This window comes from Sphaerisporangium sp. NPDC088356, from assembly GCF_040685555.1.
Lineage (GTDB): Bacteria > Actinomycetota > Actinomycetes > Streptosporangiales > Streptosporangiaceae > Sphaerisporangium.
Window position 1 is genome coordinate 1 of the sequence record NZ_JBFBIK010000018.1, and the last position, 50,221, is coordinate 50,221.

Consider the following 50,221-nt stretch of genomic DNA (forward strand, 5'->3'; position numbering starts at 1 on the left):
CATCGGCGCCTACATCGGCATGTACCTCTCCGGCGAGGGCCACCCGAGCGACAACGTCGCCGACTTCGACTGGTTCGAGTACACCGAACTGCCCGAGCGTTGAGAAACCGCCGTCTCACGCACCCCACCAGTGAAGGCCTGAAGGCGCACGGGGCAGGTGCCAACGGCCTCGAACTGCTGTGTGGCCCCGTCCAAGATGCCGCAGCCCTGTTGTTCAGGTTCGAGCGGGAAGATAGATCGTCTGCTGTTGTTGGCGGGCTCGGCGGGCGGCTGGGATGCGGGCGGCGGTGTTGGCGGGCAGCTTGGTCTCGGCGTCTTCCCAGCTGAAGAAGTCGTAGCCGGACCTCGGGCCCGGGGTACGCCGGGCTGCCCGGGATCGAATATCACGATGTGCATTCGGGCGGTTACGGAATTCGGGCGAACGCCTGCGGGCCGGGCCGTCGTACAGTGAGGATATGGCTGTGCTCACCGTACAGATCGACGCGAAGACCGAGAAGGCCCTCGCCGAGCTGACCGCTGACGGCAGATCCGCCACCGATGTGGTCCGCGAAGCTCTTCTCATCGCCAACCGCCTGAGGCGTATGGAAGTGGCCCGGTCGGAAGCTCAGGAGCTCGCCAACGACCCGGAGAACTTGGCGGAACTCCGCGCCATTCGCCATGATCTGGGCGAAGACTGTGCGCGGTGACGTCTACCGGTTGCGCATGCCACGCGAAGCAGTCGGCCATGAACAGCGTGGCGAGCGCTTCGCCGTACTACTGCAATCCGACGCGCTCGCTTCCCTCTCCACACTGATCATCGCACCGACGTCGACCAGTGCGCGTCCGATGACGTTCCGACCTGAAATCGAGTTGAACGGCAAGACCACCCGGGTCCTCATCGATCAGCTCAAGGCCGTGGACACATGCAGGCTCGGTGACTTCGCGGGTCGGACCCTGCGGAGATCGAGGAGATCGACGAAGCGCTTCACGTCATGCTCGGCCTGCTCACATGAGCTGACTGGCGGTTTCCTGCGGCCCGTCGCGCTTGATGCCCAGCCGTTCCGTGGTCCTCGCGTACCTCGCCGAGCTCATCGATCCGCTCCGGGCTCACGCCGGCCAGCATAGCGGTGACATGGTGAATCCGCTTGTGTGCTGTGCGTGACACGGTTTAGCCTTTACCTGTGGCGGTTATGGTAAAGGTTATGGAGCTCGGTAAGAGAACACGTGTCAGGCGTACGGGGCCGGCGCGCATCTCCAGTAAGAACCAGGTGACCTTGCCGGCCGCCGTGCTGCGCAAGCTGGGGCTTCGAGCGGGAGACCCGATCGACATAACCGAGGAAGGCGGCAATATCGTCATCCGGCGGCATCGCAGCCGTTTCGCCGGCGTCATCGGCACCGTGCCCGGCCTCACCGGGGCCGTGGATGTCGAGGCGAGCCGTGAGAGCTGGAGCTGACGGCGTGCCGACCGTGATGCTCGACACCAACGTCATCTCCGGCCTCCTTGATCCCGATGACGCGCTCCACCTCCGTGCTCTTGACGCGGTCCGCCGCTGGGAGGACCAGGCGGCCTCTTTCGCCATTTCCGTGATCACGTGGAGCGAACTGCGGGTCGGTGCGGTTCGCAAGGGCGTCGAGGCAGAGAAGGCGCTCGCGGAGTTCCGTGCCGCCGCCATCGATCGCATAGTCGGGGTGGACGAGGCGATGGCCGAGAGCGCGGCCGTGCTCAGAGCCGCAGACCTGACCGTTCGCGTGCCGGATGCCCTCATCATCGCGACCGCGCGTGAGGCGGGGGCCGACGCGCTGCTCACCGCGGACCGGAAGTTCCCGGCCATCGCGCCGGAACTCGTCGAGTTGGTCCGCCCGAGCTGATCCGCCGGATGAACCTCCATGGCGGGGCGTGGGCCGGGTCCGTGGTGAACGTTTCACGGGTTCTGGCGGGCTCCGTCCGGCCGTGCGCAGGTGGGGCCGGTGGTCCGACGGGGTCGTGGCGCCTGCGGTTGCGGTGGGGCGAAGGGCGTGATGTTTATGGGAGCGCTCCCACTCGCCGCGGTGGCAAGGAACATCATGAGACGACGGATCCGACCGGTCTATCTGCTGCTGTCGTTGGTGCTGGCCGTCGCGGCCGGCACCGCCGGGTTCACCCTCTCCGGCGCCAGTGCGGCGATCTCGGGGTTCGTGCAGCGCTGCGGCGTCCACTTCTGCCTGAACGGCAAGACGTACTACTTCGCCGGGACGAACACCTACGACGTCTTCACCTATGGCGGCAGCTACGGGGACACCGAGACGCAGTACATGGACAAGGCGCGCATAGACGCCCACATGGCCGAGCTGCAGGCCGACAAGGTGAGCGTGCTGCGGCTGTGGATGTTCAGCCACGAGAGCTGGCACGGGTTCGAGACCGCCAAGGGCGTCTACAACGACCAGCAGTTCGCGCTCTTCGACTACGTCATAGAGTCGGCCAAGGCGCACGACCTCCGGCTCATCCCGGTGTTCGAGAACTACTGGGAGGCCTACGGCGGCATCGACACCCGGCTCAAGTGGGAGGGCCTGAACGGCGGGCACCCCGGCCGGGCCGTCTTCTTCGACAAGGCCAAGTGCCCGGGCTGCTTCACCCAGTACAAGAACTACGTCAACTACGCGCTCAACCGGACCAACCACTACAGCGGCGTCAAGTACAAGGACGAGCCGGGCATCTTCGCCTGGGAGCTCATGAACGAGCCGCGCTACCAGGACGTCAGCGCTGAGGAGAACAAGAGCGGCGCCACCCTGCGCAAGTGGGTCGACGAGATGGCCTCCTACGTCAAGAGCATCGACGCCAACCACATGGTCGGCACCGGCCTGGAGGGACACGAGTCCAGGTACGGCTTCGGCGGCGACGAAGGCAACCCGTTCGTCTACATTCACCAGTCGCCCTATATCGACTTCACCTCCGCGCACCCGTATCCGAACGCGAGCTGGGCCAACCTGACCCTTGACCAGACCAAGACCCTCATCGGCCGGTGGATCTCCGACTCGCACGATGTGGTCGGCAAGCCGTTCTTCCTGGGGGAGTTCAACACCGAGGGCAACGCCGATCGGGTCACCTGGTGGAACGCGCTCTTCGCCGACTTCGAGGCCAGGGACGGTGACGGCTCGGCCTTCTGGTGGTATCCGGACAAGAACGCCGGAGGCGACCAGCACAGCGTGAAGAGCGGCGACCCCGCGCTTGCGGTGTTCCGCGCGCACTCGGCGCGGATGGCGGCCAAGAGCGGCGGCGGCTCGACGTCCTCGCCGTCCCCGACGCCCACCCGGACGCCCACGCCCACCCCGACCCCCACGCCGACCCCCACTCCCACGCCGACCGTCTCGCCTGGTGGTTGCGCGGTGACCTACAAGGTGAACGACTGGGGGAGCGGGTTCACCGCCGACGTCACCATCGCCAACGGCGGGAGCGGCGCGATCAACGGCTGGACCCTGGCGTTCGCCTTCGCCGGCAACCAGAAGATCACGAACTCCTGGAACGGTGTCACCACGCAGTCCGGAACCCAGGTGACGGTGAAGAACGCGGGCTGGAACGGCACGATCGGTGCGAACGGCGGCACGGCGAGCTTCGGCTTCCAGGCCACCTACACCGGCACCAACGCCGCACCGCCCACCTTCACCCTCAACGGCACCGCCTGCGCGAAGAAGTGACCTTCGGCCATCCCGCACCCCCCGACACGACGCGATCGTGGTGTTTTCACAGGTCATAGCATTGATGTGTCAGATGAATCGGACACGGTGGAGAACATCATGGCTGTGAAGCTGAGCAAACGGTCGTTCGAGTTCGCTAAGAAGCTGATCGACGACGGGCATTACGTCCTGGACGAGATGGACGACTGGAGCGAGCACCAGCCGTCGACCCGGCAGGAGAACGACTTCATCGAGAAGCACGGGTTCGCGGAGTACGCGAAGTGGCATCTCGCCGAGGACGACGAGGCCGGTGAGGAGACCAAGGCCAGGTACAAGTTCCCCTACGGGGACTTCGAGAAGGCGCACCGGTGCGGCGTCATCGCCGCCGAGGTACGGGCGGCGCGGCTCCACTACACCGACATCGAGGTCGCCGCGGCCCACCTGCACGGCATGCTCGACGAGCTGAGGTCACACCAGCACACGAGGTGACGTCGAAGGCCGGGCTCGGCCGAGGGTGAGGTCCCGGCGGCCCGCGGGCTGGGCCGGGGAATGGGCTCGGGCGCTGGTGTCGGGTCGTGGTGGTGTGCGGGTCGGCGTTGAGGTCGGGTCATGGTGGTGTACGGGTCGGCGTTGAGGCGCGGCGTCGGTGGTCGGCCAGGACGTCGGTGAGGGCCGCTACGAGCGCGGCCAGGATGAAGGCGATGTTGACCAGGAGAGCGTGCCTGAAGGCCAGCGCGTAGTCGCCGTGGGTCGAGGCGACCTGGGAGAAGAACGCCGAGCCCACCGCGGCGATGCCGACGGAGGCCCCGATGCGCTGCCCCGTCTGGAGGACCCCGCCCGCGGTGCCGGCCTTGGCCACGGGCACCTCCGACAGGGTGAGCGTCTGGTTCGGCGTGATGACGAGGCCGTTGCCGAGGCCCGCGACGAACAACGGGATCGCGATCGTCCAGGCCACCCTGTGCGCGGGCACCAGCCGTACCACGAGGTCCACGGCGGCGAGCCCGATCGTGATCAGCACCAGCCCGATCGCGACCAGCGGGCGGCCGATCCGGGTGACCACCCGCCCGCCCAGCGCGGCGCTCGGCGCCGATCCCAGGGCGAACGCGGTGCTGGCCAGCCCCGCCTGCAGGGCCGAGTAGCGCAGGCCCTCCTGGAGGTACTGGGTGAGGATGAAGAAGATCGCGGTGAATCCGCCGAAGTAGAGCAGCCCGAGCAGGGCGCCGAGGGCGTACGAGCGCCGCTGGAACAGCGAGAGGTCGACCATCGGCTCGTGCCGCCGTCCGTACCAGCGCTCCCACGCCGTGTACCCGGCGAGCACGAGCAGCCCGGCCGGGATCAGCAGCCACCGGGCCGAGCCGTGCCACCGCTGCCCCTCCACGAGCGGGAGCAGCACCAGAAAGATGCCGGCGGCCAGCAGCAGGACGCCGACCGGATCCATGTCCTCCCGCCGCCGCCCGGCCCCGCCGCCGGGAATGTAGCGGTAGGCCAGGACTATGGCGAGGACGCCGATCGGGATGTTGACGTAGAAGACGTAGCGCCATCCTTCCTGCTGACCACCGAGCTGGATGAGCAGGCCGCCGAGCAGGGGGCCGATCGCGGTGGAGATGCCGATCGTGGCGCCCAGCAGCCCGAACGCCCGTCCACGCTCCTCGCCTCGGAACAGCTGCTGGATCAGGCCGCTGACCTGCGGGTTGATCACCCCGCCCGCGGCTCCCTGGACGACGCGCGCGACGACCAGCCAGGTCGATCCAGGAGAGGCTCCGGCGACCATGCTGGAGAGGGTGAACAGGACGACACCGAAGACGAACGCGTTCCGCCGTCCGTGGGTGTCGCCGAACCGGCCGGCGGGGACGAGCACCAGCCCGAAGGCCAGCGCGTACCCCGACACCACCCACTGCAGGTCGCTCGGCGGGGCGTGCAGCCCGACGCGGATGGAAGGCAGGGCCACGTTCACGATGCTGACGTCCAGCAACGACATGAAGCCGGCGACCAGGCAGACGGTCAGCGCCTTCCACCGGCGGGGGTCCGCACCCTCCTCGCCGTGCGCGCCTGGCGTCCCCATCAGGCGGGGTTGCGTGGGGCGAGGAGCGGCATCCTCAGGACGAAGCGGGCGCCCTTGGGGGAGTCCTCGATGGTGAGCCTCCCGCCGTGCTGCTCGGCGATGTCCCTGGCGATCGCCAGGCCGAGCCCGGTGCCCTGCTTGTCCTTCTCGCGGCCGGCGGTGAGCCGGGTGAAGCGCTGGAACACGATCTCTCGCTGCTCGGGTTTGACTCCCTCGCCGTCGTCGATCACTTCCAGCACGGCCTCGTGGCCGTCGCGGCGCACCGAGATGGTGACGGTGGACGTGGCGTGCCGCTCGGCGTTGTCGAGCAGGTTGGTGAGCAGGCGTAGGAGCTGGAGCCGGTCGCCGCTGACGACCACGCCGGGCTGGAGGTCCAGCACGATCCGCTTGCCCCGGAAGCGGCGGCCGACCTCGGTGCGGACCAGTTCGGCGACGTTGACGTAGTCGTGGGCGACCTTCTCGCCGGAGTCGAGCCGCGCCATCACCAGCAGGTCGGTGACGATGGCCTGGAGCCGGTCGAGGCTCACGAGCACGGATTCGGAGGTCTTGACCCAGTCGGTGTCCTCTGGGTGCATCAACGCGTCCTCCACCTGCGCGCGCATCGCGGTGATGGGGCTGCGCAGGTCGTGACCGGCGTCGGAGGCGAAGCGCCGCTGCCGCTCGACCGCCTGTTGCAACCGGTCCAGGGTCTCGTTGACGATCTCGGCCAGGTTCCGGATCTCGCCCCGGTGCGCGGACAGCGGCACCCGGCGGCTCAGGTCCGACGCGGTGATCTCGGTCAGCTCCCTGCACACGCTGTCCACGGGGGCGAGGGCCCGGCCGACGATGCGGTACGTCCCGAGTGCCGTGGCCGCGACGACGAGCAGGGAGCCGATCCCGAGGATCGCGACCAGCACGGGGTTGACATACCACGGGACCACGGGATCGGCGCCGTAGATGAGCCAGTCGCCCGCGTCCCGGTAGTACCGCGTGACGACCACGTTCATGCAGGTGCCCTCGTGCCCGGGCACCGAGCAGGTCACTCCGTGGGCCTCGCCGAACTCGTCCTCGGGCGCGAAGTCGGCCATCAGCGGCTTGCCCATCATCTGCGCGGTCGCCGAGACGATCCGGCCGGTCTCGTCCACCACCTGGACGGCCGCGACCTTCTGCGGTGGGAGCACCGGGGGAAGGGTGCCCAGCCTGATCAGGCGGCCCACGTGGAGATTGACCAGGACGATCTCCTGCTGTCGCTCGCTCATGGCGAGGTCGTGCACGCCGAGGAAAACGAGCACGCTCACGCCCGCGCACGCCAAGGCCATGACGACGCTGGCGACCCACGTCAACCGAGTGCGTACGGACCAGTCGCGCAAGAGCCTCACCGCGCCCCCCTGTCCGCCTCATGATCACCCTAAAACCGGGTCATTCGAGGTCAGGTCAGCGAAAGGGCAAGATGGCAGAAACTATGGATCAAGTACGTGCAGTGCGCGGGGCACCTGGCTCATCGTCCGGATCCCGGTCTTCGTGCATTCCACCACATCTCCGACCTGGGCCCCGTAGAGGTCCGGCACGTGGATCCCCGGCTCGATCGTCATGGTCATGCCGGGGGCCAGCACGGTGCGGTCCGCGGCGGTGAGCCACGGCGCCTCGCGGCGGTCCAGCCCGACTCCGTGGCCCGTCCCGCGCGTGACGTAGGCGCCGTACCCGCTCTCGTCGAGCACGCTCCAGGCGGCGGCGTCGACCTCCGCGGCCGTCACGCCGGGTCGTACGGCCTCGGCCGCCGCGTCGCGCGCGGACAGCAGGACCGCGTAGACCGCGTCGAAGTCCTCGGGCGGCTCGGCCACGACGAATCCCCGGCTGGCGTGCGCGTGGTACCCGTCGGACTCCGCCGTCACCCGGATCGACACGGCGTCGCCCGGGTTGATCACGCGGCCGGCCGGCGTGTGGCGCGGCCTCGCGGTGTTCTCGCCGGCGGCCACGACGACCGAGACGCGTTCTCCGGCGCCCGACTCGGCGGCGAGCCGCCGGGCCATGCCGTGCTCCGTGGCGCCGAACCAGGACAGTTCGCGAGCCAGGGCGAGGACGCCGTCGGCCGCCGCGGCCGCCCGCTCGATCGCGGCGATCTCGTCGGGGCGCTTGGTGAGGCGCATCGGGTCCAGCACCGCCGACGCCAGCACCAGATCGGCGTCCACGCGGAGCACGAAGAGCTCGTGCGCCCGCATCTGGGCGTCGACCCCCACCCGCGACACCGAGGCGGGGATCAGCGCCGCCGCCTCGGCGGCGTCGGCCGCGAACCCGGGTGGCAGCCCGGGGACCAGCACGAGGAACCCGGAGACGTCCCGGCCCGCGACGTACCGCAGGTCAGGGGAGGGGCGCAGCACCAGCGCGTCCAGCCCGGCCGCGGACATCCGCGAGAGCACGGCCGCCATGACCTCGCCGGTCATGCGGGCGGATACAGCCAGCAGGACACCGGCCCGGGGGCGGGCTCCTTCTCCGCGCAGACGTCCATGGCCATGGGGCAGCGCGGATGGAAACGGCATCCCGACGGCGGATCCGCGGGGTCGGGCACGTCGCCCGGCAGTTCCTGCGGCAGCCTTCCCAGCCCGTCCGGCCGCGGGATCGCCCGCAGCAGCGCCTGGGTGTACGGGTGGCGGGGGTCGGCCCAGATCTCGGCCGTCGGGCCGGTCTCCACGATCTTCCCGAGGTACATCACGGCGATCCGGTCCGCGATCAGCCGTACGACGGACAGGTCGTGGCTGATGAACAGCAGCCCGGCGCCCGACTCGACGGCGAGGTTGCGCATCAGGGTCGCCACCTGTGCCTGGGCCGAGGCGTCGAGCGCGGAGATCGGCTCGTCCCCGATGAGCAGCGAGGGACGCGCCGCCAGCGCGCGGGCGATCGCGATGCGCTGGCGCTGCCCGCCGGAGAACTCGTGCGGGTAGCGCCCGGCCATCCGGGCGGGCAGCCCCACCCGTTCGAGCATGCCGCCGGGGGTCGTCTCGCGGTCGCGCGCCGTCTCCAGGCCGTCGGCGATCTGCGCGCCGACCCGCCGCCGGGGGTTGAGGGACGCGTAGGGGTCCTGGAAGACCATCTGGATCTTGGTCAGCGACCGGTCCCTGCGGCGCAGGCCGAGCGGGGTGACCCGCCCGTCCTCGAACGCGATCGTCCCGCCGGTGGCGGCGGTGAGCCCGCAGACCGCCCGCGCCAGCGTGGACTTGCCGCAGCCCGACTCGCCCACCAGCCCGACGACCTCGCCGGCCGCCACGGTCAGGCTGGCGCCCGCCACCGCCCGTACGGCCGGACGGCCCGGCGTCCGGTGCTCGACGACCAGGTCGTCCACGGTCAGCAGGCTCACGAGCCCTCCCTCGGAAGTGCGTCCAGAAGGGCGCGGGTGTAGGGGTGTTCCGGCGTGCGCAGGACCTGGCCGCGGGGGCCCGTCTCCAGGACCAGCCCTTCCCGCATGACGCTGACGTCGTCCGCCACCGCCGACATGACGCCGAGGTCGTGCGTCACCAGGAGCACGGCGAGCCCGAGGTCGTCGCACAGGCCTCTGAGCAGCCGCAGGACCCCCGCCTGGACGGTGACGTCGAGCGCGGTGGTCGGCTCGTCGGCGATCAGGACCTTCGGGCCGCACGCCAGCGCGATGGCGATGGCGATGCGCTGGCGCATCCCGCCGGAGAACTGGTGCGGGTAGCGGTCGACCGCCGCCGCCGGGCCCGGGATTCGCACCTGGCCGAGCAGCTCGATGGCCCGTGCCCGCGCCTCGGCCTTGCCGAGCCCGAGATGGTGACGCATGTGCTCGGTGATCTGGCGGCCGATCGACAGCATCGGGTGCAGGCTGGTCGCCGGGTCCTGGAAGACCATCGCGATCTCGCGTCCCCTGACCTCGTTCAGGTCGCGCTGGGGCAGTTCGAGCAGGTTGCGCCCGTCGTCGAGCACGACGCGGCCGGAGGTCCTGGCGCCGTGGGGGAGCAGGCCGAGCGCGGCCAGTCCCGTCATGGTCTTGCCCGAGCCGCTCTCGCCCGCGAGGCCGTGGACGCGGCCGGGGCGCAGGCCGATGTCGACCCCGCGCAGGATCTCGTGCTCGCCGATGGAGACCTTCAGTCCCTCGACGCTCAGCACCGTTGGGGTGCCTGTTGAGCTCACAGCGCACGCTCCTTGATGGCGCGGGCCGTACGGGGGTCCAGCGCGTCGCGCAGCGTGTCGCCGAGGAAGTTGAACGCCAGCACCACGGTCAGGATGGCGAGGCCCGGGAAGGTCGCGACCCACCAGCTGTCGAACACGTCCACGCCGGCGGCGACCATCGCGCCCCACTCGGGGGACGGCGGCTTGGCCCCGAGCCCGAGGAAGGACAGCCCCGACAGCAGGAGCAGTGCCGTGCCGATGTCGAGCGTGGCGAGCACGAGGATCGGGCCCGTCACGTTGGGGAGCACGTCCACCCGCAGGGAGCGCCAGGCGGAGAAGCCGAGCAGCCGGCCGCTGAGCACGAACTCCCGTTCCCGCATGCCGAGGACCAGGCCGCGTGTCACGCGGGCGTAGGCGGGCCAGGCCACGACCAGGACCGCGAGCACCGCGTTGGTCAGGCTGGCCCCGAGCGCCGCGGCGACGACCATCGCGAGGATCACGGTGGGGAACGCGAAGACCAGGTCGGCCAGCCGCATGATCCCTTCCCCCACCCATCTACCGAAATATCCGGCGCAGGCGCCGAGGGCGCCGCCGATCAGCAGCGACAGCACCACCAGCAGCAGCGTCAGCGGGATGGACACCCGGGCCCCGTACATGATCCGGGACAGGATGTCGCGGCCGAGCTGGTCGGTGCCGAACCAGTGCCCGGGACCGGGGGAGGCCAGCCGGGGCAGATCCTGGGCCAGCGGGTCGTGCGGCGCGAGCAGGGGAGCGGCGGCGGCGACCAGGAGCCAGGCGACGGCCACCACGGCCCCCACCACGGCGAGCGGCTGCCGCCACGCCTCGGGAAGGCGCGAAAGGATCCTCACGCGGGCCTCACTCCCGCGCGCGGGCCGACGGGATTGCCCGTGTACGGGCTCACTCTCGGGCGGGGGCCCGTGTACGGACTCACGACAGTCTCACTCTCGGGTCGATGATCCCGTACAGGATGTCGACCACCAGGTTGATGAGGACGTACACGCCCCCGACCACCAGGCCGACGCCCATGACGGCGGGCAGGTCGAGGGTCGTGGCGCTCTTGTAGGCGTACTGGCCGATGCCGGGCCTGGCGAAGACGGACTCGACCAGCACGGTGCCCGAGAGCAGGCTGCCGAACGCCAGGCCGGCCACCGTGATGATCGGCACCAGCGCCGAGCGCAGCACGTACCGGAAAAGGATCACGCGGCCCGGCAGGCCCTTGGCCCGCGCGGCGCGCACGTAGTCCTGGCCGAGCACCTCCAGCACCGCCGAGCGGGTGAACCGCGTCAGCAGCCCGATGGTGTACGCGGCGAGCACGAGCGCGGGGGTGATCAGGTGGCCCACGGACGAGGAGAACACGTCCCACTGTCCCGCGAGCGCGGCGTCGATCGTGTACAGGCCTGTGACGCCCGGCGGCGCGCTCATGTCGGGGGCGACGCGCCCGCTGCCCGGGGTGATCTGGAGGCGGAAGAAGAACACGTAGAACGCCACCAGCGCGAGCCAGAACGTCGGCACGGAGATGCCGATGAGGCTCGTCACGCGCAGGATCTGGTCCGACAGCCGGTCGCGGCGCAGCGCGGCGACGACCCCGAACGCGACGCCCGTGATCAGCGAGATCACGATCGCCCCGCCGGCCAGCTCGATCGTGGCGGGGACGAACTCCGCGAGGTCGGTCAGGACGGGCCGGTGGCTCTGCTGGCTCATGCCGAGGTCGCCCCGGACGAGCCCGCCGAGATACGTCAGGTACTGCGCGGGGAGCGGCTTGTCGAGGCCGTGCTCGGCGCGGAACTGCGCGACGATCGCCGGGTCGCCGAGGGCGCGCTGGCCGAGGTTGGCCGTCACAGGGTCGCCCGGCACGAGGTTGGTCAGGACGAACGTGACCAGCGTGATCCCGAAGCCGAGCAGCACCGCGACGGCGATCCTGCGGAGCAGGAACCTCGCCAAGGGGTGCCGCAGCCCCCTTCCACCCGTGCGGGGGGCACGGCGCGCAGCCGTGCCCCCCGCGGGGGCGTCACTTGGCGCCGAGGGCTGCGACATCGACCGTCCACACCGGGTGGAACGCGAGGCCGGTGACGGAGGCGGCCGTCACGATGTTCTGGCTGGGCTGGACCAGTGGGACGAACGGCCCCGACGCGTTGAGCGTGTTCTGGATGTCGACGTACATCTGCTTGCGCGCGTCGTCGCCGATGGTCGTGGCGGCCTTGTCGCCCGCGGCCTCCAGCTCCTTGTCGGCCCCGGCCTTCCAGCCGGCCCGCAGGCCGACCGTCTTGCCGGGGAGGAAGGCCAGGTAGTCGGTCGGGTCCGGGTAGTCCGGGCCCCAGTACCACAGGCCGAGCTCCTCCTTGCCGTTGCGGTAGTTGTCGAGCGCGGTCGCCACCGGGGCGGGAGCCAGCTCGACGGTGATGCCGACCTCCTTGAGGTTGGCCTGGATGCGCTCGGCGAAGGGCTGGAACGACAGGCCCTGCAGCGAGATGTCGCTCGGGTACTCCAGCTTGACGCTCGGGTTGCTGACGCCGCTGGCGGCGAGGGCCGCCTTGGCGCCCTCCACGTCCCGCTTGACGGCCTGGTCGGCGGGCAGCGCGCCCAGCAGCATCGTCGGGATCACGCCCGGCGCCTGGACCGAGCCCTCACCGGCGAGCTCCAGCAGGCCCTGGTAGTCGACGCCCTTGCGGATGGCCTCGACGACCTTGGGGTTGTTGGTGACCTTGCTGACGCCGGGGTCCTGGTTCGCGAGCATGAAGACGACGTTGGCCGAGGCGGTCTTGGTGGTCTGCAGGTCTCCGGCGACGCCCTTGATCTGGTCTCCGGACAGGTCGAGGGCGACCTGGCTGTCACCCCGCTGCACGTTCAGCTTCTGGGTGGCGGACTCGACGTTGCGCAGCACGACCTTGGTGTACGTGGGCTTCTTCGTGCCCCAGTACTTGGCGTTGGCCTTCAGCACCACCTGCGACTGGGCGTTGAAGGACTCCAGCTCGTACGGCCCGGAGCCGGCGGAGGCGCCGTTGAGGTACTGCTCGGCCTTGTCGGAGGTGTCGGCGGTGCCGCCGTGCTCCTTGACGACCTTGGAGTTCACGATGCCGAGGGCCGGGTTCGGGAGGATGAACGGCAGCGCCGGGTTGGCGGTCTTGGAGGTCAGCGTGACGGTGGTGGCGTCGGTCTTGGCGACCTCCACCCCGTCGAGGAGGAAGGACGGGTTGCCCTTCAGGTCGCGGACACGGTTCAGCGAGAAGACGACGTCGTCGGCGGTGACCGGGGAGCCGTCGGAGAACGTCGCGCCCTGCTTGAGCTTCAGCGTGAGCGTCTTGCCGTCGGCCGACTGCTCGTAGGACTCGGCGAGGGAGGGAACGGGCTTGGTGACGTCGGAGCCCTCGAAGGTCAGCAGGGTGTCGTAGAGCGCCTTGCCGATGAGCAGTCCGGTCGGCTCGTAGTTGCGGCCGGGGTCCGCGGTCTTGAGGGTGAAGGAGGCGTCCATCACCAGGGTCTTGCTCGCGCCGCCGCTCTGGGACGACGTGGTGGGCGTGCTGCCACCGGAGCAGGCGGCGAGGGAGAGCGCGCCGGTGAGCAGGACCGGCAGGAGAGCCGCCTTTGCCTGCCATGCCGTACGGCGCCGCGGACGGGTCGCCATTCTGTGGCCTCCGGAATTGGTGCTATGTGGACGATTGTTAGCGTGTCGTCCAGGATTGTCCGATAAAACGTCCAGCTCGCGGCGGGAAGCCGAGACGGATATCACGCTTAGGAACCAGGTATGACCGAAATGTCAGGCTCGCCGTCGCCCGGGACCGGGGTCACTGGACGGATCGGCATCGGCCTCCAGCTCGACGCGACGCACATGAAGATCCTGGAGGTCCTGCGGGAGAACGGCCGCATCTCGGTCGCGGCGCTGGCCGAGCGGGTCGGGATCTCCCGGGCCAGCGCCTACACCAGGTTCGAGGCGCTGCGCGCGGACGGTGTGATCAAAAAGTTCACCGCCGAGGTCGACCACGTGCGGGCCGGTCTCGGCATCACCGCGCTGGTGTTCGTGACGGTGCGGCAGCAGATGTGGAAGCAGTTCCGCGCCCAGCTCGCGCAGATGCCCGAGGTGGAGTACTGCGCGATCACCACCGGGCAGCACGACGCGATGATCCAGGTCAGGATGGCCGACGTCGCGGCGGTGCACGCGCTGGTGACCGAGCGCCTCGCGAGCATCCCCGCCGTCAAGGCCACCGAGACGGTCTTCATCCTGGACGAGGTGCTCAAGCGGCCGTACGTGCTGCCCTCCGACCGCCGCCCCCGCCAGACGCCGCGCAGGCCCCCCGCCGCCGACCCCCCGCCCCCGCCGAACGTCCCCCTCGGCAAGATGCGCTTCGTAGGCGCCGCCGAAGGCCGCGCCGACATGCACAAGGACGCCTGACCCCGGGACGTCTGGCCGGCCGCCCCCGACCCGGCTGTGGGCGGCTTGCTCCCGGCGCCGGGACGGTGGGTCGTGGTGCGGCGCCGCCGTACGGCGGTTCGACTGGGAGATCAGGCCTCTTCGCAGACGCTGGTCTGGGGGGTGTCGTCGCCGTCGAAGGTGAACTCCTCGACCAGGCGCAGGCGGCCGTCGGGCAGGGACTCGATGCGGCTGGTGCTGCGCCCGGAGGGCCGCCCGCCCGCCTTGAGCCCGTGGACGTACATGATCTCGATGCGGTCGTCGTCCCTGGTGCCCACGAACCGGCCGTGGGTCACGGTGTCGCCGGTGTAACTGCCCCAGATGAGACCGTCCGCCTCCTCGTAGGCGAACCGCGTGGGATCTACGGCGTTCACCTCGCTCGCCGTCGAGCTGATCATGATGAAAGTGCGGCCGTTGAGAAGATTCCTGTCGCTCACGGCTCCGCATCGTGCCCATTCCCGGACTCCCGTGCCGCCCCGGCTGGACGTTTCGCTCACCACTGCGGGAGTGGCGTGGTGATCCGTCTTCGCTCACCGGCCGAACAGAGGGATGATCTGTACGCCCGATTCGCCGCTGGTTAGAGTAAGTGCTCACTGATGCCCAGGCGGTGGAGTGAACATGGACCTTGAGGAGTACCAGCGGCGCGCCAGGAGCTGGCTCGCGGCCAACGCCCCCGGAGCCCGAGCCGAGGGCGCCTCGGACGAGGACGGTCTCGCCCCCGCGAAGGATTTCATGGCCCGGCTCCACGACGCGGGCTACTCCGGCATCACCTGGCCCGCCGAGTGGGGCGGCCAGGGCCTCACCCAGGCCGAGGAACGCGCCTTCGCCACCGAGGCGAGCGGGGTCACGCTGCCGACCTACGTGTTCTCGATCGGACTCGGCATGTGCGGTCCCACGCTGGTCGACCTCGGCACCCCTGAGCAGAAGACCCGCCACATCAGGAGGATCCTGCGCGGCGAGGAGATCTGGTGCCAGCTGTTCTCCGAGCCCGGCGCGGGCAGCGACGTGGCGAGCCTCCAGACCCGGGCCGTCCCCGCCGATGACGGCGGCTGGATCGTCAACGGCCAGAAGGTCTGGACCTCGGTCGCCCAGCACGCCGACTTCGGCCTGCTGCTCACGCGCACCGACGTCGACGTGCCCAAGCACAAGGGCCTGACGATGCTCATCGTCGACATGCGCGCTCCCGGCGTGACCGTCCGGCCGCTGAAGGACATGACCGGGCGCGCCCACTTCAACGAGATCTTCTTCGACGACGTGCACATCGCCCCGGGGAACGTCATCGGCGAGGTCAACGACGGCTGGAGCTGCGCGGTCACCACGCTCCTGCACGAGCGGCTGTCGATCTCCAGCGGGGTCGGCATGAGCGGCCAGCGCGACAATCCGGCGTCGTTCGAGAGCCTGCGGAAGATCGTCGACACCTCCGACCCCCTGGTGCGCGACCGGCTCGTCGAGCTCCACATCAGGAGCCGCGCGCTCGCGCTGTTCAACGCCAAGCTCTCGCAGGAGACCAGGGCCGGCGTCTTCCCGGGCGCGCGGGGCAGCGCCGCCAAGCTCCTGCTCGCCGAGCTCGTCAACTTCCAGGCCGACCTCGCCGTCTCGCTGGCCGGCCCGGAGGCCGTCGCGTACGAGGGCCAGGGCGGGCTGGCCGGCGCGATCGCCCTCGCCCCGGCCATGTCCCTCGGCGGGGGCACCAACGAGATCATGCGCAACATCATCGGAGACCGGGTGCTCGACCTGCCCCCCGAGCCACGGGTCGACAAGAAGGTGCCCTTCAAGGACCTGAAAGTGGGTACGCAGGTATGAGGCTCGTCCTGTCCGCCGAGCAGAGCGAGCTCCGCGCCGCCGTCCGGTCCTTCCTCGGCGCGGCCTCCCCGCTCGCCAAGGTCCGCCAGGACATCGAGACCACCGACGGCTACGACCGGGCGGTCTACCGGAGGCTCAACGGTGAGCTCGGGCTGGCGGGCCTGATCGTCTCCGAGGAGCACGGCGGCGCGGGGGCCGGGCACGCCGACCTGGCCGTGGTCCTGGAGGAGACCGGTGCCGCGCTCCTGCCCGGACCGCTGCTCGCCACCGTGTTCGCCACCATCGTCCTCACCGAGCTGGCCGGCGCCGAGGACCTACTCGCGCGCGTCGCCGCGGGGACCACGGTGGCCACCCTCGCCCCGCTCCCCGGCAACCCCGGCGGCGTCACCGTGTCGGGCGGCACGCTGCGCGGCGAGGTCCCCGTGGTGCTCAACGGCGCCGACGCGGACCTCATCCTCGTCATCACGGGCGACCACGACGCGGTGTACGCGGTGGAGCCGGGCGCCCCGGGCGTCGGCCGTACACCGCTGACGACGCTCGACCTCACGCGCCGCCAAGCCCGCCTGACCTTCGACGGCGCCCCCGGCCGGCTCGTCGGCGGCGGGGAGGCCGCCGCACGGGGGCTCGCACGGGCCTTCGACCTGATCTCCGTGGCGCTCGCGGCCGAGCAGCTCGGCGTGCTGCGCGCGGGGCTCGGCGCGATCGTGGCCTACAGCAAGATCCGGATGGCGTTCGGCCGCCAGATCGGCTCGTACCAGGCGGTCAAGCACAAGCTGGCCGACATGCACTGCAAGCTGGAGCAGGCCGACGCGATCGTGCGTTACGCCGCCTGGGCCGCCGACGAGGCTCCGGGCGAGCTGCCGGAGGCCGCCGCGCTGGCCCAGGCGTACGTGGGGCGCGCCTGCTTCGAGGTGGCGCGCGACCAGCTCCTGCTGTACGGCGGCATCGGTTTCACCTGGGAACACGATGCGCATCTCTATTACAAACGGGCCAAGAGCGATGAGGTCCTTCTCGGTCCGCCCAGAACCCACCGCGCCCGCCTCGCCGACCTCGTCATCTGACCGCCTCCGGCCCGTACCCGCGACCTGCTGACCAGACCGACCTCGACGACCTCGACGACCTCGTGATCCGATCCGCCCCGCGATCGAGGAGTGCTGCATGGACATCAGCGAGCTGCCCGGTTTCTACAGGATCGCCGAGGCCGATCCCGCCCGCACGGCGGTGATCGGCGCCGACGGGTCGGTCACCACGTACGGCGAGCTGCTCGGCCGCGTCAACCAGGTGTCGAACGGGCTGCGGGCGCGCGGGCTGGGCAAGGGCGACGTGGTCGCGGGCGTGCTGCCCAACGGGATCGACGCCGTGGTCATGCTGCTGGCCACCGGTCAGATCGGCCTGTACTACGTGCCCGTCAACTGGCATCTCACCGCCGCCGAGATCGCGTACATCCTCGGCGACTGCGACGCCGGGATCATCGTCCACGGGGAGATCGACGGGATGCCCGCCGGCACCGTGAAGGAAGCCCGCGCGTCGGCCGGGATCCCCGAGGAGGCGACGTTCGCCGGGCACGCCGCTCTGGCCGAGGGACAGTCGCCCGGCACGCCGGAGAACCGCTCCAGCGGGTCGGTCATGTGGTACACCTCCGGCACGACCGGGTTCCCGAAGGGCGTGCAGCGGTCGCTGTCGAACTCCACGCCGGAGGACACCGCGCCGCTGACCGCGTGGTTCGCGGGCGAGGTGTGCGACCTGCGTCCCGGCGACGGCGTCCACCTGGTCACCTCGCCGATCTACCACTCCTCGCCGTGCGCGCACACCACGCTCGCGCTCAACCTCGGGCACACCGTGGTGATCACCCAGAGGTTCGACCCGGTGAACATCCTCGAACTGGTCGAGAAGCACCGTGTGACCAACGCGATGATGGTCCCCACGATGTTCCACCGGATGCTCCGGCTCCCCGCCGAGGTCAAGGAGAGGTACGACGTCTCGTCACTCCGGCAGGTGATCCACACCGGCGCGGCCTGCCCCGTCGCCGTCAAGAGGGGGATCATGGAGTGGTGGGGGCCGGTGCTCTACGAGTACTACGGCTCCACCGAGTCGACCATCGCCTTCTACGTCAAGCCGCACGACTGGCTGGCGCGTCCCGGCACCGTCGGCCGCCCCGCGCCGACGTTCGAGGCCAGGATCCTCGACGAGAGCGGCGCCGTGCTGCCCCCCGGGGAGCCCGGCATGGTGTACGTCAAGTCGTCCCTTGGGTCCTTCCAGTACCGCAAGGACCCCGGCAAGACGGCCGCGAGCAAGCGGGGCGAGTGGTACGCGCCGGGCGACATCGGCTACCTCGACGAAGACGGCTACCTGTTCCTGTGCGACCGCCGCACCGATCTGATCATCTCGGGCGGGGTCAACATCTACCCCGCCGAGATCGAGGCCGCGCTGCTGGAACATCCGATCGTGGCCGACGTCGCCGTGATCGGCGTCCCGGACGAGGAGTGGGGCCACAAGGTGGTCGCGCTGGTCCAGCCGGTCCCGGGCGCCCGTACTGGACTGGAGCTGACCGCCGAGCTGCTCGCGCACTGCGAACCGCGCATCGCCCGCTTCAAGCACCCACGCGTCATCGAATACCGCGACGAACTGCCCCGCACCCCGACGGGCAAGCTCTCCCGCCACAGGCTCCGGGAGGACTACCTCCGCACGAGTTGAGCGGCCGTCGGACGACGAGGGTCCCGGCCGCCGGCCGGGACCCTCGTGTACGGCGTACGCTCTGTCAGAACTGGTAGACCGAACCTGTGGCGGCTCGCAGGACGCACGGGTTGGGGTAGGTGTGGCGCACCGCGATGTGGCGACCGTCCCAGCTGCCGACGGCGGTGACCGTCACGGGATCGTGGATCCTCGTGCAGTGGACCCACGGCGACACGTTCAACACGCCCGGATTGCCACCGACCAGGGCGAGCAGACGGCAGGCGCTCACCGGCGAGGGGTGTGTCCCTCCGGGAGGCGCGCATCGCAGGGTCACGATGCGGTCGGCCGGAAACGGTGTGGTACCGCGGCGCTTGCTCAGGACCAGAATCCGGGTGTGCGGGGCCGGCACCGGACCGACGTGGGGTCCCGGCGGAGGCTCGATGTGGGGCCCCGGTGCCGGCGGGGGCCCCGTGTGCGGTCCGGGTGGCGGTCCGGTGTGGGGTCCCGGCGGTGGTGTCGGTATCGGCCAGATGCTGGGCGCCGGCAGTGGTGCCGGCGCGACCCCGGGCTGGTCCCCCACGCTGGGCGCACCGGGTGGTGGCTCCCAGGACGAAGAGGCGCCGGCCGCGGACCCGGCGGCGACAGCCGCACCGAGGACCAGGGCCAGAGAGCTCAGGCCAGTGAAAAGACGTCGCAAGTGAATCCCCCGATCACGCATGACGATGAAGCGAGCTCCAGGCTCCCGCGCTCACCTGCTCACAGCGGTGACCGACGCTGCGAGCACACGCTTTCTATGCGATATCTCTAGCCCCCGCCGCCGTACAAGCGTGATCCGTTTCCGTTCAGGCGGAGATCCACTCCTTGGAGATAGTGACCTTGTCCAGGATGTCCGGGATGGGGTCCACGCCGAGGCCGGGCCCCGTGGGGACGGGCAGGTGGCCGTCCTGGAGGGTGAACGGCTCGAGCTGCGGGATCGAGTCCATGATGCCGACCGACACTCCGCAGGGCACCCGGTCACGGGAGGCGCCGAGGAAGTCGCCGAACGACCTGCCGGCCGCCCGCAGCTCGGCGTCGAGCACGGCGGTCTCCAGCGCGGCCTTGGCCATCCGGTGGCCCTTGAAGGGCTCGAGCGCCCGGCCCACGGCGTACGCGTCGAGGCCCGGCAGGGCGGTCAGCGCCGGGATCAGGAAGCGGCGCATCACCTCGGCGGCGCCGTCGACGTATTCCGAGGAGTACAGGGGCTCGGACATCGCCACGCACTCGCCCCACCCCTCGGCCTCCGGGGTGACCACCCTGACCAGCAGCACGTCCCGCTCGGTCTCGGTGCCGAACGAGGTACGGAACGGCGCGACCAGCGGCATCGCGATCCTGCGCAGTTCGACACCGGTGATCTTCACGCTCGCTCCAGGATGTAGTGGCCGTCGGTGGTGAAACCGGTGACGCGCGCCCCGCCGTCGATCAGCCCGCCGAGCACGTCGCGCACCACGTGGCGCCACGCCTTGCGCACCAGGGGATCATAGGTCCAGGAGATCTGGCCGAGCCCCCGAGACAGCGCCCAGGCGCGCTGGTGAAGCTTCAGGGCGAACCCGATGCCGCGTCCCATGATGCCGCCCGTGACATGCGAGTGCAGGGCCGTACCGGGGGGACCGGCGAGGAAGCCGACGCTCGCGCCGACCAGCGCGGCGCCCTCGAAGGCTCCGGCCACGTAGTTGCCGCTGTGGGACAGCGCGCGCATCAGCTCCACGGTCATCGGGACGTTCGCTGGCTCCGTATGCCAGATCTCGTCGTACAGGCGGTGGACCAGCTCGAACTCGGCGATCTCGTGCAGCTCGCGCACCTCGACCCCCGCGCGCCGGGCGGCGGCCTGCCACTGGTCGGTGGCCGCGCCGGCGAGTGCCGAGGTGATGGCCCGCCCCCCGGGCCCGGTCACTGCCGGCCCTCCAGGATCGCTTCCACCAGCCTGGCCAGCAGGGCCGCGCGACGGGGCATCTCCTCGACGACCACGTGCTCGTGTGCCGCGTGGGCCCCGCCGCCCACCGCGCCGAGGCCGTCGAGCGTGGGGCACCCGATGCCGGCCGTGAAGTTGCCGTCCGAGGCGCCGCCCACGGGCACGCCGCCCAGGGGACCGATGCCCAGCTCGTTCGCCACCTGCTCGGCCAGCTTGAACAGGGCGGAGGAGGAGGCGGCGTCCATCGGGGGCCGGTTGGGCCCGCCGGTCACCGCGAGCCGCGTGCCGGGCAGCCTCGGCGACAGCGCGCGCATCCGCACGTCGACAAGGGCCTGCGCCGCGAGGTCCGCCGTGCGCACGTCGACGGCGACGGCCGCCTCCGCGGGCACGGTGTTCCTGCTCGTGCCCGCGCTCATCACCGTCGGGGTCACGGTCGTCGAGCCCTCGGGGTCGGCCATCGCGGCGATGGCGAGCACCTGGTGGGCCAGCTCGACCCCGGCGTTCGCCCCCTTCTCGGGCTCCAGGCCGGCGTGGGCGGCCATGCCGTGCACGGCGACCTCGTACTGCGAGACGCCCTTGCGCGCGGTCTTCAGCGCGCCGTCGTCGGCGCTCGCCTCCAGGACCAGCGTGGCCGAGCAGCCCCGGGCGCTCTGCTCGATGAGATCCCTTGAGGTACGCGAGCCCAGCTCCTCGTCGCCCGTCACCAGCACGCACACCCCGTCCGCCGACGCGATCGAGCGCAGCGCGTGGAACATCTGGACCAGGCCGGCCTTCATGTCGAACACCCCGGGCCCCCGGGCGACGCCGCCGGTGACCGACCACGGGTGTGTGCGCAGCGACCCGATCGGCCACACCGTGTCGTGGTGGCCGAGGAGCAGGACGCGCGGGGTGCCGAAGGTCCAGCGCAGGTGCGTGACCCCGCCGACCACGATGGGCTCGGGCCGCACGCCGAGATGCCTGGCGCCAAGGGCGGCGACCACCGTGGCGCTGGCGGCCACCGCGTCATGATCGGAGGAGAAGGACTCGCGCAGGACGAGCTCCTCCAGGTCGTCCAGCATGACCGGAAGGTCGCCCGGCATCACCTGACGAGCCCCGGCTCGGCCGTCTTCGGCGCGGGACGTCCCAGTTCGGCGCGGAACAGGTGCATCACGTTGCCGCCGAGGATCTTGCGGATGTCCTCCTCGCCCAGGCCACGCTTGAGCAGCTGCTCGGTGACCAGGGGCATGCCGCCCGGCCCGTCGAGCCCGTCGATGGCCACTCGCGAGTCGATACCGCTGTAGCTGAACCCCTCGCAGCAGGGCGGTGTCAGGTCGACCATGACCTCCCGCATGAAGTCGGGGCCGAGGCCGACGTGGTCGACACCGGCGACGTCCGCGATGTGCAGGATGTGGTCGGCCAGCCGCTCCACCGTGTAGCCCTCGGGCTTCTCCGACAGGAACGCCGCGAGGAAGTTGACGCAGACGACGCCGCCCCCCGCGCTCACCGCGCGAAGCTGCTCGTCGGTGAGGTTGCGGTGGTGGTCGCGCAGGGCACGCGCGGAGGAGTGCGTCGCGATGACCGGCCTGGTGGCGATCTCCAGTACGTGCGCCACGCCCGACGCTCCCAGGTGGGAGATGTCGAAGATCATGCCAAGCCGTTCCATCTCCCGCAGGGCCGCGACGCCGTACGAGGTGAGGCGGCTGCCGGTCGCGTCCTCCCCGCTGCCGTCGGCGAGCGGCGTACGGCCCCAGTGGGCGATGGAGGCGACGCGGACGCCCAGGCGGAACAGGGTGGGCAGCAGCTCCACGCTCGCGTCCAGGCCGGGCATGCTCTCAAGGGCGATGACCAGGGCGATCCTGCCGAGCGCGAGGGCCTCGTCGACCTGCTGCCCGTCGTAGCAGATGCTCACGTCGTCGGGGTTGCCCTCGGCCAGCACGTGAGCGCACTCGATCATCCGCAGGGTCTGGCGGAGCGCGCCTTCGGGGCGGTACTGGCTGTCGATGAAGACCGGGAGGACCTGCACGTCGACGCCGCCCTCGCGGAGCTGGGGCAGCCACCGCTCCCGGAAGAACGACGCCCACATCTCCGGCGGCCTCGCCGAGACCGCCATCAGAAGGTCGTTGTGGGTGTCTGCCACGATCGCGTCCTGGTGCAGGTCAGCGAACACGTGTGGACTCCTCTCAGCGCGTGGACCTCGCAGGCGGTCCTTCCCACGCGTCATGCCCGCGACGCGGAAGCCGGCCGTCCGGAAGGGGCACCTTGTTCGCCCCGAGTGTCCGGTTTCATCCGACCGTATACGCACCCCGTGCAAATCGAAATCCGAGGTGCCGGCTCCTGAGCCTCGCCGCGGGAGGTCAGCCGAAGGTGTACGCCCCGGGCCGGGGTGCCCTCGTGATCCTGCGGTACACCGTCGTCGGCCGGGGCCAGTTGTTGGTCACCCTCCCGGCGGCGTTCTTGTACCAGCTGTGGCAGCTCGCCTCCCAGACGGTGCGGGCCATGGCCTGGTCGAGAGCCCGGCGCCAGGCGTCCATGGTGGCCGGCCGTACCTCCATCGGGCCGTGCGCGGACAGCAGCGGCAGGCAGCCCATGATGTAGCGGACCTGCGACTCGATCATCAGGATGATCGAGTTGTGCCCGAGGTTGGTGTTCGGCCCGTACAGCAGGAAGAGGTTCGGGAAGTAAGGCACGGCGACGCCCAGGTAGGCCTCGGCGCCGTCCTTCCACACGTCGTGCAGCCTGCGGCCTTCCCGCCCTGTGATCTCGATCGGCGCCAGGAAGCCGGTCGACTCGAAGCCGGTCGCGTACACGATCGTGTCGGCCTCGCGGACGGTGCCGCCCGCGGTCTCGACGCCGCCGGGCACGATGCGGGTGATCGGCTCGGTGACGAGGTCCACGTTGGGCTGGGTGAGCGCCGGGTAGAAGTCACTGTCGATCACGATGCGCTTGCAGCCGATCGGGTAGGCCGGCGTGAGCTTGGCACGGAGCGCCGGATCCTCGATCTGCCGCGTCAGGTGGCCCTTGGCGCGCTTGGTGATCAGCCGCCGGCTCCAGCCCCCGACGAGCACGGGGAACACCAGGCCCTCGAGGAACCGGAAGATCCGCTCGCGGTCGGCGGCCAGCAGGAGCGGCACGCGCTCGAACGCCAGCCGCTCGCGCGGGCTGTACTCCCCGTCCGCCTTGGGGATCACCCAGTTGGGCGTGCGCTGGTACACGTCCAGGTGGCCGGCGACGCGGGCGACGCGCGGGATGATCTGCGCGGCCGAGGAGCCGTTGCCGATCACGGCGACGCGGCGCCCGGTGAGATCGTGCTGGTGGTCCCAGCGGGCCGAGTGGAAGCCGGTGCCCTCGTAGGAGGAGATTCCCGGAATGTCGGGCAGGCGCGGCCGGTTCAGCTGGCCCACGCCGGAGACGACCACGTCGAACAGCTCCTCCTCCCCGCCGGCCGTCGTGACCCGCCACCGGTTCACCGACTCGTCGAAGGCGGCGGCCGTCACCTCGGTGTCCAGCCGCAGGTGCGGGCGCAGGCCGTACTTGTCGGCGCAGTGCTCGAGGTAGGCGAGGATCTCTTGCTGCCGGGGGAAGCGGCGCGTCCAGTCGTGACGCTGCTCGAACGAGTAGGAGTACAGGTGGGAAGGCACGTCGCAGGCGGCTCCCGGGTAGGTGTTGTCCCGCCAGGTGCCGCCGACGCGGCCCGCCTTCTCGAAGATCGTGTACGTCGTGATCCCGGCCCTCTGGAGCTGGATCCCCATGCACAGCCCGCCGAAGCCCGCCCCAATGATCGCTACCGTTGGTGCCATTTCGCCAGCCCTCCGGGTGTCAGGACCTACTTACAGTAGATCGTGGCGATAGTCTGCGCACGTGTCCCCAACGGCGTTGTCCGCGATCATCGCGGAACTTGAATCGACGTATGACCCCGCTTGGGCGGAGACCTGGGACGCTGTGGGCCTGGTTTGCGGAGATCCGGCGCAACCCGTAGGCAAGATCCTGTTTGCGGTCGATCCGGTGGCGAGCGTCGCCGACGAGGCGATGGCCTGGGGAGCCGACCTGATCGTCACCCACCACCCTCTCTACCTGCGGGGTACGACCACCGTGGCCGCCGACACGGCCAAGGGCGCGCTGATCCACCGGTTGATCAAGCACGACATCGCCCTCTACACCGCGCACACCAACGCCGACGTGGCCAACCCCGGCGTCTCCGACGCTCTGGCCAGGGCTGTCGGGCTCGCCGGAGAGCTGCGCCCCCTGCGGCCCTCGCCGGACGACCCGGGCCGCGGCCTCGGCCGCGTCGGCGAGCTGCGGGAGGCCCTGACGCTCCAGGACTTCGCCTCCCAGGCCGCCCGGGGGCTCCCGCGCACCGCGTGGGGCCTGCGGGTCGCCGGCGACCCGTCCCGCCTGGTGCGCACGGTCGCCGTCAGCGGCGGTGCCGGAGATTCCCTCCTCGGCACGGCCCGCGCCGCCGACGTCTTCCTGACCGCCGACCTCAGGCACCACCCGGCCAGCGAGTTCATGCAGTCCGGAGCGTTCTCGGGCGGTCCGGCACTGATCGACGCGGCCCACTGGGCCACAGAATGGCCCTGGCTGCCCCAGGCCGCGGAGCTTCTCGCGTCAGGGTTGGCCGCCAGGGGGATTAATGTTGAGACGCGCGTCTCCGAGACGGTCACGGACGCCTGGACGACAACAGCACAGTGCGAGGAATTAAGTGAAAGCAGCCCCGGAAGCACAGAAGCGTCTGCTCGAGCTGGCCGAGCTTGACGCCGTCCTCGACCGGCTGGCGCATCGCCGCCGCACGCTGCCCGAGCTCGCCGAGATCGACGAGCGTTCGGCCAAGCTGGCCCGCCTCGCGACCGAAGTGATCGCGGCGGAGACCGAGACCAGCGACCTGGCGAGGGAGCAGGCCAAGGCCGAGTCCGACGTCGACGCGGTGCGGGTGCGCGCCGAGCGCGACCAGAAGCGCCTCGACTCCGGCCAGGTCTCCTCTCCGAAGGATCTGTCCAACCTCCAGTCCGAGATCACCTCGCTCCACCGCCGCCAGGGCGACCTGGAGGACGTGGTGCTGGAGATCATGGAGCGCCGGGAGGCGGCGGAGGCCCAGGCCGCGCGCCTGTCGGCCGAGCGCGCCGAGATCGGCGCCGGCCTTTCCACGCTGGAGGAGAAGCGCGACATCGCGCTCGGCGCCCTCGACAAGGAGAGCGGGGAGGCCAAGGGCAGGCGCGGCGGCATCACCGCCGACATCCCCGCCGACCTGCTCGCCCTGTACGAGAAGCTGCGCGGGCAGTACGGCGTCGGCGCGGCCATGCTGCAGGGCGGGCGGTGCCAGGGCTGCAAGGTCTCCCTCTCGATCGCCGACCTCAACCGCATCAGGGCCGCCGCCGCGGACGAGGTGGTCCGCTGCGAGGAGTGCCGCAGGATCCTTGTCCGCACCCCCGAGTCGGGCCTGTGAAGCTCGTCATCGAGGCCGACGGCGGCTCCCGGGGCAACCCAGGCCCCGCCGGATACGGCGCCGTCGTCAAGGACCCCGATGGGCAGGTGCTGGCCGAGGCGGCCGACTCGCTCGGGGTCGCGACCAACAACGTCGCCGAGTACCAGGGCCTGATCGCCGGCCTGCGGTCGGTGCTCGCCCTCGCCGGCGACGGCGCCACGGTCGAGGTGCGCATGGACTCCAAGCTGGTCATCGAGCAGATGGCCGGCCGCTGGAAGATCAAAAACGAAGGGCTGCGCCCGCTCGCGCTGGAAGCGGCCGACCTCGCGCGGCGCCTTCGCGTGAGCTGGAAGTGGATCCCGCGAGAGCGCAACCGCGACGCCGACCGCCTCGCCAACGAGGCCATGGACGCCGCCGCCAGAGGCACGAGATGGCAGGGCACCCCCCTCCCGCCACCGGCTTCCCCCACCACGGCCGACGAAGCCGTCTTCGACCTCGGCCCCACCTCCACAGATGCTCTCACCGCTCCCACCTCCTCGGCCTCCTTTGCGTCCTCCTCCGAGGCGAAGCCGTCCGATGGGACGCCGCTCCGCACCGAGCCGCAGCGAGGTAGCGGCTGGATGGGACCGGCCAGGACGGCCACCTCGTTACTGCTCCTTCGCCACGGCGAGACCGCGTTCTCGGTCGAGCGCCGGTTCTCCGGCACCGGCGATCCCGAGCTGACCCCCAAGGGCATCGCCCAGGCCGAGGCTGCCGCCGCCCGGCTGTCCCGCAAGCCGTACGAGATCGACGTGATCGTCACCTCCCCGCTCCGGCGTGCCCGCCAGACGGGTGAGGCCGTCGCCTCACTCACGGGGCTCAAAACCGCCGTCGACGACGGGCTGCGCGAGGTCGACTTCGGCGAATGGGAAGGCCACACGTTCACCGAGATCCAGCGCCGCTGGCCGGAGGAGCTGGCCGACTGGCTCGCCGACCCGTCCGTGGCCCCGCCCGGCGGTGAGAGCTTCGAGCAGGCGGCACTGCGGGTCGAAGAGGCCAGGGGCAGGCTGCTGCTCGAATACAGGGGCAAGACCGTGCTGGTCGTCTCGCACGTGACGCCGATCAAGCTGTTCCTGCGCTTCGCGCTGCTGGCGCCCCCGGCCGCGCTCTACCGCATGCACCTCGATGTAGCGTCCCTGTCGTCGGTCGACTACTTCCCCGACGGGCCGGAACTGGTCACATCGCTCAACGACACAGCGCACCTTCGCTGATCTCAAGTGGTGCACGACGGCGGCCTCGGGGGGACGGGCCGCCGCCGTACGCCTCCTATCAGACCTGGTGAGGCTTGCCGCTGGATTAAAGGCGACTTGTGATCCGTTAGACTGGAGATACAGCGGACGAGTCGGCCGGGCGACCGCGTTGGGGCTTCTCGAAGCCCCGCCGAGGAAGGTCCGGGCTCCACAGGGCAAGGTGGTCGGTAACGCCGACCCGGGGTGACCCGCGGGACAGTGCCACAGAAAACAGACCGCCTCCCCGATAGGGGGAGGTAAGGGTGAAACGGTGGTGTAAGAGACCACCAGCGCCCACGGTGACGTGGGCGGCTTGGTAAACCCCACCTGGAGCAAGGTCAAGAAGGGATCCTCCCCGGAGGATCCCGCGCGCGGCGTTCGAGGGTGACCCGCCCGAGTCGCGCGGGTAGACCGCTTGAGGCCGCCGGCAACGGCGGTCCTAGATGGATGGTCGCCCCTTTGCGCAAGCAAAGGACAAAACCCGGCCTACAGGCCGACTCGTCCGCCCTGTCCTCCTCTGACCTGCGGTGAAGCCGTGATCGGGCAAGATCGAAGCGGCCGGAGGGCACAATGGGGGCACATTCAGGTGAGCTCGCCCGCCGCGGCGAAGGCGTGGTCCAGGGCCGTGCGAGCCCGCTCCGACGCCTCCGGGACCAGGTGCCCGTAGAGATCCACGGTGGTGGTGATGGACTCGTGCCCGAGCCACCGGGACACCTCGGAGATGGGCACACCCTCGGCGAGCGCCGTACTGGCGAAGGTGTGTCGAAGATCGTGGAACGTCATGTCCACCGGCACTCCCGCTGGGAAGATCGCGGGCTTCAGGACATCGGCGTTGAAGTAGTCGCGCCGGATCAGGTTCCCGCGCGCCGTCCGAAAGAGCACGTCCTCAGGCTTGTGCCCGTCGATGTACTCGGCCAGCGCACGAGCGAGAACGGCCGTCACGGACAGAAGCTTTCGTCTTCGGCGGAGCCAGCGTCGGACGCCGATCGATCACCAGGACCTGCTGATTTACCGTCAGGATGCCATCGGCGAAGTCGATCCGGTCGACGGCCAGGCCGAATGCTTCTCCCTGCCGGAGACCGGCCGCGGCGCCCAGGAGGATCAGCGGCGCGTAGTCGGGCCGCATGGCCCGGTAGAGCACGAGCACCTCGGTGGGGGAGAGGAGCCGGATCGTGGTCATGTCCGGCTCCGGCAGGCGGATGTCGACGCAGGGGGAGCGGCGGATCATGCCGTCCCGTACGGCTCCGCGCATGATGCTGGAGAGATCACATAGATGGTCTCGACCGTACGCGGGGCCAGGCCTTTCACGTGCAGGTCCTTCACCCACTTCGGCACCGAAGTGGGCCGTATGGAGATCAGGGGGACCAGGCCGAACACCGGGTTGATGTGGTTCTTCAGGTGCCCTTCGTAGGTCGTCGAGGTTCCGGACCTTTGGGAGGTGGAGGGGCGCTCAACTCCCATAGAGCAGTGCCATTGAGTGCCAGGAAAGGAAGGTAGGGGTTACGGGCATCGCCCGGATGCCCGAACTCGTCGATGAGGCGCCCGATCTCCATCTCGGCCTCGGGCCAAGGCGCTAGCGGTTCTTGTCGTTTCTCGCCCGCCCGATCGCCCACAGCAGAGTCAACGGCTGGTGCCGCTCGGCGAAGCCGTCAAGGTACTGCTGTGGACGGAGTTGCTCCACTGCCGTGAGCATCGTCTCAATGGTGATCTCTGTGGCGGAGACGCGGCCCCTCGCCTCGTGTGGGGGGTAGGGATTCGAGGACGGTCCGTCGTCCGTAGCGGTGGGGGAGGGATGGCAGCTAGATCGCGGGCCAATCGGTCGGCCTGATGCAGTGCGTAACCGGGGAGGCTAATTCGTAGCCGAATTCGCTTGGTGCTGTTGCGACCTTTAATTGCCGTAGGGCTCTGGCCGATCCTGACCTGGGCGGTCGTTAGTCCCCATCGGTCAGGAGTGGGAGAGACCCTTATTTGCCCCCTGTGTCTGGGGTCTGCCGTTGGCAGGCGTCCCTGCGAATTATTGAGGTTGTTGTAAACCAATGAGCCGAGGTGGCTGTCTTCTTGTGGCATGTGTCGCGACGGGCACATGGTCGAGGAGGGCGTGACGATGGAGTACCGGTTCAATTCGCCTCCCGGATGGCCGGTTCCTCCTGTGGGCTGGCGGCCGCCGGAGGGATGGCAGCCGTATCCGTCATGGCCTCCGGCGCCGCCGGACTGGGAGTTCTGGGTTCCTGTACAGCCGTCGCCCCCGCCTTCTGCGCCTCCGGTTCAGCCGCAGCCTGCTCCCGCTCCAGCGGTACCAGAGCGCAGCGGTGGGGGGCTATTCAGCGGCAAGAAGAAGCTGGAGGCAGAGAACGCCGAGTTGCGCGCGTGGGTCGAGCGGCTGGGTGGCATGGACGCCGTGCGCGTCTCCGCGATGACCGAGGCGCTGCATGCCGAGCATCAGGGACTGCAGACGGCTGTCGCTGATGCCACGCGGCGTCTGCGCGAGGTCGAGCGGTTGATCGTACAGACCGAGGAGACCGTGCTGTTGCAGGAGGCCGGTGTCTATGAGTACCGGCACCCGTTGAGTGACGCGGTGGCCTACAAGGAGCGGCTGGCGCAGGTCAAGGCGCGCATCAAGGACTTGTCCAAGGACGGCAAGGCGGTGCTGGGTTCCACCGGCTGGCAGGTCAACGGGTCGGCGGCCGAGGGGCGCCGGATGGTGCGTGACTTCTCCAAGCTGATGCTGCGTGCTTACAACGCCGAGGCCGACAACTGCGTGCGCACGATGCGCCCGTACAAGCTGCAGTCGGCGGTCGACCGCCTGGAGAAGGCGGTGGAGATGATCGTCAAGCTCGGCAAGACGATGAGCATCCACGTCAGCGGTGACTACCACCGGTTGCGGGTCTACGAACTGGAGCTGACCGCCGACTACCTGGCCAAGCAGGAGGAGGAGAAGGAGCGCACCCGTGCCCAGCGGGAGCAGCAGCGTGAGGAGGAGGCCGCGCGGCGGGAGTTCGAGCGGGAGAAGGCCAGGCTCCGCAAGGAGGAGTCCCATTACCGCTCCGCGCTGTCGAAGCTGCTGGCCAAGGGGGATGAGGCGGGGGCGGATGAGCTCAAGGCGAAGCTGGAGGAGATCGGCGCGGCGGTCAGCGACGTCGAGGCGCGCGAGGCCAACGTCCGGGCCGGCTATGTGTATGTGATCTCCAACATCGGCGCGTTCGGCGAGGACGTCGTCAAGATCGGCATGACCCGCCGTCTGGAACCCGAGGACCGTGTCCGGGAGCTGGGCGACGCCTCGGTGCCGTTCAAGTTCGATACCCACGCGCTGATCTTCAGTGACGACGCGGTCGGGCTTGAGGGGCGGCTGCACGCCGCGTTGAACGACCGGCGCGTCAACAAGGTCAACCTTCGCCGGGAGTTCTTCCACGCAACGCCCGCCGACGTCAGGGACCTGCTGGAGAAGATCGCGGGCCAGCACCTTCTGGAGTACCGGGACACTCCCGAGGCCCTGGAATGGCACCAGTCGGTTCACGTCAAGGCGGCGGCGGGCTGAGCCGAATCGCGCGCCTGGTCGGCGTGCCCCGTGGGCACATTGGGGGCACATGGCGTTAGAAGGCGGCGGAGAACAATGTCAAAGGACGGCAGTGTTCCGCAGGTCAGACGGCATGTCGCTGATCGGCGTGCAGGTCACGAGCAGGCCGGATTAGAACCCGGCCTAAAGGCCGACTCGCCCGCTCGCATCTCTCCCACCAGCACCGGAAGCCCCGCAACTCATGGGGAGGGGCACATCCGCGGTAACGCCCGCGGATGACGGCGACGCCCAGCGGCCCCAGCCGGTTCACCGGCCCAGCCGCCGCGGCAAGTCGACTCGTGTCAGCCAGTCAGGGCAAATGCCGTCCGCATAGCCGGATTCATTTCGCTCATGGTGGGTGATCGAGTGCCCCCCGGGTTGAGGTTCGTCAGGACAAGCTCGATGCCGAGTGCGTGCTGATGACCCCGATCCACGGACGAAGGAATGTGAAGCAGAAGCCCCGCCCGTGTCCCAAATTGAGAGCGAGCGGGGCTTCTTCGCGTTGGACGGCTACCGTTCGCAGACGATGCCGTCTCCGTCGCGGTCCTGGTACCAGTTGTACTCAGGGTCAACGTTTCGCCGGTACGGGCCGTACCCGTTCTTGTTGGCCTCCGCGCAGGTCTTGAACCTCGGGTCGTTCCCTGACGGCGGAGGTGTCGGCTCCGGTGTCGGCTTGGGCGTCGGCTTGGGCGTCGGCTTGGGTGTCGGCTTGGGTGTCGGTTTCGGCGTGGGGGTGGGGGTGGGGGTGGACCCGGTGTCACAGCGGCCCGACCACACCTGCAACCGGTCCGCCTTCGCCTTCGCCTGGTCGGTTCGGATCGTCTTGATGAACCGGTCGTTCGGCGCGACCAGCAGCGCCTTGCCGTACCCGTAACGGACCAGGTTCCGGTTCACGAACGTGCCCGCCTGGTTCCAGACGTAGAACAGGTAACGCCCGCTCGGGTCCTTCAACTGCTCGTCACGCAGCAGGTATGTGACCTCGCCCACCGGGAGCAGGGCCGCAGTGCGGGCGATGGCGGCCTTGTACCAGCACTGGCCCTTCTTGGGGGTGTTCACCTCCAGCAGGCGAACCCGCAGCGTCCTGTTCTTGTAGGTGACGTCGACGGTGTTCCCGTCGACCACCTTCTTGACCTTTGCCGACAGCACGCCCTTCGGAACGACGGCGGCATCAGCGGCCTGGATGGTCGCTGGGGACACGAGCAGGCCGCCGGCCAGGGCGGCGGTGGAGAGTAGAGATCGGACGCGCAAAGTGGCTCCTCGCATGGGGGGCGGACTTATGGAAGACGGCTCGCGGTGAGACATGGTTGGCAGGGGTGGGACATCTCCGCGCGTCCAGCCGCTGCTTGCACCCCGTGCCAGATGAACGGATTGTCGGATATACAAGGCGGCATGTTCCGTCTCAGCGTGGTCTCGTCCTGCGAATAGGCGCTCCAGATAGTCGATGTGTCTTGAGAGCGGACACCTCGTACGTTGGCGGGTGACCCTACGGCTAATAGGTAGCGAGTTCGGAATCGTTTGCAGCACTATGGCGTTATGGCGCGGATCAAGGATGTCGTGGTCGATTGCCGGCACCCCGCGGCGGTCGCGCGGTTCTGGGCGGCCGTCCTGGACGGTTACGAGGTCGCTCCGTATGACGAGGCCGAGCTGGAGCGGCTGCGAAGCGAGGGGATCGATGACCCAGAAGACGATCCGACGGTGCTGGTAGAGGCCCGGCCGGGGGTCACGCCGCGTTTCTTCTTCCAGCTGGTTCCAGAACCCAAGACCGTCAAGAACCGGCTCCATCTCGACCTGGCATGCGACGATCTCGACGCGGAGCTGAAGCGGCTGATCGACCTCGGCGCGCGCGTAGTCGCCACCGAGGAGCACTGGGTCGTGCTAGCCGACCCCGAGGGCAACGAGTTCTGCCTCCACGGCGCATAGTGTCCGGAGGGCTCATAGTCGTCCATGGGGGACGCTGATCCCCTTGTACGCCTCGGTCGCGGACGTGAACCGCCCGGGATGTTACCCCCGCTCGTCGATCCGGTCCGTTGAAGCGTCGTACCGCGATTCCCGCATTCACGACGCGGTTTTCTCGGTGGCGAGAACCTGGAGTGTTGGAGGGGACTGCCCGTAAGGTCTGGGTCCTGGTGATCGATGCGATATTGGCAGGCATATGGAAAAGACGTAGAGCCGATGGGGATAGAGTGGCTTGGCGGTCGGTCGGTGGGTACATCGGTGTTTGTGGTGAGCCGCCGAGACCGGTGGGTGAGATGACCGGTTGATCGCTATTTATAGCGGGAAAAACGCCGAAGGCCTTGATAGCGGGTGGTTCCCGGCGAAAGAGCGGCCGCGAATGGCGTGAAGTCTCGAGACCGCGGCTTTCTTTTGTTTATTGTGCCTTCTGTTTTCTCTATCGCTACTTCAGTGCTGCGTCATGGGTTCGCTGAATGGGTATTCCCTGGTAGCAGTGCCGTCATGGCGGCATGAAGAAAGTCCGATTCATCGGAATTCAAGCGATATGGGGGAACCGAGTGATTCCTCGGGAAAAAGGCTCTTTTATAGGTAAGCCCGCGTGGACTCTGGCGGTCGCGACGGCGATCACCGGCGGCTTCGTCGCACTTTCGTGCCCGGCGATGGCCCATGCCGGCACGGAAGCGCGGAGCGTCCCCGGACACCAGGTGTCGTACGACGCCAACCACGCTCCCGCCGGCGCCGTCACCAGCCAGCGGAAGCCGGTCGGCGATGACGACGATGAGGACGGCAAGAGCAAGTGCTCCAAGAAGTGCAATCCCGGCCCTCTTGGTCCTCCCGGGCCTCGGGGGCGCGGTGACGGCATCGACTCGGCACTGGCCACACCGACCGGTGCGCTCGGCCCCGTCAAGTACATCGGACTCGCTCAGGGCAACGGCACGGTCTTCGTTCGGGACCCCACGTCGGTCGCAGCTAACCCGGTCTGGCACGACCTGACCACGCTGTCTGGCTTCCCCGGCAACGTGACGGACATCAGCCTGACGGCCGTCCCGACGACCAACGCCCTGCACATCACGCTGCGGAGCTTGACCGGCCACGTGGTCCAGACGACCTGTCTCGTCACCGTGAACGCGACGTGGCCCGGCATCTGCGGCGCTTTCGTCAACTTCACGCCACCGCTCTAGGCCTGACCAAGGCCTTTGGAGTGACCGCGAGTGCCGTACCCGGGGGTGTCCCGGGTGCGGCGCCGCGAGCCATCGCGACACCTTCCGCCCGACCGTCTGTCAGGCCTGAAGGGAATTCAAAGTGATAGGGGGAACCGAGTGACTCCTCGGGAAAAGGGTCCGGCCGCAGCCAAGACCGCGTGGACCCTGGCGGTCGCGACCGCGGTCGCCGGCGGCCTCGTCGCGCTGTCGAGCCCGGCGATGGCCGGCGTCAGCGCGGAGGGGAAGAGCGTTTCCGGGCATCGGGCGGCGATCGGCGTCGCTCAGGCCGCCACCGGCCTCTGGTGGAAGACCACCATGAGATGCGATCACGACGACCGGAGCGGTGACAAGAAGAACGGCTGCCCCGCCGGTCCTCCCGGGCCCCGGGGCCGGATCGACGGCGTCGAGTCGGCGCTGGTCACACCGGTGGGCGTGACGACCGGGCCCATAAGGTACATCGCGGAGACCCAGCCCAATGGTGCGACCCTGGTCCGGGACCCCACGTCGATCGCGCCGAACCCGTTCTGGCACGACATCTCCTCGCTGGCGGGCTACCCCGGCAACGTCACGGGCGTCACCCTGTCAGCGCTCCCGTATACCGCGGCGGCAGCTGCTCCGGCGTTGACCCTGGCGAAGCCGTCCGCCAAGAGCACGACGGGTGTCTCCCTGCTGGTGGCCCCGGCACCCAGCCAGTTGCTCGTCACGGTACGGGCCAAGACCGGCCAGGTCGCCGAGACGACGTGCACGGCCACTCCGAACGCCCTTTGGCCGGCCAACTGCACGGCCTTCGTCGACGTCACCCCGCCACTGTGAGAGCGGCCGGGACTCCGGCGTGACCGCAGGTGCCGTATCCGGGACGCTTCCGGGTACGGCACCGCCGTTTCCGGCGAAAGGTCCGCCTCAGGCGTTGACCACCACGCCGGAGGGAACCAGCAGGAAGACCTTGGGTGCGATGCGGTCCATGTCGCCGCGGCGCCCGAAGACCAGCCCCGCCGCGAAGTCGAGGAGCGGCTTGGCATCCGCGTCCGACAGGCCGGTGAGGTCCATGACCACGGGCAGGCCCTTGCGGAAGAAGTGGCCCACATAAAGGACCTCGTTGTAGTCCTGCGGGCGCAGGGTCTTCAACAGCGTCATATCGGGCGGAGGGCCCGCAGTGGTCCTCTTGAACCGGCGCTCGTCGGGACCAGCGGTCCCCGGGGGGTGTGCCACGGAGCAGACGCTAACACCGGTAGAACACCCGTAGTGCGCGTACGGTCCAAAACCCCCCGAAGAGGGCTAATGACTACGCGCCGGGGCTTCCGACGCACTAGTCCTTCATCGGCGCGCCTCCGCTCACGACGGCCCTCGCGACAAGCCGTGCGAGGACGAGGTCAGCGGGCGTCCCACTCGCTGAGGATCAGGGCCTCCTTGTCGGGCGCGAGGCCGTGCCGCTGCCAGGAGGGGAGGCGGCGCTCCAGCTCGGCGTGATCACGATCTTTCAGCCAGTCCCACGTGTCACGCACGGTCTCGGTGACCGGGCGGCACCGCAGCCCCGCCGAGGCGGCCTTCGCGGTGGAGACCTCCCAGACGCCCACCTCATCGGGGGTCGGCTGCGTCCAGAGAGGAAGCTCGGTCCACGGCTCGACCTTGTGGTCGACCAGGAACCGGTCGTCGATCCAGACCAGGTCGGGGTTCGCGCCGGTGACCTCGGCGCAGTCGGTGAGCCACCGGCCGAAGGTGGTGTTGCCGGCTGGCCCCGTCGTCAGGAAGCGGTCGTCGACCCCCTTGGCCGCCTGGTCGAGGGTGAAGATCGCGAGGTCGCGGGCGTCGATGAGCTGCATGGGGAGCGCGGGGTCGCCGGGGGCCACGACCCGGCCGCCACGGGACATGCGCCGCAGCCAGGCGGGAAGGCGGCCGACGTTCTCCCAGGGGCCGAGGATCAGCCCCGGCTGGATGATCAGGGCGTTGCCGTCGAAGTAGTGCTCCACGGCGCGCTCGCAGCCGGCCTTCAGGACGCCGTAGTCGCCGTCCTCCGGACCGGCGTCGGGCGAGCACTCCCACCGGGGAGCGGACTCGTCGACGCGCTTGGCCGGCCAGTCGGAGACGGCGGAGATGGACGAGATGAACGCGTAGGTCGCGGCGTGTCCCGACAGGGCGCGAGCGGAGTCGGCGACGACCCTGGGGGTGAAGCCGCACACGTCGACGACGGCGTCCCACTCGCCACCCGCGGCGAGCGCTTCGAGGTCCGCGGCGACCTCACGGTCACCGCGGACGGCCGTCACCCCGGGGAGATCCTCACCGGACCTGCCCCTGTTGAATGTGGTGACGTCATGCCCCTGCCGCAGGGCCTCTTCCACGATGGCCCTGCCGAGGAACACCGAACCGCCGATCACGAGAATTCTCATGGCGACCACTCTCGACCCGTGGCCGCCTCGCGCCGAGGGCTTTCACGGTCAGCGAATCCGCTAGGAGCGGACGCTCGCCACCGGGGTGAAGCCTTCACTGTTGAGAACGTGCACGCGCGCGGTCCCGATGTCGAAGTAGAGGCCGACCAGCTGCAACCGCCCCGACGCCTCCAGATGGGCCACCGAGGGGTACGTGCGGAGGTTCTCGAGCTGCTGGGCCACGTTGACGCGGCACAGCCTGTCGAGCGGCCCCTCGTCCTCGCCGGTGCTGTCGGACATGACGTAACGCGCGAGCGTGTGGTCGCCGTGGCGCAGCCAGCGTCTCAGCCCGGGCAGCCCGCCGGTCTTCTCCCCGGCGCTCAGCACGGCCGCCATCGCCCCGCATCCGGAGTGCCCGCAGACCGTGATGGTGCGGACGTCGAGAGCGGTGGTGGCGTACTCGATGGCCGCCACGAGGGAGTCGTCCGAGGGAGAGGCGCCGTGCCTCGGCACGAGGTTGCCGACGTTGCGCACCGTGAACAGGTCGCCGGGGCCGCTCGCGGTGATCAGGTTGGGCACCACGCGGGAGTCGGCACAGGTGATGAACAGGTGCGAGGGCTCCTGCCTGCGTGCCATGCGGTTGAGGAACGGTTGCACCAGGGGCGCCGTGCTCCGCTGGAAGTCGAGGGCGCCGGCCAGCAGGTCGGGCACGGCGTCCGCGCGCTCGGCGGGGCTGCTCCGCCCGGCCCGCGAGGGCACCCAGACGCCGCCGTGGCGGACCGGGATGCTGGACAGAGGCCCGCCTCGCCGGTAGGCCCGGGGGAGCCACCAGCGGTCGGGTGCCCGTGGCGGCGTCTTCGCCGTGGAGACGCGTGTGCCGCCGGCCGCCGAGGTGTACCACTCGTCGTGGATCTCGTCGATGGTGATCGTGCCGCCCATGCGCTCGTGCTCCAGGCGCCAGCCGTGCAGCGCCTCGAAGGCGGCGTTGTCCATGAAGTCGACGTTGAGATCGAGGTCGACCGCGGCACCCGCCGGGATCGCCCGCAGGTTGCCGGTGAGGCGCGGCACGCCCACGAAGGTGAGCGAGCCGGTCACCACGACGTGCCAGCGGTCGTCCGGCTCCAGGCGCACCTGGACCGACACCCTGGTCAGACGGCGCAGAGCGGACAGCGCGGCGAGGCCGAGGCCGATCAGCACCCCCTCGGCGAGCCCTATCACCACGACGGCGCCCAGGGTGAGGATGTAGACCGGCAGCTCGCCCTGCCCGTGCAGGCCGCGCATCGTGCCGAGGTTGACCATGCGGATGCCGATGAAGACGAGCAGGGCCGCGAGGGCCTCCATCGGGATCAGCGTGACCGTCCAGCCGAAGCAGACCGCGAACAGCAGCACCCACACCCCGTGCAGGACGGTGGACCACCGGCTGCGCGCCCCGGCCTTGATGTTGGTCGTCGTACGGACGATCACTCCGGCGACCGGCAGGCCGCCGAGGGCTCCCGACACCAGGTTGGCCATGCCCTGCCCGGTCAGCTCGCGGTCGAGGTCGGCGCGCGGGCCGTCGTGCAGCCGGTCGGCCGCCACCGAGCACAGCAGGGACTCGACGCCGGCCAGCAGCGCGACCAGCAGCACGGCGCCGGCGATGCCGTGCCAGTCACCGATCGGCATGGCCGGCGCCGCCCACTCGCTGAAGCCCTTGGACAGGTCGGCCCGGGCGATGTCCCAGCCGAACACCCCGGCGGTCGCCGCGGCGATGGCCAGCGCCGCGAGCGGAGCGGGCAAGACGTTCAGGCGCGGCAGGCGAGGCCACAGCAGCAGCACCGTGATGGTCAGCACGCCGACCGCCACGGCGTGGCTGTGGTTGTGCACGATCTGGTCGGGCAGCTGGACGAGGTTCTCCACGGCGGACTTCTCCGGCTGCCCACCGAGCACCACATGCAGCTGGGACAGGGCGATGACCACGCCGACCCCGGCGAGCATGCCGTGGACCACCGCCGGAGAGACGGCGAGCGCCGTCCTCGCCACCTTGAACGCGCCCAGCACGAGCTGCAGGACTCCGGCGGCCAGAGTGATCATGCAGGTGGCGCGCCAGCCGTACGTCCGCACGAGCTCGCCCACGACGAGGGCGAGCCCGGCCGCGGGGCCGCTGACCTGGACGACCGACCCGCCGAGCGGCCCGGCCACCAGGCCACCGATCACGGCCGCTATGAGGCCCGCGATCAGCGGCGCCCCGCAGGTAACCGCTATGCCGAGCGAGAGGGGCACGGCGACCAGGAAGACCACCAGCGAGGCCGGTAGGTCGTGCCTGAGCACCGAGGAAATACGCTCTGTCCTGGAATGGCTACGTTGCGTGTCCCCAGTCATGAGGTGACCATACGACGCGACGGCCGTTTGATTAAGCCTTTGGCCGCCGCGTTTTATATATGACGGGACAACACTGATCGATCAGCGGTAGTAGTCGGGATAGTCCGTATCGGCGGGCCGGCGGTGGCCGCCGCGCGAGGGCGACGCCTGCGACGACTGCGTGGACTGGGTGGTCTGCGTCGGCTGGTCGGCCCCGAGGCCGCCGTTCGCGCCGCTTCCGTAGAGCTCGCCGTAGGAGGGCCAGCTTCCGCCGGTGTTCTGAGCCGGCTGAGGCCAGGCGGGCGACGGCGCGCCCGGCGTCGCGTAGCGCTCGGCGTCGTAGCCGCCGTACCCCTGACCGGACCCGGCGGGAGAGTCGTCGCCCGAGGACGGCAGGTCGCGCCCGGTGGGCGTCTCGTACGCCGAGACCGCGCGGGACGGCCCCGTGGGCAGCCCGGCCGCGGGAGTCGTCCCGTTCACCGAGTCGGAGTCGTCGATCGTGGCCCAGCCCGGGCGCACCTCGTACGAAGGCGCGGGCGAGGGGGAGGGCGCGGACGGGGCGGCCGTGTAGCCGTCACGGGACGCGTACCCGTCGTAGGTGGGCAGTTGGTAGTCGGCCGTCTTCCACGTCTCCTTGGAGGATCCGGACGCCGGGGTCGGCTCGTCGAGGATGTCGTAGGAGCCGGCCGCCGGGTAGGCGGGCTGCGCCGGCCAGGAGCCCCCGGCAGGGAAGTCGCCGGTCGCCCCGGGAGCCGCCGGGCCGGTGCCGAGAGGGTCGTACGACGCGGCGGGCGGGAAGGACCCGCTGCCGCGCGAACCGCCCGTGGCGCGCGGCGTCTCGTACGAGCCGGTCGAGGAGCGGCCCGCGTCGAAGGGACCGGTCGCGCCGTGAGAGGAGTCCAGGGGGCCGGCCGGACGGGAACCGCCGGAGCGCGGGCTCTTGGGCGCCGGGCCACCGGAGAGGGCGCCGCTGGAAAGGGCGCCGCTGGTCAGCGGATCGTTCGCCAGCGAGCCTGTCGGGTGCGGGGCCGCTGCGAGCGGGCCGGTGTTCAGGGGGCCCGACAGCGGGTCGTGCGACGCTCCAGCGGCGGGACGGCCCGCGTTGAACGGGCCCGTGACGGCACGGGAGGCGTCGGCGCGGACCGGGTCGGGCCGTGCGGGGGTGGCGGCGCGCCCGGTGTCGGCACGCCCTGGCTCGGCGTTCCTGCCGGAGCCGCGCCTGGTGTCGGTGCGCCGGGAGTCGGCGCCACGGCCGGGGGCGGTGCGCGCGGGGTCGTTGCCCGCGTCGGAGCGGCGGCGGGGCTTGGCGCGCGAGTCGGCCACGCCGAGCGGGTCGGCCGGGTCGGGCCGGGAGCCGCGGCGGCTGCGGGAGGACGGCTGCGGGGTGCCTATCGCGCCGAGCACGTCGGCGGCGGGCGTCTGGGGGATGGGGGCGGAGAAGGTGACGGTGCGCTCGGACGCCGCCGCGGCGGAGGGGGTGGTGTTCCGCGAGGGTTCCACCAGGTCGGCGAGGCCGGCCGGCCGGGTGGGAAGGGGCGCTTGGACGGTGGCGGCGTTCGCGTCGACGCCTTCCTTCTCCTTGGCGTCCTTGGCGTCCTTGGGGGAGGCGGCCTTGGCGGGAGAGGGCACGGAGTTGGACGGCGAGGAGACGTCGGGGCGGCTCTGTCCCATGCGAGCCGCGATGGTGCCGCCGAAGGCGCCGTCGTCGGCGCGGACGCGGCTCCAGTAGTCGTCGTCGTAGTCGTCTGCCTCGCCCCACTCGTCGACGCCGCGGCGGCCACGGTTGGAGGCGGCCTGCTTGCCACGGGGAGCGGGACGCCCGCCGGGGCGCCCGGCGGGACGGGAGGCGGGCCTTCCGTTGCCCGGGCGCAGGCGTGCGGTCGCCCGCTCGGGCTCCTGGAAGGCGTCGAAACCCTCGGGGAAGCTCTCGAAGAACGTCTCCTCGGCGGGACGCCCGGGACGCTTGGCGTTCGGGTCGTCAGCCTGCTCGGCCATCTTGCGCAGCCGCTCAGGAGGCAGGTTGCTCTCCCGGCGGTTCATCGACCGCATGCCGAGTGCCACGACCACAAGGACGAGGAGCACGACGGCGACGAGGCCAAAAATGACCGCGATCATTGCACCACCTTCATGGCCATGGCCTTCCAGTGGCGCTGGTGAGATCGCGCGGCCATCGACGCGACCTTCCCCCGTTGACCACCTGCGCTCCGGGATTGCATCTGATTCTGTCCGACCACTATGACCGTTGTCACACCCTACGAGAAGAACTGGTATCCATAACTACCTCTGGTGCTCAGCATGTCACTCGATGTGGGCCGCCGAGAGACGTCCCCGAGCGATCGTGTGCCGGGCGATGTCCTCCAGCGTCTCGCGGAGGGCGGCGCCCTCCTTGCGTTCGATCTTGGCGTCGAGCGCGTAGACACTGAAACGATAGGTGTCATCGGGGCGGCACGGGGGCGAGTAGCCCACCTTGCCGCTCGACGTGAGGCCCTGCAGCGCGCCTCTTGGCACGCTGTTCTGCGCGAGCTCGGTGGTGAGCGGGTTGATGTCGAACAGCACCCAGTGCACCTCCGCCGCTCCTTGCGCGTTGTTCGCGTCGACCACCAAGGCGATCGACTGGGTCGCCTTCTGCGGCACACCCGACCACCTCAGGGGCGGGTTCCCGACCTTGCCCGTGCAGGAGTACTCGGCCGGGAGGGGCGCCTCGTCGCGGAACCGAGGGCTGGAGACGCTGAGCCCGTCCAGCGACCTCTCGGCCGGTGAACCGGCGCCCACGATCCCGCAGCCGGCCGACGCCGCCGCGACGACCGCCGCGATCACAGCGATACGTCCGCTGCGTCCCCTGCGCCCTACGCGCACGGACTTTCTCGGCTGCCCCATGCCCGCTGATGCTACGCGGATCTGAGGGGTGCGCTGACCCCATCGCCCGAATGAGCGGCGCCGGGAAGTCCGTTAATCGGCCACAATCGAGGCATGGATGGCGCGAAGTCGGACACGCGCGTGAGCTTCGGCGTGCTCGGCCCGCTGGAAGTCCGTCACGCCGGCGGGCGGCTCGCGATCGGCGGCCGGAGGCTGCGAGCGCTTCTCGCGCTACTGCTGCTCAGCCCCGGACGAACGGTGCCTTTCGCTACCCTGGTCTCGGGGGTGTGGGAGACCGAACCACCGAGCGGAGTCGGCAACGCGCTGCAGGCTCTCGTCTCCCGGCTCCGCGCGACTCTGGGCCGCGATCTGGTGGCCGCGGAGACGTCAGGTTACCGGAAAGCCGCAGAAGGCCCCGTCCTTCAGGACTCCGTTGGCTAATACGCGTTGTTATGCGGTGATGGCCTGCCGTAACCCGCTGAAGTGTGAGGTCCGAGTCCGACCCAGGGGCGTCCCGGTCAGCCACGCGTCGAGACGGACTAAGTTGATCGCCGTGGCGGTCAACACGCTCTGCAGATGAGTTTTGGCCAGTCCGATGTAGCGGGACCGGCGCTGACCGTGTCCGCGGACCGCTTGCGAGATCGTCCCTTCGACACCGGCGCGAACCTGATAGCGGCGTTGCCAGTCCTGGCTTTGCTGGATGGCTCGCGCGTGCGCGAGCGCCTCGTGCTGTTCGCGCGGCCGGAGCGTGAGTTTGCGGGAGGCTGTCGCCGATTTGGTGCACCGGGCACGGACCGGGCATGGAGTGCAGTGCACATGAGAGAAGTTCACCTTGATGACCGGGAGCCCGGTCCGGCTGCGCTGGGCCGCCATAGACAAACTGGCATGCCCCTGCGGGCAGATGACCTTCTCCTCATCCCAGTCGACGTGGAAATCCGTGGTCTGGAACGCGTCGGCATCCTTGGTCTGCCAGCTGGTGTCGGCCGAGACCGGGCCGAGGATGTCGATCCCGAACCGGTCCCGTGCGGTCACCAGCTGCTCGGCGCTGACATACGCACTGTCGACGGCGTGCTCGTCGGGCAGCATTCCCCGCCGTTCCAAGCCCTGGTGAACCAGCGCGGTGACCTCGCTGTCGTCCACCGGAGCGGGTGTGGTCGCCACATGCGTGACCAGGTGTGGCCGATACGGCTCACACGTCTCGGTCAGATGCACCTTGTAGCCGGTCCAGCCACTGCCGCGCTTGACCGCGTAGCGAGCGTCGGTGTCATACGGGCTGGCCAGCCGGTGGCGACCGGCCGGCATATCTTTCTGCTCGCGCAGCCGCACCCCGGTGTGGTCACGGTAGTACTGCTGGATCCAGCATCTACGCAGGGTCTGCACGGCCTCGATCTGATAGAGCCACGACGGCGCGTCGCGGTGGTAGATGGCTTCAAGCAGCGCATATCCGTCCTGACCCACGATGGTCGCATGCTCCACGCGGGCCTGTTCCCCCTTGGGCAGCCGGTAAGGAGTCAGCGCGCTGGTCATACCGCTCACACCACTCCTGGCTGATCAGCGGGGCAAGCCAGGACGGCGCCGCCGCCAGCGCGTTCAAGGCCGCACGCACCGCTTCGACCACCAACTCCAGCCGGTTCAACGTCCGAGCGGCCGACAGCACGTGAGTGGAGTCGGTACGCGCGCGACCACCCGCGCGCAACAGCCGAGCCTGCCACGCACGTTCCAGCAGCAGTTCCAAAATCCGCTCCTCGGCGGAGCCGACGATCACACGGTCTCGGAACTCGCTGAACACCGAGAAGTCGAACCCGGCGTCTTCCAACTCCAGGCCCAGTGCGTATTTCCAGTCCAGCCGGCCGCGAACCGCATCGGTGGCCTGACGGTCTGACAACCCTTCAGCGTACTGCGACACCAGCGCGAGAGCCACCCGGGCGGGTGACTCGGCGGGTCGCCCGTCACCAGGAAACAGGTCGGCAAAATCATCGTCGCTGAAGATCGTCCCGAGCACGTCCCGGAGCCGCATGCACATGTTGCCCTTGGGAAACGCGCCTGTTGCCACCTTCCGGGTCGCCTCGGGAATCTCCATGAACGACTCCGGACGCATGGACACGCTTCTCGCCCTTCCACCCCAAATCGGATCTTGCGCAGACCCTAATCAGAGTCGCCAGGAACGATCAACCAGGTTCGCCAACGGAGTCCTTCAGGGCGGGGATGAATGCGGTCCCCTTCAGGGGATGGCCCGATGGAGGCGGGGCAGGCCCGAGCGTGTAGCGCGTCTCGGTCCTGCTGGGTGGTCAGGTGGGTCGGCGTTGTTGTTCGATGTAGGCCTTGATGATCGTGAGTGGTGCGCCGCCGCAGGAGGCTGCGAGGTATGACGGGGACCACAAGTGGCCGTGCATGATGGCCTGGTTGACGCGGCCGGTGAACTCTTTGCGCAGGTAGTGCGAGGACACTCCTTTCAGCGAGTTGACCAGCTTGGAGATCGCGACCTTGGGCGGGTAGTGGACCCGCAGGTGGACGTGGTCGTGTTCGCCGTTGAACTGTGTGAGTTCGGCCTCGAAGCTGTCGCACACCTCGATCATGATCTGTTCGCAGCGGCGCAGCATCGCGTCGTCGAACACGTCCTTCCGGTATTTCGTCACAAAGACCAGATGGACGTGCATAGCGGAAATCACGTGTCTGCCACGCCGACTGCCGAGGGCAGGTAAGACCAGGTGAGGCAACTCCGATCCTGGCACCGCCCGAAACCTACGACCCGCAAGCGGCGTAGCAGAAGCAGTAAGAACCCCACGGCGACGTGGGGGAGTCCCCGGCGTTCACGCCGGGGAGGATGTCAACGACTGGTTATATCTCCGGATCAGGTCGACGCCCACCGCTTCGAACGGCTCGTCGCCGACGGCCGTACAGGTGGCAGGAGGCCAGGGATGTGCTGGAGAGGGCGAAATCGCCCCCCTCGCCACAGTCTGACCCCCGGCCGGACGACGGGACCCACGCTCCTCGCCGGGGGGAGTTCGATCGTCGGCCAGGGCGGCGGGTTCGTCATCCTCGCCGCAGGGTGGCCCGCCCCCCGGCCGGGCCGGCGCGTCAGCCGCGGGAGCGGAAGGCGCGCAGGGACAGGGGGGCGAAGACGAGCGCGATGCCGAGGGCCCAGATCAGCGAGATCGTCGCGTGGCTGGCGACCGGACCCCCGCTGAGCAGGCCGCGGACGGCGTCGGCCAGGTGGGTGACCGGGTTGACGTCCACCCATTTCTGCAGCCACCCGGGCAACGTGTTGGTCGGAACGAAGGCGTTGGAGGTGAAGGTCAGCGGCATCATCACCGAGAACGCGATGATCTGCACCTTCTCGGGCTCGGAGGCGACCAGGCCGATGAGCACCGACAGCCAGGACATCGCCAGGGCGAACGCCAGCAGCAGCGCGAGCGCGCCCACCACCCCGGCCACTCCGGTGTGGATCCGGAAGCCGAGCACGGCGCCGAGGCCGACGAACAGGGCGAAGGCCCACACCTGCTTTAGCGTGTCGGCCACGATGCGTCCGGCGAGCGGCGCCGAGCGGGCGATCGGCAGGCTGCGCAGCCGGTCGAACACGCCCTTGGTGATGTCGGTGCTCAGCCCGATCGCGGTCGTCAGCGTCGCGAACAGCATGTTCTGCACGACCAGGCCGGGCAGCGAGAACTGCAGGTAGTCGGTGGTGGACCCGGAGATCGCGCCGCCGAACACGTAGGTGAACAGCAGCAGGAACATGATGGGCTGCACCGACAGGTCGAGCAGCTCCATCGGGTTGTGCTTGATCTGCACCAGGCTCCGCCAGGCGAGCGTCATGGTGTGCCGCAGCGCGGTGGCGGGGCCGATGCGGCCCGGGATGGCCGGCACGGGGGCGGTGAGCGTCGTCATGCGGGCACCTCCTCCTTCTCCTTGGTCTCCGCGGAGGTCTGGTCTTCGGCGCGGTGACCGGTGAGGGCCAGGAACACCTCGTCGAGGCTGGACTTGCGCAGGCTCAGCTCGGCCGCCACCACCCCGAGGTCGTCGAGGCGGCGAACGATCGCGGGGACCACCGTGGGGTCCTTGATGTTGACCGTGGCCTGGCCGCCGGTCAGGTCGGGGCGGTCGCCGATGATGTCGGTGATGACGTCGGCCACCAGATCGAGGTGGTGGGCGTGCATGGGCCGGACCTGGAGCACCTGGGCGCCCGTGGTGGCCTTCAGCTCGTCGGAGGTGCCCGAGGCGATGACCCGGCCGTGGTCGAACACCACGATGTCGTCGGCCAGCTCGTCGGCCTCCTGGAGATACTGCGTGGTGAGGAGGACGGTGACGCCGTCGGCCATCAGGCCGCGCACGACGTCCCAAAGGTCGGTGCGGCTGCGCGGGTCGAGACCTGTGGTCGGCTCGTCGAGGAACAGGACCTGGGGCCGCCCGACCAGGCTCGCCGCGAGGTCGAGCCGGCGGCGCATGCCGCCGGAGAAGGTCTTGGCAGCCCGGCCTCCGGCGTCGGTCAGGTCGAACCGCGACAGCAGCTCGCTCGCCCGCCGCCTGGAGTCGGGGCGGGACAGGCCGAGTAACCGGCCGATCATCACGAGGTTCTCGACGCCGGTCAGCGTCTCGTCGACCGCGGCGTACTGCCCGGTGAGGCCGATCAGCGAGCGCACCCTGTGGGCGTCCTTGACGACGTCGAAATCGCCCACCTTGGCGTGGCCGCTGTCGGGCCGCAGCAGGGTGGCGAGGATGCGAACGGCGGTGGTCTTGCCCGCGCCGTTCGGCCCGAGAACTCCGAGCAGGCGCCCCTCTGGAACGACGAGATCCACACCATCGAGGGCGCGCGTCTCGCCGTAGTGCTTCACCAAACCTTCAGCCTGGACCGCATATCGCATAGCTTCAACTCCTCAGTCAACGGGCTGGGGGTCACGCTCGGCTCGCGGTCCGAGTGACTGACTCCGAGTCTGGCCTACCGCACTGACATTTCTCTGAGCTGACGTCCCGGGCCCCGCCCGGCGGCTGACAAACCGCTGACAGCGGGCACCCGCCCCTGATGGACACGCGATTCCGCCCCGAATCCCAGGGGGTGCTCCCTGGTGGCGGGAACAGGGATATGCCGGTCCCGGGTCGGGTCGGGCTGGAGGACGGTCGCGGTGCTGCTGGGGTGGCGATCTAGTTAGGCTGGTGGCGTGCCTGCTCCCCTGCGTGACCCCGCCAACCGGGTATCGCGCCGCGCGATCACACTGTGGCTGCTGGAGGCGCTGATCGGTTTCCTCCTGCTCGTCGGAGGGGCCGCTCTGGTGGCTTCGTGGATCGACGGTTCCGGCTGGTCGTGGGTGCCCTCCTGGCTCTCCGGGAACATCTGGTGGCTGCCGGGGGTGATAGCCGTCGTGGAGCTTCCGTTCGTGGTCATCGAGCCGCTGTGGCGCTATGCCGTCCACCGGTGGGAGCTCTCGGGAGACGTCGTCTACGCGCGCTCGGGATGGTTCAGCCGGCAGTGGGTCTTCATCCCCGTCAGCCGCATCCAGACGGTCGACAAGGAGCAGGGCTGGTTCGAGCGCCTTTTGGGCCTCGCCACGGTGGAGATCCGCACCGCCTCGTACGCCGGATCCTCCTCCATCAAGGGGCTGGACGTCGGCGTGGCCGCCCGTCTGGCCGAGGACCTCGCCCACCGGGCCCACGAGCTCAGGGACGACGCGACATGACCGAGGACTCCGGCGCCCCCGCAGAGCCGGGGGCAGGGCCGCCCGGCGTGTGGGGGAGCGGGGCGGTGGCGGTCGCGCCGTCACGGCTCAGCCCGCTCGTGCTGCTGATCGACCCGGTGCGCATGCTGCCCTCGCTGCTCCTGCCCCTGGTGGGTGTGCTGTTCGTGGGAGGCTTCTCGCCGTCGTCGTTCTTCTGGGCGATGCTGGCGATCGTCGGCTCGGTGGGGTACGCCGCCGTGCGCTGGGCCACGTTCACCTTCCAGATCGTGGGTGACCGGCTGGAGCTCACCCGATCGCTGGTCAGCCGTTCGGTCAGGACCATCCCCCTCGAACGCATCAGGGGCGTGGACGTCACGACGCCGCCCCTCCACCGGCTGTTCAACCTGGCCGTCATCCGCATCGACACCGGAGCGAGCGGCGGCGCCAAGCAGGAAGGCGAGCTCGACGGCGTTCCGCTCCCCGAGGCCGAGCGGTTGCGCCACATCCTCCTGCGCCGCAGCCAGGACGCCCGTCACGAGGAGCACGCCGAGACGGCGGGAGCCGGGTCCGCGTCCTCCGGCGCGCGTACGCCCACCTCCACCGCCGTGGACGAGCGGGTCTACGTACGGGTGCCCTGGTACTGGCTCCTGTACGGGCCACTGTCCGGCGCGTTCCTGCTCACGCCGTTCGCCCTGCTGGGTGGTGCCATCGGCCTGGCGTTCCAGTGGGGCAGCGAGTTCGGCCTCAGCGAACGGGTCGCCATCACCGTGGGCGAGTGGCTGTGGAACCGGCCGATCCTGCTCGTCCTGGCCGGGCTCCTGCTGGTGATGGCCATGCCGGTGGCGGGCGGCGTCATGTACGCCGTGTTCAACTGGAACTTCACGCTCCGGCGCCGCGGCTCCTCCCTCGTCGCCGAGCGCGGGCTGGTCACACGGCGCAGCGTGGCACTGGAGCACCGCAGGATCCGGGGCTACGAGATCGCCCAGGGTCTCCTGGAACGCCGGGCGCGGGTGGCGCGGTTGTGGGCGATCGTCACCGGCCTCGGCGACTCGCGTACGAGGGGACAGTTGCTGCCGGTCGTACCGCGAGACTTCGCCATGAAGGTGGCCGCCGAGGCGATCGGCCCGTTGGATGCAGGGCTACGGCCCCATCCTCCGCAGGCACGGCAGAGGCGGCTGTTCCGCGCCGTCGCCCCGGGGGTCGCCGTCGCCGTCGCGGCCGTCCTGCTCGGCTGGCCCTGGATCGGCGTGCTCGCGCTGGTCGTGGCCGCCCTCGGCGTTCCCCTCGGGCTCGACCGCTACCGCTCCCTCGGTCACGCCTACGACGGCGCGCGGCTGTCGGTACGGTCGGGCTCCCTGCCCCGGTCGCAGGCGGTGGTGGAGCGCCGGGCCGTGGTGGGCTGGACGGTCCGCCAGACCTGGTTCCAGCGGCGCTCGGGAGTGCTGACCGTGATCGCCGGTGTGGGCGCGGGCAGCGGCGGCTACGCGGCGATCGACACGGGCGAGGACCAAGGCGTCCGCTTCGCCGCCGAAGTCACCCCCGAGTGGCTCGCCCCCTTCATCGCCGGCAGCTGACACAACCGTGCTGTGGAGCGGGGCCGTGCCGGAGTCGCCTTGGGTGGTTCGCGCCCTTCGTCACCGGTCATTGACACGGCACGCGCTATGGATTGAGGCCGTTCCCCAGGGACGCACCGTTGCTCGTCGGTTGAGGCGGTGCTGGTGGGCGATCGCCTTGATACGGCCGTAACGGGGTCCTTGTTCGTCGGACGGGTCCGCCCGCGTGATCATCCGTCCAGGGACGGCTGTGGATGATCTCGCGGGCGGATGATGATCCGGTTCGGACCTGGCCGCAACGCCCCTCGGTGGGCGGCCAGGGCGGGCGGCGCCGCAGGGTCCGTTAGTCCTGGCGGCGGGCGCCGAACATGATCTCGTCCCAGGTCGGGACCGAGGCACGGCGGCCCCGCCCCCCCTTGCGTGCCGGTCGTGCCGGCTTCGGCGCCTGCGGAGGAACGGCCGGCGGCTCGGCGGCCTTGACTTCCTTCTCGGGCTTCTCAGGCTTGTCGGGCTGGTCCGACTTGTCCGGCTCGGTGGCCGCAGCGGGCCGGTCCGCCATGTCGCCGCTGGTACGGGCGGCGGGCACGGCGACCGGTGCCTCTTCGGTCTCCTCGGCCTTCTTGGCGGCGGCCGGAGCCTTCTTGGGGGAAGGGGCCGGGGCGGGACGTGCGACGGGAGGCGCCGGCACGGGCCGTCCCGCCTTCCTGTCCGAGGAGGCGCCGGGAGCCTGGCGGGCGGGCGTGTTCTCGGTCCCGGAGGTGACGGGAGCCTGGCGAGCAGGCGTGTTCTCGGTCCCGGAGGCGGACCCGGATTCGCTCGCCGGAGTGGGCGTGACCTGGGACTCCGGCGCGGGCGCAGGGGTCCGCGCGGCCTGAGCGGCGGGCTTGGCGGCCGGTGCCCGCGTCACCTCGGCCTGAGGCTCCGCGACGGGGGCCTTGACGACCTGGACTTCCGGCTGGGCTGCCGCCGGAGCCGGAGCCGGAGCCGGAGCCGGAGCGGCCTCGGTCGCGGGCTCGTGCGCCGGAGCCTCCGCTGCCTGGACCTCAAGTGCGGGGGCGGGCGCCGCCGTGGCCTGGACTACGGATGCCTCTGCCTGGGCCTGTGCCTTGGCGGGCTCGGGCTCGTGCGCGTCGGCCGTGCTCGGCGAGGTCGATGGCATGGTCGATGGCGTGGTCGTTCGCCCGGCCTCGGCGACCTCGCCGGTGGCGGCCCTCAGGGCCACCTCGTCCGGATCGGCCGGTGTGGAAGACGGCGAATGAGGTGCGGCCACGGCAGAGGCGGGACGGGCAGCGGGCGCCGCGGTAGCGGCGGGCTCGGAGTGCAGGGCCGCGGTCGGCTCGGCGGCATGGTCACCCGTGGTCTCGGCAGAGCGGTGAGCCGTGGGCTCGGGAGAGCGGTGAGCCGTGGGCTCGGGAGAGCGGTGAGCCGTGGGCTCGGGAGAGCGGTG

General features: G+C 70.0%; 47 protein-coding genes, 1 other RNA gene and 3 pseudogenes. 22 read left to right on the forward strand and 29 right to left on the reverse strand.

The window, feature by feature from the left end; genetic code table 11:
* The first annotated feature begins 13 nt into the window (after positions 1-13).
* The 7 genes from AB0O34_RS09640 (at position 14) to AB0O34_RS09670 (ending at position 4,119) form a co-directional block, all read left to right on the forward strand.
* Complete coding sequence (locus AB0O34_RS09640) at positions 14-103, forward strand: hypothetical protein (RefSeq protein ID WP_363914673.1); 90 nt, start codon at positions 14-16, stop codon at positions 101-103.
* A 358-nt stretch (positions 104-461) separates the two neighbouring features.
* Positions 462-686: a hypothetical protein gene (locus tag AB0O34_RS09645; RefSeq protein WP_363914522.1), complete on the forward strand. Its 225-nt coding sequence runs from the start codon at positions 462-464 to the stop codon at positions 684-686.
* 16 nt (positions 687-702) lie between these two features.
* Entirely contained in the window at positions 703-1,104 is a 402-nt protein-coding gene (locus AB0O34_RS09650; protein WP_363914675.1) for a type II toxin-antitoxin system PemK/MazF family toxin, read from the forward strand.
* Positions 1,105-1,181: 77 nt separating this feature from the next.
* The gene (locus AB0O34_RS09655) at positions 1,182-1,433 is read left to right on the forward strand and encodes an AbrB/MazE/SpoVT family DNA-binding domain-containing protein (RefSeq protein ID WP_363914524.1); all 252 of its coding nucleotides are present in this window, start codon (positions 1,182-1,184) and stop codon (positions 1,431-1,433) included.
* Positions 1,417-1,848: a type II toxin-antitoxin system VapC family toxin gene (locus AB0O34_RS09660; protein WP_363914526.1), complete on the forward strand. Its 432-nt coding sequence runs from the start codon at positions 1,417-1,419 to the stop codon at positions 1,846-1,848. Before AB0O34_RS09655 ends, AB0O34_RS09660 begins: the two co-directional genes overlap by 17 nt.
* Positions 1,849-2,043: 195 nt before the next feature.
* Positions 2,044-3,651, forward strand: coding sequence for a cellulose binding domain-containing protein (locus tag AB0O34_RS09665; protein WP_363914528.1), 1,608 nt, complete (start codon positions 2,044-2,046; stop codon positions 3,649-3,651).
* Between the two features lie 99 nt (positions 3,652-3,750).
* On the forward strand, positions 3,751-4,119 hold the full coding sequence (locus tag AB0O34_RS09670; RefSeq protein ID WP_363914530.1) for a hypothetical protein: 369 nt from the start codon (positions 3,751-3,753) through the stop codon (positions 4,117-4,119).
* Positions 4,120-4,237: 118 nt separating this feature from the next.
* Here the strand turns inward: AB0O34_RS09670 and AB0O34_RS09675 are convergent, their stop codons facing one another.
* The 8 genes from AB0O34_RS09675 to AB0O34_RS09710 all read right to left on the reverse strand — a co-directional run bounded on the left by AB0O34_RS09675 (position 4,238) and on the right by AB0O34_RS09710 (position 13,436).
* Positions 4,238-5,692, reverse strand: coding sequence for an MFS transporter (locus AB0O34_RS09675; RefSeq protein WP_363914532.1), 1,455 nt, complete (start codon positions 5,690-5,692; stop codon positions 4,238-4,240).
* On the reverse strand, positions 5,692-6,969 hold the full coding sequence (locus tag AB0O34_RS09680; protein WP_363914534.1) for a HAMP domain-containing sensor histidine kinase: 1,278 nt from the start codon (positions 6,967-6,969) through the stop codon (positions 5,692-5,694). Before AB0O34_RS09680 ends, AB0O34_RS09675 begins: the two co-directional genes overlap by 1 nt.
* A gap of 162 nt (positions 6,970-7,131) precedes the next feature.
* The gene (locus AB0O34_RS09685) at positions 7,132-8,112 is read right to left on the reverse strand and encodes a M24 family metallopeptidase (protein WP_363914536.1); all 981 of its coding nucleotides are present in this window, start codon (positions 8,110-8,112) and stop codon (positions 7,132-7,134) included.
* Entirely contained in the window at positions 8,109-9,023 is a 915-nt protein-coding gene (locus AB0O34_RS09690; protein ID WP_363914538.1) for an ABC transporter ATP-binding protein, read from the reverse strand. The genes AB0O34_RS09685 and AB0O34_RS09690 overlap by 4 nt, the downstream gene beginning before the upstream one ends.
* Entirely contained in the window at positions 9,020-9,814 is a 795-nt protein-coding gene (locus AB0O34_RS09695) for an ABC transporter ATP-binding protein (RefSeq protein ID WP_363914540.1), read from the reverse strand. The genes AB0O34_RS09690 and AB0O34_RS09695 overlap by 4 nt, the downstream gene beginning before the upstream one ends.
* The gene (locus tag AB0O34_RS09700) at positions 9,811-10,662 is read right to left on the reverse strand and encodes an ABC transporter permease (RefSeq protein WP_363914542.1); all 852 of its coding nucleotides are present in this window, start codon (positions 10,660-10,662) and stop codon (positions 9,811-9,813) included. Before AB0O34_RS09700 ends, AB0O34_RS09695 begins: the two co-directional genes overlap by 4 nt.
* A 79-nt stretch (positions 10,663-10,741) precedes the next feature.
* Positions 10,742-11,755 (reverse strand): ABC transporter permease, encoded by a 1,014-nt coding sequence (locus tag AB0O34_RS09705; RefSeq protein WP_363914544.1) that lies wholly within the window; start codon positions 11,753-11,755, stop codon positions 10,742-10,744.
* A gap of 67 nt (positions 11,756-11,822) precedes the next feature.
* Positions 11,823-13,436, reverse strand: a complete 1,614-nt coding sequence (locus tag AB0O34_RS09710) for an ABC transporter substrate-binding protein (RefSeq protein WP_363914546.1) — start codon at positions 13,434-13,436, stop codon at positions 11,823-11,825.
* 120 nt (positions 13,437-13,556) lie between these two features.
* On the opposite strand from AB0O34_RS09710, the gene AB0O34_RS09715 reads away from it, so the two are divergent.
* Complete coding sequence (locus AB0O34_RS09715) at positions 13,557-14,201, forward strand: Lrp/AsnC family transcriptional regulator (RefSeq protein WP_363914548.1); 645 nt, start codon at positions 13,557-13,559, stop codon at positions 14,199-14,201.
* Between the two features lie 110 nt (positions 14,202-14,311).
* Here AB0O34_RS09715 and AB0O34_RS09720 read toward each other — a convergent pair whose 3' ends face one another.
* Positions 14,312-14,656: a hypothetical protein gene (locus AB0O34_RS09720; protein WP_363914550.1), complete on the reverse strand. Its 345-nt coding sequence runs from the start codon at positions 14,654-14,656 to the stop codon at positions 14,312-14,314.
* A gap of 181 nt (positions 14,657-14,837) precedes the next feature.
* Between AB0O34_RS09720 and AB0O34_RS09725 the strand changes: the two genes are divergently transcribed.
* The 3 genes from AB0O34_RS09725 (at position 14,838) to AB0O34_RS09735 (ending at position 18,716) form a co-directional block, all read left to right on the forward strand.
* Positions 14,838-16,022 carry an acyl-CoA dehydrogenase family protein gene (locus AB0O34_RS09725; protein ID WP_363914552.1) on the forward strand — a complete coding sequence of 395 codons (1,185 nt, stop codon included), beginning with the start codon at positions 14,838-14,840 and terminating at the stop codon, positions 16,020-16,022.
* Positions 16,019-17,083 carry an acyl-CoA dehydrogenase family protein gene (locus AB0O34_RS09730; RefSeq protein ID WP_363914554.1) on the forward strand — a complete coding sequence of 355 codons (1,065 nt, stop codon included), beginning with the start codon at positions 16,019-16,021 and terminating at the stop codon, positions 17,081-17,083. The genes AB0O34_RS09725 and AB0O34_RS09730 overlap by 4 nt, the downstream gene beginning before the upstream one ends.
* 97 nt (positions 17,084-17,180) lie before the next feature.
* Positions 17,181-18,716, forward strand: a complete 1,536-nt coding sequence (locus tag AB0O34_RS09735; RefSeq protein WP_363914557.1) for an AMP-binding protein — start codon at positions 17,181-17,183, stop codon at positions 18,714-18,716.
* A 64-nt stretch (positions 18,717-18,780) separates the two neighbouring features.
* Here AB0O34_RS09735 and AB0O34_RS09740 read toward each other — a convergent pair whose 3' ends face one another.
* From AB0O34_RS09740 to AB0O34_RS09765, 6 genes and pseudogenes are all read right to left on the reverse strand, one after another.
* Positions 18,781-19,413: an SSI family serine proteinase inhibitor gene (locus AB0O34_RS09740; protein WP_363914559.1), complete on the reverse strand. Its 633-nt coding sequence runs from the start codon at positions 19,411-19,413 to the stop codon at positions 18,781-18,783.
* A gap of 244 nt (positions 19,414-19,657) precedes the next feature.
* A pseudogene (locus AB0O34_RS09745) lies at positions 19,658-20,092 on the reverse strand (o-succinylbenzoate synthase); the annotation flags it as partial.
* Positions 20,089-20,625, reverse strand: coding sequence for a hypothetical protein (locus AB0O34_RS09750; RefSeq protein ID WP_363914561.1), 537 nt, complete (start codon positions 20,623-20,625; stop codon positions 20,089-20,091). The gene AB0O34_RS09750 and the pseudogene AB0O34_RS09745, both read right to left, overlap by 4 nt.
* Positions 20,622-21,722: a M20/M25/M40 family metallo-hydrolase gene (locus tag AB0O34_RS09755; protein ID WP_363914563.1), complete on the reverse strand. Its 1,101-nt coding sequence runs from the start codon at positions 21,720-21,722 to the stop codon at positions 20,622-20,624. Before AB0O34_RS09755 ends, AB0O34_RS09750 begins: the two co-directional genes overlap by 4 nt.
* The gene (locus AB0O34_RS09760) at positions 21,722-22,789 is read right to left on the reverse strand and encodes a membrane dipeptidase (RefSeq protein ID WP_363914565.1); all 1,068 of its coding nucleotides are present in this window, start codon (positions 22,787-22,789) and stop codon (positions 21,722-21,724) included. The genes AB0O34_RS09755 and AB0O34_RS09760 overlap by 1 nt, the downstream gene beginning before the upstream one ends.
* Before the next feature lie 187 nt (positions 22,790-22,976).
* Positions 22,977-24,419 carry an NAD(P)/FAD-dependent oxidoreductase gene (locus AB0O34_RS09765; RefSeq protein WP_363914567.1) on the reverse strand — a complete coding sequence of 481 codons (1,443 nt, stop codon included), beginning with the start codon at positions 24,417-24,419 and terminating at the stop codon, positions 22,977-22,979.
* 61 nt (positions 24,420-24,480) lie between these two features.
* Here AB0O34_RS09765 and AB0O34_RS09770 point away from each other — a divergent pair, with 61 nt between their 5' ends.
* The 4 genes from AB0O34_RS09770 to rnpB all read left to right on the forward strand — a co-directional run bounded on the left by AB0O34_RS09770 (position 24,481) and on the right by rnpB (position 27,814).
* Complete coding sequence (locus tag AB0O34_RS09770; RefSeq protein WP_363914569.1) at positions 24,481-25,374, forward strand: Nif3-like dinuclear metal center hexameric protein; 894 nt, start codon at positions 24,481-24,483, stop codon at positions 25,372-25,374.
* On the forward strand, positions 25,322-26,062 hold the full coding sequence (locus AB0O34_RS09775) for a C4-type zinc ribbon domain-containing protein (RefSeq protein WP_363914571.1): 741 nt from the start codon (positions 25,322-25,324) through the stop codon (positions 26,060-26,062). Before AB0O34_RS09770 ends, AB0O34_RS09775 begins: the two co-directional genes overlap by 53 nt.
* A complete protein-coding gene (locus AB0O34_RS09780) occupies positions 26,059-27,291 on the forward strand; it encodes a bifunctional RNase H/acid phosphatase (RefSeq protein ID WP_363914573.1) in 1,233 nt (410 codons plus the stop codon). Before AB0O34_RS09775 ends, AB0O34_RS09780 begins: the two co-directional genes overlap by 4 nt.
* Before the next feature lie 127 nt (positions 27,292-27,418).
* An RNA gene (gene rnpB, locus AB0O34_RS09785) (RNase P RNA component class A) lies at positions 27,419-27,814 on the forward strand.
* Between the two features lie 77 nt (positions 27,815-27,891).
* Here rnpB and AB0O34_RS09790 read toward each other — a convergent pair.
* Genes AB0O34_RS09790 through AB0O34_RS09800 form a run of 3 tightly spaced genes read right to left on the reverse strand, consistent with a single transcriptional unit; the run spans position 27,892 to position 28,770 of the window.
* Positions 27,892-28,251: a tyrosine-type recombinase/integrase gene (locus tag AB0O34_RS09790; protein WP_363914575.1), complete on the reverse strand. Its 360-nt coding sequence runs from the start codon at positions 28,249-28,251 to the stop codon at positions 27,892-27,894.
* Complete coding sequence (locus AB0O34_RS09795; protein ID WP_363914577.1) at positions 28,196-28,537, reverse strand: hypothetical protein; 342 nt, start codon at positions 28,535-28,537, stop codon at positions 28,196-28,198. Before AB0O34_RS09795 ends, AB0O34_RS09790 begins: the two co-directional genes overlap by 56 nt.
* Positions 28,534-28,770 carry a hypothetical protein gene (locus AB0O34_RS09800; protein WP_363914579.1) on the reverse strand — a complete coding sequence of 79 codons (237 nt, stop codon included), beginning with the start codon at positions 28,768-28,770 and terminating at the stop codon, positions 28,534-28,536. Before AB0O34_RS09800 ends, AB0O34_RS09795 begins: the two co-directional genes overlap by 4 nt.
* A gap of 898 nt (positions 28,771-29,668) precedes the next feature.
* On the opposite strand from AB0O34_RS09800, the gene AB0O34_RS09805 reads away from it, so the two are divergent.
* Positions 29,669-30,844 (forward strand): DUF4041 domain-containing protein, encoded by a 1,176-nt coding sequence (locus AB0O34_RS09805; RefSeq protein WP_363914581.1) that lies wholly within the window; start codon positions 29,669-29,671, stop codon positions 30,842-30,844.
* A gap of 528 nt (positions 30,845-31,372) precedes the next feature.
* On the opposite strand, the gene AB0O34_RS09810 is transcribed toward AB0O34_RS09805, so the two are convergent.
* Positions 31,373-32,110, reverse strand: coding sequence for an excalibur calcium-binding domain-containing protein (locus AB0O34_RS09810; RefSeq protein WP_363914583.1), 738 nt, complete (start codon positions 32,108-32,110; stop codon positions 31,373-31,375).
* Between the two features lie 306 nt (positions 32,111-32,416).
* Between AB0O34_RS09810 and AB0O34_RS09815 the strand changes: the two genes are divergently transcribed.
* The 3 genes from AB0O34_RS09815 (at position 32,417) to AB0O34_RS09825 (ending at position 34,830) form a co-directional block, all read left to right on the forward strand.
* On the forward strand, positions 32,417-32,782 hold the full coding sequence (locus AB0O34_RS09815) for a VOC family protein (protein ID WP_363914585.1): 366 nt from the start codon (positions 32,417-32,419) through the stop codon (positions 32,780-32,782).
* Positions 32,783-33,372: 590 nt separating this feature from the next.
* Positions 33,373-33,996, forward strand: coding sequence for a hypothetical protein (locus AB0O34_RS09820; RefSeq protein WP_363914587.1), 624 nt, complete (start codon positions 33,373-33,375; stop codon positions 33,994-33,996).
* A 138-nt stretch (positions 33,997-34,134) separates the two neighbouring features.
* Positions 34,135-34,830, forward strand: a complete 696-nt coding sequence (locus AB0O34_RS09825; RefSeq protein ID WP_363914589.1) for a hypothetical protein — start codon at positions 34,135-34,137, stop codon at positions 34,828-34,830.
* An 87-nt stretch (positions 34,831-34,917) separates the two neighbouring features.
* On the opposite strand, the gene AB0O34_RS09830 is transcribed toward AB0O34_RS09825, so the two are convergent.
* The 5 genes from AB0O34_RS09830 to AB0O34_RS09850 form a co-directional block, all read right to left on the reverse strand.
* Complete coding sequence (locus AB0O34_RS09830; RefSeq protein WP_363914591.1) at positions 34,918-35,142, reverse strand: cell division protein SepF; 225 nt, start codon at positions 35,140-35,142, stop codon at positions 34,918-34,920.
* A gap of 245 nt (positions 35,143-35,387) precedes the next feature.
* Complete coding sequence (locus AB0O34_RS09835; RefSeq protein WP_363914593.1) at positions 35,388-36,401, reverse strand: NAD-dependent epimerase/dehydratase family protein; 1,014 nt, start codon at positions 36,399-36,401, stop codon at positions 35,388-35,390.
* A gap of 60 nt (positions 36,402-36,461) precedes the next feature.
* A complete protein-coding gene (locus AB0O34_RS09840) occupies positions 36,462-38,687 on the reverse strand; it encodes a SulP family inorganic anion transporter (protein WP_363914595.1) in 2,226 nt (741 codons plus the stop codon).
* 132 nt (positions 38,688-38,819) lie between these two features.
* The gene (locus AB0O34_RS09845) at positions 38,820-40,832 is read right to left on the reverse strand and encodes a hypothetical protein (RefSeq protein WP_363914597.1); all 2,013 of its coding nucleotides are present in this window, start codon (positions 40,830-40,832) and stop codon (positions 38,820-38,822) included.
* Positions 40,833-41,015: 183 nt separating this feature from the next.
* Complete coding sequence (locus AB0O34_RS09850; protein WP_363914599.1) at positions 41,016-41,594, reverse strand: YbhB/YbcL family Raf kinase inhibitor-like protein; 579 nt, start codon at positions 41,592-41,594, stop codon at positions 41,016-41,018.
* Between the two features lie 93 nt (positions 41,595-41,687).
* Between AB0O34_RS09850 and AB0O34_RS09855 the strand changes: the two genes are divergently transcribed.
* The gene (locus AB0O34_RS09855) at positions 41,688-42,014 is read left to right on the forward strand and encodes a winged helix-turn-helix domain-containing protein (RefSeq protein ID WP_363914601.1); all 327 of its coding nucleotides are present in this window, start codon (positions 41,688-41,690) and stop codon (positions 42,012-42,014) included.
* 9 nt (positions 42,015-42,023) lie between these two features.
* Here the strand turns inward: AB0O34_RS09855 and AB0O34_RS09860 are convergent.
* The 4 genes and pseudogenes from AB0O34_RS09860 to AB0O34_RS09875 all read right to left on the reverse strand — a co-directional run bounded on the left by AB0O34_RS09860 (position 42,024) and on the right by AB0O34_RS09875 (position 46,432).
* Positions 42,024-43,677: pseudogene (locus AB0O34_RS09860) on the reverse strand (IS1182 family transposase).
* Between the two features lie 184 nt (positions 43,678-43,861).
* Positions 43,862-44,281 carry an IS200/IS605 family transposase gene (gene tnpA / locus AB0O34_RS09865; RefSeq protein ID WP_363914677.1) on the reverse strand — a complete coding sequence of 140 codons (420 nt, stop codon included), beginning with the start codon at positions 44,279-44,281 and terminating at the stop codon, positions 43,862-43,864.
* A 370-nt stretch (positions 44,282-44,651) separates the two neighbouring features.
* Complete coding sequence (locus tag AB0O34_RS09870) at positions 44,652-45,458, reverse strand: ABC transporter permease (RefSeq protein WP_363914603.1); 807 nt, start codon at positions 45,456-45,458, stop codon at positions 44,652-44,654.
* The gene (locus AB0O34_RS09875; RefSeq protein ID WP_363914605.1) at positions 45,455-46,432 is read right to left on the reverse strand and encodes an ATP-binding cassette domain-containing protein; all 978 of its coding nucleotides are present in this window, start codon (positions 46,430-46,432) and stop codon (positions 45,455-45,457) included. Before AB0O34_RS09875 ends, AB0O34_RS09870 begins: the two co-directional genes overlap by 4 nt.
* 294 nt (positions 46,433-46,726) lie before the next feature.
* On the opposite strand from AB0O34_RS09875, the gene AB0O34_RS09880 reads away from it, so the two are divergent.
* Entirely contained in the window at positions 46,727-47,242 is a 516-nt protein-coding gene (locus tag AB0O34_RS09880) for a PH domain-containing protein (protein WP_363914607.1), read from the forward strand.
* Positions 47,239-48,795 (forward strand): PH domain-containing protein, encoded by a 1,557-nt coding sequence (locus AB0O34_RS09885; RefSeq protein ID WP_363914609.1) that lies wholly within the window; start codon positions 47,239-47,241, stop codon positions 48,793-48,795. Before AB0O34_RS09880 ends, AB0O34_RS09885 begins: the two co-directional genes overlap by 4 nt.
* A gap of 322 nt (positions 48,796-49,117) precedes the next feature.
* Here AB0O34_RS09885 and AB0O34_RS09890 read toward each other — a convergent pair.
* Positions 49,118-50,221, reverse strand: a pseudogene (locus tag AB0O34_RS09890) (hypothetical protein); the annotation flags it as partial.

Bases quoted from the DNA above. Each gene is read 5' to 3' on its own strand.
- AB0O34_RS09675 (WP_363914532.1), bottom strand. From the start codon at position 5,692: ATGGGGACGCCAGGCGCGCACGGCGAGGAGGGTGCGGACCCCCGCCGG.
- AB0O34_RS09715 (WP_363914548.1), top strand. From the start codon at position 13,557: ATGACCGAAATGTCAGGCTCGCCGTCGCCCGGGACCGGGGTCACTGGA.
- AB0O34_RS09835 (WP_363914593.1), bottom strand. From the start codon at position 36,401: ATGAGAATTCTCGTGATCGGCGGTTCGGTGTTCCTCGGCAGGGCCATC.
- AB0O34_RS09735 (WP_363914557.1), top strand. From the start codon at position 17,181: ATGGACATCAGCGAGCTGCCCGGTTTCTACAGGATCGCCGAGGCCGAT.
- AB0O34_RS09855 (WP_363914601.1), top strand. From the start codon at position 41,688: ATGGATGGCGCGAAGTCGGACACGCGCGTGAGCTTCGGCGTGCTCGGC.
- AB0O34_RS09850 (WP_363914599.1), bottom strand. From the start codon at position 41,594: ATGGGGCAGCCGAGAAAGTCCGTGCGCGTAGGGCGCAGGGGACGCAGC.
- AB0O34_RS09740 (WP_363914559.1), bottom strand. From the start codon at position 19,413: ATGCGTGATCGGGGGATTCACTTGCGACGTCTTTTCACTGGCCTGAGC.
- AB0O34_RS09725 (WP_363914552.1), top strand. From the start codon at position 14,838: ATGGACCTTGAGGAGTACCAGCGGCGCGCCAGGAGCTGGCTCGCGGCC.
- AB0O34_RS09730 (WP_363914554.1), top strand. From the start codon at position 16,019: ATGAGGCTCGTCCTGTCCGCCGAGCAGAGCGAGCTCCGCGCCGCCGTC.
- AB0O34_RS09875 (WP_363914605.1), bottom strand. From the start codon at position 46,432: ATGCGATATGCGGTCCAGGCTGAAGGTTTGGTGAAGCACTACGGCGAG.
- AB0O34_RS09650 (WP_363914675.1), top strand. From the start codon at position 703: ATGCCACGCGAAGCAGTCGGCCATGAACAGCGTGGCGAGCGCTTCGCC.
- AB0O34_RS09885 (WP_363914609.1), top strand. From the start codon at position 47,239: ATGACCGAGGACTCCGGCGCCCCCGCAGAGCCGGGGGCAGGGCCGCCC.
- AB0O34_RS09670 (WP_363914530.1), top strand. From the start codon at position 3,751: ATGGCTGTGAAGCTGAGCAAACGGTCGTTCGAGTTCGCTAAGAAGCTG.
- AB0O34_RS09765 (WP_363914567.1), bottom strand. From the start codon at position 24,419: ATGGCACCAACGGTAGCGATCATTGGGGCGGGCTTCGGCGGGCTGTGC.
- AB0O34_RS09870 (WP_363914603.1), bottom strand. From the start codon at position 45,458: ATGACGACGCTCACCGCCCCCGTGCCGGCCATCCCGGGCCGCATCGGC.
- AB0O34_RS09665 (WP_363914528.1), top strand. From the start codon at position 2,044: ATGAGACGACGGATCCGACCGGTCTATCTGCTGCTGTCGTTGGTGCTG.
- AB0O34_RS09755 (WP_363914563.1), bottom strand. From the start codon at position 21,722: ATGCCGGGCGACCTTCCGGTCATGCTGGACGACCTGGAGGAGCTCGTC.
- AB0O34_RS09800 (WP_363914579.1), bottom strand. From the start codon at position 28,770: ATGGGAGTTGAGCGCCCCTCCACCTCCCAAAGGTCCGGAACCTCGACG.
- AB0O34_RS09795 (WP_363914577.1), bottom strand. From the start codon at position 28,537: ATGATCCGCCGCTCCCCCTGCGTCGACATCCGCCTGCCGGAGCCGGAC.
- AB0O34_RS09655 (WP_363914524.1), top strand. From the start codon at position 1,182: ATGGAGCTCGGTAAGAGAACACGTGTCAGGCGTACGGGGCCGGCGCGC.
- AB0O34_RS09685 (WP_363914536.1), bottom strand. From the start codon at position 8,112: ATGACCGGCGAGGTCATGGCGGCCGTGCTCTCGCGGATGTCCGCGGCC.
- AB0O34_RS09710 (WP_363914546.1), bottom strand. From the start codon at position 13,436: ATGGCGACCCGTCCGCGGCGCCGTACGGCATGGCAGGCAAAGGCGGCT.
- AB0O34_RS09845 (WP_363914597.1), bottom strand. From the start codon at position 40,832: ATGATCGCGGTCATTTTTGGCCTCGTCGCCGTCGTGCTCCTCGTCCTT.